Origin of the sequence: Caenimonas sedimenti, from assembly GCF_007833165.1 — a bacterium.
GTDB lineage: Bacteria > Pseudomonadota > Gammaproteobacteria > Burkholderiales > Burkholderiaceae_C > Ramlibacter > Ramlibacter sedimenti.
In genome coordinates this window covers 113843-168492 of record NZ_VOBQ01000014.1, presented here as the reverse complement: position 1 = coordinate 168492, position 54650 = coordinate 113843, and the positions used below count along the sequence as shown (strand labels likewise).

The window sequence follows — 54650 nt, the reverse complement described above, 5'->3', positions numbered from 1 at the left end:
GCGTGGTGCGCCACCAGCCGCCAGCCCTGCGCCGTGCGGTGGTAGACGTTGGTGGCGATCACCCACGCCTGCTGTGGGCCCTGGGGCGTGAGCACTTCCACGCGCTCCAGCAGGTTGTGCACGCTGCTGGCCACCGAGACGATCTTGCGCACCTTTTCCGGCACGGCGCGGATGCTGCCATTGGCGAACATCGCCTCGAAGGTGGCACGGATCGCCGTGGCGCCGACGACCCGGGGGCCGCCAGGGTGGATGCAGACGATGTCGTCTTCGTCGGCCCAGCAGGCCATCAGCTTTTCGAGGTCGGCGTTCTGCAGGGCGTCGTAGAACGCCGCTTCGACGTCGTCGGCGTCGCCATCGAGATGGGCGGCCTGGAGCTTGGATTTGCGCATGCGGGCGAGGTTTACCCGGGATTGTGCCGCGCTTTGCCGCGCCGGCGTTCAGGCGCCCAGCCAGCGCCGCGCCACCGGCTCCAGCGGGCCCTGGGTTGCCTCCCAGAGGACCTCGGGCGCCGCCACGTGGGTTCCCGGCGGCGCGAGTTGCAGCGCCACGGCCAGGAAGTCGGCCACGCGGCACGCCCGGACGGGCTGCTCGCTGCTGGGGATCATGTACTTGAACACCGAGAGCATCCAGTGCGCGAACCGCTGGGGCCGGCCCAGGCCGGCGACCGGGTCCGGCTTGCGGGCGGAACGCAGGAGCAGCACGCGTTCGAAGCCGAGCCCCGCCACCGCATGTTCATCGAGATTGGCCAGGCCGCGTTTCAGGGCGTCCGGCAGGCGGCCCGGCGCATGCGGCAACACGACGGCCAGCGTGCGCACGCCGCTGGCGCGCAGCCATCGCGCGAGCGGCACCAGTTGCTCCGGCCGCGGCGTCCACAAGGCGCGCTCACGGTCGTAGAACAGGCGCGCCGGCTCGAACAGCACCACGGCCACATCGGCCGCGCCAGGCGGCCACGCCGCAGGTTCCTCCGGTGGCACCAGCGTCACGCCCACGCCCCGCAGGCCGGCGGTGATGGGTTCGCGCGCCAGCACCTGGGTGAACGAGAAGAGCGATGAACCGGCGAGCCGCCGCAACACCTCGTTGCCGAGCACGCCCGTCGCGCCGGCGACGAGGAGGCGCGGCCTCGGCGCGGATGGGTTGCCCCGGGACGCCGCGTGCAGCACTTGAAGTGGGTCCCCATGGGAGGGTAGGGATGATGCTTCGCAGCACCATCCCCCCCAACGAACCGTACGTGCGCCTTTCAACGCATACGGCTCTAGCACGACCACCGGAGACGCAAACTGTATGGGCTGCATGGCCACAGTCTACGTTCCAGATTTAAGTCCCTCGTGCAGGGACCGGCTTGGTTACCTCCAAACCCAGGGCGTGTACCCGCCGGTGACAGATCGGGTGCAGGAGCACGCGATTGGCGAGAGCGTTGCTCCCGCCGTGCATGCGGTAGACGATATGGTGGTCGTCAGACTCCGCAGCACTGTCCAGTAACGTCTCGCAGACAGGGCAATACCCACCCTGCTGCACCCATAGTGTCGAGCGTTGCGTGCCCATGATGTCTTCCGACCTCAGTGCGACATGGCGCTCTTCACCGTAGATTTCCCACGCGGGGTCAAAGGGGTTGTAGTCGCCCTTGATCTTCGTGTGTCGGACAATTTTCGTGTCCGCGAGCCGGTACAAGACCAGCGACACTGGTTCCCCCTTCCGATTCGCGCTGGCGGTGGCAAATGCACGGCTGTCGCCGAACTTCTGCCAGTACTTCTCGTACACCCACGCACTGGTCTTTCGGGGATGCGTTCGCAGCGCCCAGCGCATCAACCGCCAGTAAAGCAGCTGGTCGAGGCGCGAGAACGCTGCTTTCGCAACCGCTCCTTTGTGGTACTCCGCCCAGCCCCGAAGAACTGGATTGAGCTTCCTGATGAGACGTTCCGTTGGAACCGATAGCGAACCTTCGACAATGTCACTCACCTTTCGGTAGAACGCTTTCACGTTTTTCGTACTGGGCTTGATGAGCATCTTTCCGTCGTACTTCCGGAAATTCCAACCAAGGAAGTCGAAGCCTTGATCAATGTGCACGAGGCGGGTCTTTTCCGTGGACAGCGCCAGCCCCCGCTCGCGCAGGAACTGCACTATCCATGGGACCACGATGGTTTCCAACAACTCTTTCGAGTCGCCGGTCACTACGAAGTCGTCCGCGTATCGCACCACATTGACCTTCGCTTTCTGAGCCTTCTTGACGCCAAGTGCCGCATTGAGATGCTGCACCAGATCGTGTTCCAGCCCGTTGAGCGTGATGTTCGCCAGTGTCGGCGAGATGATCCCGCCTTGCGGCGTTCCCATCTCTGTGCGGTTCAGTTGTCCTCTTTCGATGACGCCTGATTTCAACCATTGCTGGAGAACGCGCTTGTTCAGGTGAACGTGGCGAAGCAACCATTCATGATTGATGTTGTCGAAGAAACCCGAGATGTCCGCGTCGAGAATCCAGCGCGCCGAAGCGCCACTGGACAGACACACGAACAACTGTTGCCGGGCATCATGCGTGGATCGACCTTTCCGAAAGCCGTAGCTGTTCGGATCGGAGGCGCACTCAGACACCGGTTCCAGCGCGAGCAGGTAGAGGGCCTGCATCGCCCGGTCGAACATGGTCGGGATGCCCAGAGGACGCTCCTTCCCATTCGATTTCGGGATGTAGACGCGCTTCAGGGGCCGCGCCCGGTATCCCGATTGATTCAGCCGACACACCGCATTCCATTTGGCTTCTGGTGTATTCCAGAGTTCGCGGTCGACGCCACTCGTCCGCTTCCCTCGGTTCTCGGTAACTCTCCTGACAGCCAATGCCTTGGCCTGCCATGAGCGGACAAGGCTACGTTGGAGTCGTTTGACCCGGCGGTAGTCCTTGTCCTGTTCTGCCTGCGCAATGCGCGTCTGCGCCTTCCCGACGAACTGCGCGACCAGCCCCCAATCAATGAGGTGCCAGTCGCTAGGCTCGCCTGGAGGCGTAGAGACGGAAGCGCGAACGCCTTCGTCAATTTCCATACCTTCTCCAGTGAGGAACCCCACAGGACGAAGATCGACCCGTGCGGGTCGATCAACCCGCAGGGTCATAGTTAAAGTTCGCAGCGGCTTACGCCGTCGCACTTGAAGCAAGTCAGCGCGCTTTCACGCCGGGGCAAAGCTGGAACCCCTATCCGACCCATTACAGATCGGCATTCGCTTTTTGCTTCTTCCTCTGCCCGCTACACCATGGCCGTCGCTCGCGCTTCGGTTGCCGCGCCGGGAAGGCGCGGCGGTGCATCGGGTTTACCTCGTTTCCCAAGGTGTCCGTCTGATGGCTGTCTCAGACGACGGGGTTAGGGACGTTCTCTCCGCCGCGTGCTCATAGGGAACGATCCGTGGTGGATGACACACGGACCCAGGCACGTTGCCGTTTGGCTGCAGCTCTCCGGTGACCCAGAAACCAAGCGTTAGCTGCCTCATAGTGACGACGGTTCGGTCGAACGTTCACTTGCGTTTCCCATACCCTTTACCTCACCCTCCTCGCGCAGTCTTGGTCAGCGCGTCGTACGCCGTCGCCGGCACACTGTTGCTCTTGCGAGCGGAGGAGGTTTATCCGTTGCTTCGCACCACCCGATTACTCAGGTCGCACTTACGGGTGAGGTCACGCAGTTCCATGCGTGGTTTCAGTGAGGAAACAAGACACCTTGAGCGGTGCCGCTTCGTTGGCCACCCAGAGAGGCGGCGAATACAGTCCAACTTTATTTTGTAACTGTATCGTTCAGGCAACGAAAATCCCTGCCGTGGGGCCGAATTTTGTTGCGAGAGCACCCGGGGAGGGCCTCTCAGACCGGCAAAATGCGAGGCATTTCCACCGGCCATCTGATCTGATTTCCTGGGAGGAAATCGTCGTCTCTCCGAGGAGAAACGCTCTGTTGAAGGCTGGCACTTGACCAGCTAGGAAGCGACTTCGAGTCGCACCATCCCATCTATGCTACCGTTGCCGCCACTTTCGAAGGACTGCACGATGAAAAGATGGTTCTCCGCCCTCGCCGCACTGTTCGCCGCGCTCGCCCTGAGCGGCTGCGGCTACAACGATTTCCAGCGCCTGGACGAGCAGTCCAAGTCGGCGTGGAGCGAAGTCCTCAACCAGTACCAGCGGCGGGCCGATCTGATCCCCAACATCGTCGCCACGGTCAAGGGCGAAGCCAACTTCGAGCAGGAGACGCTCACCAAGGTGGTCGAGGCGCGGGCCAGGGCGACGTCGGTGCAGGTGACGCCCGAGACCTTGAACAATCCGGAAGCCTTCCAGAAATTCCAGCAGGCGCAGGGGGAGCTGTCCAGCGCGCTCTCGCGGCTGCTGGTGGTGAGCGAGCGCTATCCGGACCTGAAGGCCAATCAGGGATTTCGCGACTTGCGGGTGCAACTCGAAGGCACGGAAAACCGGATCACCGTGGCCCGCAACCGCTACATCCAGGCGGTGCAGGAGTACAACGTCCTCGCGCGCAGCTTTCCGAGCAACCTGACGGCGATGGTCTTCAATTACGACCCGAAGCCCGTCTTCACGGTGCAGAACGAAGCGCAGATCTCCGCCCCGCCGAAGGTGGAGTTCGGCACGACGCCTTCGGCGCCGGCCACCACGACGACCCGCTAGCGGACGCAAGCGCTTGAAGGCGATCCTCGTCTTCCTGCTGGCCGCGTTGGCGTGGCTGGGCGCCTGCGCCCAGGGGGTCCTGCCGGTACCCGCCCTCACCGCGCGGGTGATCGATCAGACCGGCACGCTGGACGACATCCAGCGCAAGGGCCTGGAAGACAAGCTGGCCGCCTTCGAAGCGAAGAAGGGTTCGCAGCTGGTCATCCTGATGGTGCCGACCACGCAGCCCGAAGACATCGCCAGCTACGCCAACCGCGTCGGCAACGCCTGGAAGATCGGCCGCAAGGACGTCGGTGACGGCATCCTGCTCATCGTCGCCAAGAACGACCGCAAGGTCCGCATCGAGGTGGCGAAGACGCTCGAAGGCGCGGTGCCGGACCTGGCGGCGAAGCAGGTGATCGACGGGGCGATCACGCCGCGCTTCAAGCAGGGCGACTTCGCCGGCGGCCTGCAGGCCGCGGCCGACCAGCTGATTGCGCGCGTCACTGGCGAGGCGCTGCCCGCACCGACCCAAGGCAGCGCCAACAGCGGCGGGGGCGCGGGCGGGTTCGACTGGGCCGACTTCGGCATCTTCCTCTTCGTCGGCGTGCCCATTGGCGCCACCGTGCTGCGCACGATGTTCGGCAACAAGATGGGCTCGGTGTTCACCGGCGGGGCCTTCGGCGCCATCGCGAGTTGGATCACGTCCAGCCTTCTCATTGGGGCGGTCGCCGGGATGGTTTCCATGCTGTTCGCCCTCATGCTCGGCATGAAGGCGCCGGCCTACGCGCGGCGCAGGGGTTCCGGCCGCAGTTCGGACTGGAGCTGGGGGTCCGGCAGCAGCAGCGGCGGCAGCTGGAGCTCGGGCGGAAGCGACAGCTTCAGCTCCGGCGGCGGTGGTGATTTCGGTGGCGGCGGCGCCTCGGGGGACTGGTGATGCTGGACAAGATCAGGCGCCTGTTCAAGCACCGCTGGCTCGATGACACGGACACGCGCCGCGCCATCCCGCGCGACATGGTTGAACGCCTCACGCGCCGCGTCGCCGCGAGCGAGCGCCGCCACAGCGGCGAGGTGCGCATCTACGTGGAAGCGGGGCTGCCCACCAGCTACGTGTGGCGCAATGCGAGGCCGCGCGAACGGGCGCTCACGCTGTTCGGCAAGCTGCGGGTCTGGGACACCGAACACAACAACGGCGTCCTGATCTACCTGCTGCTGGCGGAACACGCGATCGAGATCGTGGCGGATCGCGGGTTGAACCGGCACGTGCGCCCGGAGGAGTGGCAGGCGATCGTGCAGCGCATGGGCACCGCCTTCCACGAGGGACGCTTCGAGGACGGTCTCACGCAGGCGCTGGAGGAAGTGTCCGCGCTGCTGGTCCAGCACTTCCCGGTGGCGGGCGACGCGCCGAACGCCAACGAGCTGCCGGACGAGCCGGTGCTGGGCTGAGACCCGCGCGGGCCGCGCCGTCTCCCCGCTCCTACAGGCTCTCCCGAGTTCCTTCGACAAGCGCGGCCGTGGCGGCCGCCGACACTCGGCGGGTGAAGGAAGGCTGGCCCCAGACACTGTGGATCGCGCGCCATGGTCAGAGCGCGGGGAACGTCGCGCGCGATGCGGCCGAGGCCGCGGGCCTGGCGCTGATCGACATCGAATTCCGCGACATCGACACGCCCCTGTCGGACCTCGGCATCGAGCAATCCATCGCGCTCGGCCGCTGGTTTCGCGACCTGCCCGCGCCGGAGCGGCCGCAGGTGGTGCTGTGCTCGCCCTACGTACGGGCCCGGGAAACCGCACGCCTGATCCTCGAGCAGGCCGGGCTGCGTGAAGGCACGGACGTGAGGTTGCGCGTGGACGAGCGGCTGCGCGAGAAGGAGTTCGGCGTGCTGGACCGCCTCACGCGGCACGGCATCGTGCAGAAATTTCCAGAGCTCGATGCCCAGCGCCACCACGTGGGCAAGTTCTATTTCCGCCCGCCGGGCGGCGAGAGCTGGTGCGACGTGATCCTGCGGCTGCGCAGCCTGACCGAGATGATGACGCGCGAGCACGGTGGCGAACGCGTGCTCGTGGTGGCGCACCAGGTCATCGTGAATTGCATGCGCTATCTGGTCGAGAACCTCGACGAACAGCAGATCCTGGCGATCGACAAGCTGGGCGACGTGCCCAATTGCTCGATCACGTCCTACCGGCTGGCGTCCGATGGCCACCAGCTGGCGCCGGACCGCGTCAACTTCATCGCCCCGCTCGTCGAGGCCGGTGCCCCGGTGACGGTGGCGCCCGACGCGCAGGCGGCGCCCAAGCCATGACGGCGCCGGCCGGCATCACCGCCATCGACGATGCGCTGCTGCGGCGCTGGCCGCTGCCCACGGTCGATGCCGAGGGGGACAAGGAAAGCCGCGGCCGCGTGCTGGTGGTGGCCGGCAGCCGCGAGATGCCCGGCGCGGCCTGGCTCGCCGCCACTGCGGCCTTGCGCGCGGGCGCCGGCAAGCTGGTGGTGGCGACGCCGCAGTCGGCCGCTCAGACCGTCGCCATCGCCATGCCGGAAGCACGCGTGATTGCGTTGCCGGAGTCGGAGAAGGGCGAACTGCGCGTCGAGGGCCTGATCCTGCTGGAGGAAGTGGCGGAGGGCGCGGCTGCCGCGCTGCTCGGTCCCGGCATGACGGGAGGCGAGGCCACCGTGGCTTTCCTGGCGGGGCTGCTGCCCCGGCTCATGCAGGGCGTCGTCGTGCTGGATGCGCTGGCCATGGATTGCGTGCTGGGGCTGGCCCCGTTGCGGCAGGCCGCCGTGCTGACTCCGCATGCGGGCGAGATGGCGCACCTCACCGGTGAATCCAAGGAGGCGATCCTGGCCGCGCCTGAAGCGTGCGTCGCGCGCTTCGCGTCACGGTGGAATGCGGCGGTTGCACTGAAGGGCGCGGACACCTGCATCGCCAGCGCCACAGGGAAAGTCTGGCGGCATTCGTCGCGGTGCCCGGGGCTCGGCACATCGGGCTCGGGCGACGTGCTGGCCGGCTTGGTGGTGGGGCTGGTCGCACGCGGAGCGACGCCCGAGCAGGCCGCCGCGTGGGGTGTCGCCTTGCATGCGCGCGCGGGCGAGTTGCTTGAACAGCGTCACGGTGGACTGGGATTCCTGGCGCGCGAACTGGCGGCCGAAGTGCCGCCTCTGATGCATTCCCTGGCGAAACCCCAGTAAAGAAAAAAGCCCTCGTCTTGCGACGAGGGCCAGAGCGCGTCGGTTCTTTTGACGCTTATTTCAAGTCACGCTTACTTCTTCTTGATCGGTCGGTTCTAGTCAGTTGGGGACAGAGCAGATCGCTTCGCTACCCTGGTCTGTCCCCAATGTCACTGTCATCTTTTCTGCCGGAACTTCCGCAAGGCCGCCAGCTGCGCCGCCATGACGGCGAGCTCGGACGTGGCCTTGGCGATGTCGATCTCGCTCTTCGCGTTCTTCAGCGCCTCTTCGGCCGCTCGCTTGGCTTCGTTGGCCTTTTCCTCGTCGAGGTCCTTGCCGCGGATGGCGGTGTCGGACAGGACGGTGACGCGGTTCGGCTGGACTTCCAGGATGCCGCCGGCGACGAACACGAACTCCTCGGTGCCGTCGACCTTCTCGATGCGCACCGAACCGGGCTTCACGCGCGTGATCAGCGGCGTGTGGCGCGGGTAGATCCCGAGTTCGCCGGCTTCACCCGGCAGCGCGACGAACTTCGCCTCGCCGGAGAAGATGCTCTCTTCGGCGGAGACGACGTCGACGTGGATGGTGTGGGTGGTATCCACCATGGTTACGCAGCCAGCTTCTTGGCCTTCTCGAAGGCTTCGTCGATGGTGCCGACCATGTAGAACGCCTGCTCGGGCAGGTGGTCGCACTCGCCGGCCACGATCATCTTGAAGCCGCGGATGGTTTCGGCCAGGGGGACGTACTTGCCGGGGGAACCGGTGAACACTTCGGCCACGTGGAACGGCTGCGACAGGAAGCGCTGGATCTTGCGGGCGCGGGCCACCGCCAGCTTGTCTTCCGGCGACAGTTCGTCCATGCCCAGGATGGCGATGATGTCGCGCAGTTCCTTGTAGCGCTGCAGCGTCTGCTGCACGGCGCGGGTCGTGGAGTAGTGGTCTTCGCCGACGACGTTGGGGTCGACCTGGCGGCTGTTGGAGTCCAGCGGATCCACGGCGGGGTAGATGCCCAGCGCGGCGATGTCGCGCGACAGCACCACGGTGGCGTCCAGGTGGGCGAAGGTGGTGGCGGGCGACGGGTCGGTCAGGTCGTCCGCGGGGACGTACACGGCCTGGATCGAGGTGATCGAGCCGACCTTGGTCGACGTGATCCGCTCCTGCAGGCGGCCCATTTCCTCGGCCAGCGTCGGCTGGTAGCCCACGGCGGAAGGCATGCGGCCCAGCAGTGCGGACACTTCGGTGCCGGCCAGCGTGTAGCGGTAGATGTTGTCCACGAAGAACAGCACGTCACGGCCTTCGTCGCGGAAGGATTCGGCGATCGTCAGGCCGGTCAGCGCGACGCGCAGGCGGTTGCCCGGGGGCTCGTTCATCTGGCCGTAGACCATCGACACCTTGGAGTTGGCCAGGTTGTCCAGGTCGACGACCTTGGAGTCGGCCATCTCGTGATAGAAGTCGTTGCCTTCGCGGGTGCGCTCACCCACGCCGGCGAACACCGACAGGCCGGAGTGCGCCTTGGCGATGTTGTTGATCAGCTCCATCATGTTCACGGTCTTGCCGACACCGGCGCCGCCGAACAGGCCGACCTTGCCGCCCTTGGCGAACGGGCAGATCAGGTCGATCACCTTGATGCCGGTTTCCAGCAGTTCCTGCGAGGGCGACAGTTCGTCGTACGCGGGGGCCTTGCGGTGGATCGACGCGGTCAGCGTCTGGTCGACCGGGCCACGCTCGTCGATGGGGTTGCCGAGCACGTCCATGATGCGGCCCAGCGTGGCCTTGCCCACGGGCACCGTGATCGGGTTGCCGGTGTTGTAGACCATGGAGCCGCGGCGCAGGCCGTCGGACGAGCCCAGCGCGATGGTGCGGACCACGCCGTCACCCAGCTGCTGCTGCACTTCCAGGGTCAGCGCGGTGCCTTCCATCTTGAGCGCGTCGTACACGCGCGGCATCTGCTCGCGCGGGAACTCGACGTCGACGACGGCGCCGATGCACTGGACGATTTTTCCTTGGACTTGAGCCATGTGTTGCTCTCCTAAATATTCAAATCAGTGCGGTCAGACCGCGGCCGCCCCAGACACGATCTCCGAAAGCTCTTTCGTGATCGCGGCCTGGCGCGTCTTGTTGTAGACCAGCTTGAGTTCGCCGATCAGGCTGCCGGCGTTGTCGGTGGCGGCCTTCATGGCCACCATGCGGGCGGACTGTTCGGAAGCCATGTTCTCGGCCACCGCCTGGTAGATCAGCGCCTCGACGTAACGCAGCAGCAGGTCGTCGATGACGCTTTGCGCGTCCGGCTCGTAGATGTAGTCCCAGCCCGGCTCGCCACCGGCCGCCTTCGATTCGGCTTCCATCTTGGCGGCCGACAGGGGCAGCAGCTGCTCGAGCACCGGCTCCTGGCGCATGGTGTTGATGAACTTCGTGTAGCCGATGTACACGGCGTTCAGCTTGCCCGCCGCATATTGGTCCAGCAGCACCTTGACCGGCCCGATCAGGCGGTCGAGGTGCGGCGTGTCGCCCAGCTGGGTGACATGCGACACCACCTGCGCGCCGATGCGGTTCAGGAAGCCCAGGCCCTTGTTGCCGATGGCGACCGTCTGCACCTGCTGGCCATCGCCCTGCAGGTCGCGCAGCTTCTGCGTGACCGCGCGCAGCACGTTGGTGTTCAAGCCGCCGCAGAGGCCCTTGTCGGTGGAGACCACGATGATCCCGACCGCCTTGGCGTCGTTCGTCTTCATGAACGCGTGCGTGTACTCGGGGTTGGCCTTGCCGAGGTTGGCGGCGATGTTGCGCACCTTCTCGGCGTAGGGCCGGGCCGAACGCATGCGTTCCTGCGCCTTGCGCATCTTGGAGGCGGCGACCATTTCCATGGCCTTGGTGATCTTCTTGGTGTTTTCCACCGATTTGATCTTGCCGCGGATTTCCTTGCCTGCTGCCATTGCCGTTCCTTGTGTGGTGGGGCCGGCGCCTTAGGCGAAGGTCTTCTTGAAGGCTTCGATGGCGGCGGCCAGTTCGGCTTCGGACTCTTTGTCCAGCGCCTTGTTCTGCTCCAGCTTGGAGATCAAAGCAGCGTTCTTGTCCTTCAGCCAGGCGTGCAGGCCGCTTTCGAACGCCAGCACCTTCTTGACGTCGAGGTCGTCGAAGTAGCCCTTGTTCACCGCGAACAGCGAGGCGGCCATCATCGAGATGGACAGCGGGCTGTACTGCGGCTGCTTCAGCAGCTCCGTCACGCGCGCGCCGCGATCCAGCTGCTTGCGCGTGGCCGCATCGAGGTCGGAGGCGAACTGCGCGAACGCGGCCAGCTCACGGTATTGCGCCAAGTCGGTACGGATACCGCCGGACAAGCCCTTGATCAGCTTCGTCTGGGCGGCGCCACCGACGCGCGACACCGAGATACCGGCGTTGATGGCGGGCCGGACACCCGAGTTGAACAGCGAGGTCTCCAGGAAGATCTGGCCGTCGGTGATCGAGATCACGTTGGTCGGCACGAACGCGGACACGTCGCCGGCCTGCGTCTCGATGATCGGCAGTGCGGTGAGCGAGCCGGTCTTGCCCTTGACTTCACCCTTGGTGAAGGCTTCCACGTAGTCGGCGTTGACGCGCGCGGCGCGCTCCAGCAGGCGGCTGTGGAGATAGAACACGTCGCCGGGGTAGGCTTCGCGGCCCGGCGGGCGGCGCAGCAGCAGCGAGACCTGGCGGTAGGCCACAGCCTGCTTGGACAGGTCGTCATAGATGATCAGCGCGTCTTGCCCGCGGTCGCGGAAGTACTCGCCCATCGTGCAGCCGGAGTACGCCGAGACGTACTGCATGGCGGCCGACTCCGACGCCGTGGCGGCGACGACGATCGTGTATTCCATCGCGCCGTTCTGCTCGAGCGCGCGCACCAGGTTCTTGACCGTGGACGCCTTCTGCCCGATGGCGACGTACACGCAGGTCATGTTCTGACCCTTCTGGTTGATGATCGTGTCGACCGCCACGGCGGACTTGCCGGTCTGGCGGTCGCCGATGATCAGCTCGCGCTGGCCCCGGCCGATCGGCACCATGGAGTCGATGGCCTTCAGGCCGGTCTGCACCGGCTGGTCGACCGACTTCCGCGCGATCACGCCCGGGGCGACCTTCTCGATCACGTCCGTCATCTTGGCGTTGATCGGGCCCTTGCCGTCGATCGGCTGGCCGAGCGCGTTGACCACGCGGCCGACGAGTTCGGGGCCCACGGGCACTTCGAGAATGCGGCCCGTGCACTTGACGGTGTCGCCTTCGGAGATGTGCTCGTACTCGCCCAGGATCACGGCGCCGACGGAGTCGCGCTCGAGGTTCAGCGCGAGGCCGTAGGTGGGCGTGCCGTCCGGCGTGGGCGGGAATTCCAGCATTTCGCCGGCCATGGCGTCCGAGAGGCCGTGCACGCGGACGATGCCGTCCGTCACGGAGATCACGGTGCCCTGGTTGCGGATGTCGGCGCTGGCCGCCAGGCCTTCGATCCGGCTCTTGATCAGCTCGGAGATTTCAGCGGGATTGAGTTGCATGACTCTTCCTTCGTACTTGGTGTGGGCTGAGGCGGCTTCAAGCCGTCAGCGCAACTTTCATTTGTTCCAGGCGGGCCTTGACGGAGGTGTCGAGCACCTCGTCGCCGACCACCACGCGGATTCCGCCGATGAGGGAAGGATCTTCCTGCACGGTCACGTTGAGCTTGCGGCCGAACCGCTTTTCCAGCGCCACGCCGACTTCGCCCAGGGCGGAGGCCGCGATGGGGAAAGCGCTGTAGACAATGGCATCCGAGGAGCCGCCCTGCGCGTTCTTCATGGCGCGGAACTGGAGCGCCGCTTCGGGCAGCGCGGCCAGGCGGCCGTTCTCGATGACGGTGCGCAGGAAATTCTTGCCCGCTTCCGGCAACTGCACCTTGGCCACGTCGGCCACCAGGTCGAAGACCTGCTGGTCGGTGACCTTGGGGTTGCCGGCGTACTGCAGCAGCTGGGCGTTGCCCGCCACCGCGGCGAGCGCGTCGAGCCACTGCGAAGTGCCGGCCACGTCGGCTTTCGCCGACTGGAACAGCGCTTCGGCGTACGGGCGGGCGATGGTGGCGAGTTCGGCCATGCTCAGAGTTCCGTCTTCAGGCGGTTCAACAGCTCGGCGTGGACGCCGGCGTTCACTTCCTTGCGCAGGATCTGCTCGGCGCCCTTGACGGCCAGCGCGGCGACCTGCTCGCGCAGGGCCTCACGGGCCTTCACGGTCTGCTGCTCCGCTTCGGCGCGGGCGGCGGCGACGATCTTGGCGCCTTCTTCCGTGGCCCGGGTCTTGGCTTCCTCGACGATCGCCTGCGAACGGCGTTCGGCGTCGGAGAGCAGCTGCGCCGTCTGGGCGCGGGCCTTGCCAAGCTCTTCTTCCACGCGCTTGTCGGCGGCGGCCAGGTCGGCACGCGCCTTGTCGGCGGCGGCCAGGCCTTCCTTGATCTTCACGGCGCGCTCGTCGAGCGCGGCGGCGATCGGCGGCCACACGAACTTCATCGTGAACCCGACCAGAAGCAGGAACACGATCATCTGGACGATGAGGGTACCGGTGATGCTCATTTAATTCCCCCACCCCCGCTGCGGCTGCGCCGCCTCCCCCTCAAGGGGGCGACGCAGGCAGCCCGGCAAAGCCGGTTCCGCCGCGTCCACGCGAAGGCAAATGCGGTTCATCAAGGATTACTTCGGCAGGTTGGCGATCTGCGCCAGGAACGGGTTGGCCGTGGCGAACCACAGGGCGATACCGGTGCCGATAATGAAAGCGGCGTCGATCAGGCCGGCCAGCAGGAACATCTTGGTCTGCAGTTCGTTCATCAGTTCGGGCTGGCGGGCGGCCGATTCGAGGTACTTGCTGCCCATGATGCCGATGCCGATGCAGGCGCCGATGGCACCCAGGCCGATGATCAGGCCGGCGGCCAGTGCGACAAAGCTGATAACTTGCATGAAAAGCTCCTAAGGACTTTGGTTGACGTTAAAACAGGGGGAACCGGTTGGCTAGTGCGCGTCGTGCGCCTGGCCGAGATACACCAGGGCCAGCATCATGAAGACGAAGGCCTGCAGCGTGATGATGATCAGGTGGAACGCGGCCCAGACGAAGCCCGCGATGATGTGCCCGATGGCGAGGCCGATGCCGGTGGCCGAGAGCGACCACGCGCCGCCCATCAGGGCGATCAGCAGGAAGATCAGTTCGCCGGCGTACATGTTGCCGAACAGCCGCATGCCGTGCGACACCGTCTTGGCCACGAACTCGATGATCTGCATCGCGAAGTTGAACGGCCACAGCAGCGGATGGGCACCGAAGGGCGCGGTGAAGAGTTCGTGCACCCAGCCGCCGATGCCCTTGATCTTGATGTTGTAGAACAGGCAGATCAGCAGCACCGAGACCGACAGGCCCATGGTCACCGACAGGTCGGCGGTCGGCACGACGCGCAGGTAGGCGTGGTGCGGGTCATGGCCGGCGGCGCCGTAGATCTTTTCCCAGATGACCGGCAGCAGGTCGACCGGCAGCAGGTCCATGGCGTTCATCAGGAAGATCCAGACGAAGACCGTCAGCGCCAGCGGGGCGATGAACTTGCGGCTCTGCGCGTTGTGCACGATGCCCTTGGCCTGGGTGTCGACCATCTCCACCAGGATCTCGACCGCCGCCTGGAAGCGGCCCGGTGCACCGGCCGTGGCCTTGCGTGCGCCCAGCCACAGCAGCCAGCACCCGAGCACGCCCATGGCGATCGAGAAGATCAGCGAATCGATGTTGAAGACCGAGAAGTCGACGACGTTGGTCGCCTTGTGGTTCTGCAGGTGCGTCAGATGGTGGACGATGTATTCGCCCGCGGTCGGTCCGTTTTCGGCAGCCATGTTTCTTTCAGCTCAAGTTCGTCTTCGGACGGGGCGCGAACGCCAGCGCGACCCAATACACCTTCATCGCGAGAACCAGGCCCACCAGCAGCGCCGGCCAGCTCAGTTCCGCCACCACCTTGTTCGCCGCCACCAGCATGGCGAGCGACAAGGCAACCTTGACCATCTCCCACAGCAGGAAGCCGACGGCGGCCGTGCCTGCGTTGAGAGAAGAGAACCGCCCGGTCAGCCCGCGTGCGAACACCGCCGCGGGGATGACCACCGACAGCGCGCCGTATCCAACGGACCACCCGACGTTTTGCTTTCCGGTCAGGGCCCACGCGACGAGTGCCGCCACGAGCCCCACCCCCGCCTGCCCCGCCACCACCCACCAGGGGGACACCGGCGGGTTTTGCTCGCGCAGCCGGCGCGCCTCTTCGGCGGTCAGCGGCTTGATCGGGGAAGCTTCCTCACTGTCTTCAGGTCGGTGCGGCATGGTTTTCATTGTTCTTGCCGCCGCAGCTCGGGCCCTGGAGATTTCGAAAAGCCGCCCATTATAAGTAGAAACCCAGCCCTTTCCACCAGTCGACTTCCGGCGGGCCCATCGAGAGGTCACAACAGTCTTGCGCCGGACAAGCACAATCGCGTTTTCACGGAAGGGCTCCCATGCGCGATCTCCTGCTGTTCCTGCACCTGGCCGGCGCCATTTTCTGGATGGGCGGCATGGCGTTCATGGTCCTCGCGCTGCGTCCGGCCGCGCACACCTTGCTGGAGCCGCCGGTGCGGCTGCCGCTCATGGCGCAGGTGCTGCGGCGCTTCTTCGCGGTGGTGATCGCCAGCATCGCCGTGCTGCTGGTCACCGGCGTCTGGCTGCTGCTGCAGGCGCGCGGCGCCAGGCCACCCATGGGTTGGCACGTGATGTCCGGCCTGGGCATCGTGATGATGCTCATCTTCGGGCACATCTTTTTCGCGCCCTACCGGCGGCTGAAGGCCGCGGTCGCGGCCGGCGACTGGCCGGAGGGTGGCAAGCGCATGAACCAGATCGCGCTGCTGGTGAAGGTCAACCTGGGCCTGGGCTGGCTCGCGATCGCGGCGGTGCTGTTGTGGCGGTGATCCGCGTCCTGTTCCTGCTCGCCTTGGTCACTTGCGGAGGTCCCCTGCGCGCGAACCCCTATTACGACCCCGCCAAGCCGCACCACACGCCGGACGGTTTCCGCAACCTGCACTCGGCCCGGGTGGCCAAGCCCCTGGGCCAGCTGCTGGAGTGGCGCTGGCAAGCCTGGCGCGACAATCTGCCGCCGCCACCCCAGGAGCAGCCGGCTTCCGTGCTGCCCCAGCTCGCGCTGCTGAAGTCCAACGGCGAGCGCCGGATCGGCGGACCGGCGGTACGGGCCGTCCCATCGGCCACCTGGATCGGCCACGCCACGGTGCTGGTCCAGAGCGGCGGCCTGAACGTCCTCACGGACCCGGTGTTCAGCGAGCGGGCGTCGCCCGTGGCGTTCGTCGGGCCGAAACGCGCCCAGCCGCCAGGCATCGCACTCGGCGACCTGCCGCCCATCGACGTGGTCGTGATCTCGCACAATCACTACGACCACCTGGACCGGACCAGCGTCATCCTGCTGAACGAACGATCAGGCGGCCGTACGCTGTTCCTGGTGCCGCTGGGGCTGAAGGCTTTCTTCGTGCAGCAGGGCATTTTCAACGTGCTGGAGCTCGACTGGTGGGATGTGCACCGTTTCCATGGCGTCGATTTCCAGCTGGTGCCGGTGCAGCACTGGTCGGCGCGCGGCCTGGGCGACCGCAACCACACCTTGTGGGGCGGCTGGGCCGTGTTCGCGGACAACCTGCGCTGGTACTACTCCGGCGACGCGGGCTACAGCCCCGACTTCGCCGAGACGCGCGAACGGCTGGCGCCGCGGTCACGCGACGGGTCCCTGTTCGACCTCGCCGTGCTCGCCATCGGGGCGTATGAACCGCGCTGGTTCATGACCGAGCAGCACATGAATCCGGCCGAGGCGGTGCAGGCGCACAAGGACCTCTCCGCCAGGCGCAGCCTGGGCGTTCACTGGGGCACCTTCGAGCTGACCGACGAGCCGCTGGACCAGCCGCCCAAGGACCTGGCCGCCGCACGGCAGGCCCAGGGCCTGGCGGAGCAGGATTTCTTCGTGCTGAAGATCGGCGAGACCTGGTGGCCCGCCGGTACGCCCCACACGACGGCGGTGAAGCAGTGAGAATGTGCGGATGAACACGACATCATCGATTCCCGCGCTGCCGTGCTGGCTCAACGGCGAGATGAGCACGCTGCGCGATGCCAAGGTGAGCGTGCTCGACCGCGGCTTCATCTTCGGCGACGGCGTCTACGAGGTCGTGCCGGTTTACAGCGGCCGGCCGTTCCGGTTCGACGAGCACATGGCACGGCTGGCGCGCAGCCTGGGTGAGCTCCGCATCACCAACCCGATGTCGGTGGCCGAATGGCGGGCGCTGGTCGACCGGCTGATCGCCGCGTATGCCTCCCAGGTCGGCAAGCCGCCGGCCGAGACCGACCAGCTGGTCTACATCCAGGTGACCCGCGGCGTGGCGATGCGCGACCACGTGATGCCGCCCGACCTGACGCCGACCGTCTTCGTCACCACCAACAAGATCACCCAGCCCAGCACGGAGGACCGCGCGAACGGCGTGGCCTGCGTCACGGCGGAGGACTTCCGCTGGAAGAAGGCGCACATCAAGAGCACCAGCCTGCTGGGCTCGGTGTTCGCGCGGCAGATCGGCGCCGACGCCGGCGCCAACGAGACCGTGATGTTCCGCGACGGCTTCCTGAGCGAAGGCGCCGCGGCGAACGTCTGGGTGGTGAAGGATGGCCGTGTGCTGGGCGCCATGAAAGACAACCTGGTGCTGGAAGGCATCCGCTACGGCCTGATCGAAAAGCTTTGCGGCGACGCGGGCATTCCGTTCGAGCTGCGCCGCGTGACGCGTGACGAGGTGTTCGGCGCGGACGAACTGCTGCTCTCGAATGCCAGCAAAGAGGTGCTGCCGGTGACGCGGCTGGACGGCCAGCCCATTGGAAACGGCAAGCCGGGCCCCATCTACGAAAAGCTGTATGCCGGCTACCAGCTGGCCAAGCGCTCTTCGACATGACACTCGCCTCGCCACCCGCTGATTCCCTGGATCCGCGCAAGGATTCGCTCATCGAATATCCCTCGCGCTTCCCCATCAAGGTGATGGGCGCGAAGGCCGACGGCTTCGTGCACGCGGTCACCCAGATCGCCCGGCAGTTCGACCCCAGCTTCGACGCGGCCAGCGTCGAATTGCGCGACAGCCGCGCCGGCAACTACCTGGGCGTCACGATCACCGTGACGGCCACCAGCCGCGAGATGCTGGACGACCTGTATCGCGCGCTGAGCACGCACCCGATGGTCAAGGTGGTGTTGTAGCCATGCTGGTCCGGGTCCTGGGGAACGTGGACTACTTGCCCACCACCCAGGCCATGCAGGACTTCACCGCGGCGCGCTCCGCCGAAACGGCCGACGAACTCTGGCTCTGCGAGCACTCAGCGGTCTTCACGCAGGGTCTGGCCGGCCTGCCCGAGCATGTGCTGGCCGCCGGGCACATTCCGGTCATCGCCACGAATCGGGGCGGACAGGTCACCTTCCACGGCCCAGGCCAGGTGGTCGCTTATCCGCTGATCGACCTGCGGCGCGCCGGCTACTTCGTCAAGGAGTACGTCTACAAGCTGGAGGAGGCGGTGATCCGGACCCTGGCGCACTACGATGTGACTGGGCACCGGGTGCGCGGCGCGCCGGGGATCTATGTGCGGCTGGCGGACCCGGGTTCGCATGCGCGGCTGGAGGAGCCTGTCATCCCGGGCTCGACCCGGGATCCATGGATTGCGGGTCGAGCCCGCAATGACATTTTCACCGGCCTCGGCAAGATCGCCGCCCTCGGCATCAAGGTCAGCCGCCACTGCACGTACCACGGCCTCGCACTGAACGTCGCGATGGACCTGGAACCCTTCGGGCGCATCAACCCCTGCGGCTACCCCGGGCTGAAAACCGTGGACCTTTCTACAATCGGGGTTTCCACCACCTGGAACGAAGCGGCGGAAGTCCTGGGTCACCAGCTCGAGCGCCTTCTCGCTTCCTGAACGCCATGTCCTCCTCTGAAGTCGTCCGCGAAGCGCAGTCCGTCGAGACCTACGACGCCACCGCCAAACAGAAGGCGGCGGCCAAGCTGTCGCGCATCCCGGTCAAGGTGGAACAGGCGGAAGTGCTGAAGAAGCCGGACTGGATCCGCGTCAAGGCCGGTTCGGCCGGCTCGCGCTTCTACGAGATCAAGCAGATCCTGCGCGAGCACAACCTGCATACGGTGTGCGAGGAAGCGTCCTGCCCCAACATCGGTGAGTGCTTCGGCAAGGGGACGGCGACCTTCATGATCATGGGCGACAAGTGCACGCGGCGCTGCCCGTTCTGCGACGTCGGCCATGGCCGGCCCGATCCGCTGGACGCGAACGAGCCGGCGAACCTCGCGAAGACCATCGCGGCGTTGAAGCTGAACTACGTGGTGATCACCAGCGTGGACCGCGACGACCTGCGAGACGGCGGCGCTGGCCACTTCGTCGAGTGCATCCGGCAGACGCGGGCGCTGTCGCCCCGCACCACCATCGAAGTGCTGGTTCCGGACTTCCGCGGCCGCGATGACCGCGCCCTGGAGATCCTGAAGGCCGCCCCGCCGGACGTGATGAACCACAACATGGAGACCATCCCACGCCTCTATCGCGAAGCGCGGCCGGGCTCCGATTACCAGTTCAGCCTCAACCTGCTGAAGAAATTCAAGGCGCTGCACCCGAACGTCCCGACCAAGAGCGGCCTGATGGTGGGCCTGGGCGAAACCGACGAGGAAATTCTCGAAGTGATGCGCGACATGCGCGCGCATGGCATCGACATGCTGACGATCGGCCAGTACCTCGCGCCGTCCACTTCGCACCTGCCGGTGCGGCGCTACGTGCATCCGGACACGTTCAAGATGTTCGAAGCCAAGGCCCGCGAGATGGGCTTCTCGCATGCGGCCGTGGGGGCGATGGTGCGCAGCTCGTACCATGCCGACCAGCAGGCCCACGCCGCGGGCGTGGTTTGAATGACTCCGCGGGCGTGGTTTGAATGACTCCGCGGGCGTGCGCTGAATGAACACCGGCGCCGCAGAGCCTTCGCTGGCCCTGCATGCGCCGGCCTGCCCGCAGTGCGCGCGGCCCATGCAGGCTTTTGACCTGGAAAGCCACTATGGCCGGGAGGTCGCCACCGACCTCTGCCCGCACTGCAACGTCATCTGGTTCGATGAGTTCGAGTCGGTCCGCCTCTCGGGGCTGGGCTGGGTGACGCTGCTGCGGCGCATGCAGGCCGCGATGGAAGGCGGCGCGGCGCCGCTCAAGCCCCAGCTCGAATGCCCACGATGCCGTCTGAACCTGAAGCCGGTGCACAACCTCACGCGCTTCGGCCGCTTCGCCTCGCTGGAATGTCCGCGCCGGCACGGCCACTTGCAGACCTTCACCCTGTTGTTGGCCGAGCGCGGCCTGGTGCGGCCGCTGTCGCATGCGGACCTGAAGACGCTCCAGGAAGAAAAGCGCACGCCCTGCTGCCTGAATTGCGGCGGCCCGATCCAGGGGCCGGGCCAATGTTCGTACTGCGACAGCCCGCTGGTGGTGATCGACATGCCGCGGCTGATGGCGGCGTTGCTGATCCGGCATGCGGAGGTGCTGCCCGAGGAATCAGCGCAACGCGTCGCGTGGCCCTGCCGCGGCTGCGGCGCACCGCTGGAGCCGACGCACACGCTGCGCTGTGAGCATTGCCATCACGCCGTGGTGGTGCCGTCAGTGCTGGACCTGCGGCCGGTCTTGGACCGGGCCGAGGAAGCGCTGCGCGCGGCGCTCCCGCGGCAAGCCCGGCCGGCCGGCGAAAAACTGAGGCTGATGCGCGGAGATCCCCGGGCAACGGGCTTCAACCGCTTCCTGCGCAATGCGTTTGACCTGGCTGGCGACGGCGGCCCCGGCGGCTTGCCCGCATGGGTGGGCTGGGGATTGCTCGCCGGCGCGATCTGGTTCTTCTGGTACTGAACATGGGCATGGCGATGCAGCAGCTTTCGGTCCGGCACTATGGCGCCGCCATGGGCAGCCATTCGCACGACCACTTCCAGGTGCTCGTGGGCCTGCGCGGGGTGCTGGAGCTGGAGGTGGATGGGCGCGGGCAGCGCGTGGGGGCGGGTGAAGGCCTGCTCGTCGCTCCTGGCGACCGGCATGACTTCGAAGCGGTCCAGGGCAGCGAGTGCCTGGTGCTGGACACCGACGTCGGCCTCTGGTCTCAGTGCGCTCCGGCTCCTCACTGCGCCGCGCAGGTCGCTCCGCTCGCGCACTTTCTCGCGCAAGCGTTGCAGCGCAACCAGCCGCTGGCGCGGCTCCATGGGCCCAGCCTGTTGCTCGAAGCGTGGCGTCCGTTCGTGCCACCGGCCCGGGCCAATAGACGCCGCATCGACTGGCAGGCGTTGTCGGTGTGGGCGGCCACGCAATGGCACGCACCGCTCACAGTCGCGCAGTTGGCACAGCGGGTATTCCTCAGTCCCAGCCAGTTCGCCTTGCGCTGCCACGAAGCCAACGGCATGGCGCCCCAGGAATGGCTGCGCCACCAACGCCTGGCGCTCGCGCGGCAGCTCCGCGCGGGCGGGTTGCCGGTGCATGAAGTCGCCCGCCGCACCGGCTATCGGTCACCCTCCGCACTGACGGCGGCGTTGCGGCGAACGGGCCGCTGACCGGCGATTCGCGACGACGCTTCGGCGTCACGCGATGGCGGTCGCGCTTAAGCTCGGCCGCATGCACCCCAATCTCTACGCCCTTGCCGCGATTGCACTGTGGGCCAGCCTCGCCACATTGGGTGTGGCGCTGAACCATGTCCCGCCGTTCCTGCTGACGGGCCTGGCGCTGGTGATCGGCAGCGTGCCGGCGTGGCCGCTGGCGCGCCATTGGAGGGTGCCGCCCCGGACGCTGGCGCTGGGCATCTACGGATTGTTCGGCTACCACTTCCTGTTGTTCATCGCGCTGCGCCATGCGCCCGCAGTCGAAGCGAACCTGGTCAACTACCTGTGGCCGCTGCTGATCGTGGTGCTGGCGCCGGTGATCCTGCCCGGTCTGCGGCTGACGGGTGCGCACGTCGGGGCGGCGCTGGCGGGATTCGCAGGTGCCGCCGTTGCCATCCTGGGTGGGCGCGAGGCCAGCGGAGGCTGGTCGTGGGGCTACCTGCCGGCGCTGGCTTCCGCATTTCTGTGGGCCACCTATTCGCTGGGGACCAAGCGCGTGCCGGCCTTTCCGACGGCGGCCATCGGGCTGTTCGGTCTGGTGTCAGGGCTCCTGTCTCTGGCTTGCCATGCCGCACTGGAGCCGAACGCGGACCTCTCGGGGCGGGACTGGCTGCTGATCGCCGTGATGGGACTCGGGCCGCTGGGGGCCGCCTTCTTCCTCTGGGACAAAGCGCTGAAGGGCGGCGACCCGCGGCAGATCGGCGTGCTGAGCTACATCACACCGCTCGCATCCACCAGCTTGCTGCTTGCCGTCACCGGACGGGCGTTCACGTGGAGCATTGCGCTCGCCGCCGCGTTGATCGTGGGCGCGGCCATCGTGGGCACCCGCGCCAAGGCCTGAGCCAAAAAAAAACGCCCACTGGCAGGTGGGCGTTCGTTGTGAGCTCTTGCGGCTCTCTTCGTGTTGGTGGTTGCGCGGGCAAGATTTGAACTTGCGACCTTTGGGTTATGAGCCCAACGAGCTACCAGGCTGCTCCACCGCGCGTCAAGTCCATGATTATATGTTATTCAGCGGCGGCCTGCTCGCCGGAAGCCTCGGTGGGCTCGGGGCGATCGACCAGTTCGACCAGCGCCATCGGCGCGTTGTCGCCGACGCGGAAGCCCATCTTCAGGATGCGGGTGTAGCCGCCCGGACGCGCCTTGTAGCGCGGGCCCAGTTCAGCGAACAGCTTGGTGACGATGTCGCGGTCGCGCAGGCGGTCGAAGGCGAGGCGCTTGTTGGCGACCGTCGGCTCTTTGGCCAGCGTGATCATCGGCTCGACGACGCGGCGCAGTTCCTTGGCCTTGGGGACCGTGGTCTTGATCGCCTCGTGCTGCAGCAGCGAGTTCATCATGTTGCGCAGCATCGCGAGGCGGTGCTCGGAAGTGCGGTTGAGTTTACGGAGACCGTGTCCGTGGCGCATGGTGTGTTCCTTTCCTTGTATTGCCTGCAGCCGTATCAGGTACTGCAAGTTGAGGCCGCACCCGCAGCCTCGTTATCGCCTTAACGCTTATCCAGGCCGGCGGGCGGCCACGATTCCAGTTTCATCCCAAGGGTCAGCCCGCGCGAAGCCAGCACTTCCTTGATTTCGTTGAGCGACTTGCGGCCCAGGTTCGGGGTCTTCAAGAGCTCGTTCTCGGTGCGCTGGATCAGGTCACCGATGTAATAGATGTTCTCGGCCTTCAGGCAGTTCGCGGAGCGGACGGTGAGCTCGAGCTCGTCGACCGGGCGCAGCAGGATCGGGTCGAACTGCTGCGAGCTGCGCTGCACCGGCGCGTCGAACGCGGCCAGTTCGCTGCCTTCCAGCTGGGCGAACACGGCGAGCTGTTCCACCAGGATCTTGGCGGAGGCGCGCACGGCGTCTTCCGCGGTAATCGCGCCGTTGGTCTCGATCTCCATCACCAGCTTGTCGAGGTCGGTACGCTGCTCGACGCGGGCGCTTTCGACCGTGTAGCTCACGCGCTTGACCGGCGAGAACGAGGCGTCGAGGACGATGCGGCCGATCGACTTGGTCGGCTCGTCGCCATAACGGCGCATCGTGCCGGGCACGTAGCCGCGGCCCTTCTCCACCTTGATCTGCATGTCGATCTTGCCGCCCTGCGACAGGTTGGCGATGACATGGTCGGGATTGATGATCTCGACGTCGTGCGGCGTCTGGATGTCGGCGGCCGTGACGATGCCTTCACCGTCCTTGCGCAGCGACAGGGTGACCTCGTCGCGGTTGTGCAGCTTGAAGACCACGCCCTTCAGGTTCAGCAGGATCGTGACCACGTCTTCCTGCACGCCGTCGATGGACGAGTACTCGTGCAGGACACCGGCGATGGTGACCTCGGTCGCCGCGTAACCCAGCATCGACGAGAGCAGGACCCGGCGCAGCGCGTTGCCCAGCGTATGGCCATAGCCACGCTCGAACGGCTCCAGGGTCACCTTGGCGCGGTTCACGCCAAGCTGTTCCACGTTGATGGATTTGGGTTTCAGCAGGTTGGTTTGCATGCGGGCTCTTTCCTCTCAATACCCCCGGCTCGTTACACCGGTAAGGTTGGGGCCCCGTCACCGGGGAAATAAAAATCAAGTGCGAGGCTGCGACAAGCAGCCTCGCTATCGTCTGTTACCGCGAGTACAGCTCCACGATCAGCGCTTCCTTGATGTCGGCGCCGAATTCGTCGCGGTCCGGGACCTTCTTGAAGGTGCCTTCGGCCTTGTCGACGCTGACCTCGACCCAAGCGGGCAGGCCGACCTGGGTGGCGAGCTGCAGGGCTTCGACCACGCGGTTCTGCTTCTTCGACTTTTCGCGCACGCTGATCACGTCGCCGGTCTTGACCAGGTACGACGGGATGTTGACCGGCTTGCCGTTCACCGTGATGGCCTTGTGGCTCACCAGCTGGCGTGCTTCGGCGCGGGTCGAGCCGAAGCCCATGCGGTAGACGACGTTGTCCAGGCGCGATTCCAGCAGGAACAGCAGGTTGGCGCCGGTGTTGCCCTTGCGGCGGTCGGCTTCCTCGAAGTAGCGGCGGAACTGCTTTTCCAGGATGCCGTACATCCGCTTGACCTTCTGCTTCTCGCGCAGCTGCAGGCCGAAATCGGACGTGCGCTGGCCGGAAGTGCGGCCGTGCTGGCCGGGCTTGGAGTCGAACTTCGCCTTGTCGCTGATGGAGCGGCGGGCGCTCTTCAGGAACAGGTCGGTGCCTTCACGGCGGGAGAGTTTGGCCTTGGGGCCGAGGTAACGTGCCACTTTTCTCTTTCCTTTAAACGACTACCGCGGCCTGTTGCCGCGGGAGCTGGCACCCGTAGATGCCAGCGAGAAACGGACCTAAACACGGCCAGCCTGCGGCAGGCCGTGTCCTTCGCCTTAAATACGACGCCTCTTCTGCGGGCGGCAACCGTTGTGCGGGACCGGCGTCACGTCGGAAATCGACGTGATGCGGATGCCCAGCGCGGCGAGCGCGCGCACCGAGGACTCGCGGCCCGGGCCAGGGCCACGGATCTCGACGTCCAGGTTCTTGATGCCCTGCTCCATCGCGGCGCGGCCGGCCACTTCCGAAGCCACCTGGGCGGCGAACGGGGTGGATTTGCGCGAGCCCTTGAAGCCCTGGCCACCCGACGAGGCCCAGGACAACGCGTTGCCCTGGCGGTCGGTGATGGTGATGATGGTGTTGTTGAAGGACGCGTGAACGTGGCAGACACCGTCTGAAACGTTCTTGCGGACCTTCTTGCGCACTCGCTGCGCGGCGTTGCTGGCGGGAGCCTTGGCCATAAATGTTCTCTACTTTCCCGTTTATTTCTTCAGGGCCTGGGCGGCCTTGCGCGGACCCTTGCGGGTGCGTGCATTCGTGCGGGTGCGCTGGCCGCGCATCGGCAGGCCGCGGCGATGGCGGAAGCCGCGGTAGCAGCCGATGTCCATCAAGCGCTTGATGTTCATCGTGGTCTCGCGGCGCAGGTCGCCCTCGATCGTGAACTGGGCGATCTGGTCGCGGATCTTTTCCAGGTCGGTGTCGGACAGGTCCTTCACCTTCTTGGAATAGGGGATCCCCGTCAGCTCGCAGATCTTGCGAGCGCGCGTGCGGCCGATGCCGAAGATCGCCGTCAGGCCGATTTCGGCGTGCTGGTGCGGCGGGATGTTGATGCCTGCGATACGTGCCATGTTCAGTCCTCTAAATTCAGCCCTGGCGCTGCTTGTGCCGCGGATCGGTGCAGATCACGCGGACCACGCCCTTGCGGCGGATGATCTTGCAGTTGCGGCAGATCTTCTTGACGGAAGCCGAAACTCTCATTTGCTTTCTCCTAGATCTCGAAATAGGGTCCGGGCTCAGGCGCCCGCCGACCCTTTGAAATTGGCCTTCTTCAGCAGCGATTCGTACTGCTGGCTCATCAGGTAGTTCTGCACCTGCGCCATGAAGTCCATCGTGACGACGACGATGATCAGGAGCGACGTCCCACCAAAGTAGAAAGGCACGTTGTATTTCAGGATCAGGAACTCGGGCAGCAGGCAGACGAAGGTGATGTACACCGCGCCGGCCAGCGTCAGCCGCACCAGGATCTTGTCGATGTACTTCGCCGTCTGCTCGCCCGGCCGGATGCCCGGGATGAAGGCGCCGCTCTTCTTCAGGTTGTCGGCGGTTTCGCGGCTGTTGAAGACCAGCGCCGTGTAGAAGAAGCAGAAGAAGATGATCGCCGCGGCGTAGAGCATCACGTAGATCGGCTGCCCGGGGGAGAGCGTCGACGCGATGTCCTTCAGCCAGCGCATGCCGTCGCCGGTCGAGAACCAGCTGACGACCGTGGCGGGCAGCAGGATGATCGACGAGGCGAAGATCGGCGGGATCACGCCGGCCATGTTCAGCTTCAGCGGCAGGTGCGACGACTGGCCGCCGTAAACCTTGTTGCCGACCTGGCGGCGCGCGTAGTTCACGAGGATCTTGCGCTGCCCGCGTTCGACGAACACCACGAAGTAGGTCACCAGCGCCACCAGCACGACGATCAGGATGGCCACCAGCGGGCCCATGGCTCCGGTGCGCACCAGCTCGAGCAGCCCGCCGATCGCGCTGGGCAGCCCCGCGGCGATGCCCGCGAAGATCAGGATCGAGATGCCGTTGCCCAGGCCACGCTCGGTGATCTGCTCACCCAGCCACATCAGGAACATCGTGCCGGCCGTCAGGCTCACCACCGCGGTCATGCGGAAGCCGAAGCCGGGGTTCAGCACCAGGCCGGCGGAGCCTTCCAGCGCCATGGCGATGCCCAGCGACTGGAAAATGGCCAGGCCCAGCGTGCCGTAGCGCGTGAACTGCGTGATCTTGCGGCGGCCGGCTTCGCCCTCTTTCTTCAGCTGCTCGAACTGCGGCAGCACATAAGTGAGCAGCTGCATGATGATCGACGCCGAGATGTACGGCATGATCCCCAGCGCGAACACCGTGAACCGCGACAGCGCCCCGCCCGAGAACATGTTGAACATGGCCAGGATGCCGCCCTGCTGGCCCTTGAACAGCTGCTGCAGCTGCGCGGGGTCGATGCCGGGCACGGGGATGTGCGCGCCGATCCGGTAGACGACCAGGGCGAGCAGCAGGAAGACCAGCCGGCGACGCAGGTCGCCGAACTTGCCGGTCTTCGCGATCTGAGCTGCGCTAGTAGCCACGGATGCCTTTCATTCCTGCGAAGCTGATCAGTTGAGGCTGCCGCCGGCAGCTTCAATGGCCGACTTGGCGCCGGCGGTCGCGCCGATGCCCGTCAGCTTGACGGCCTTCTTCAGCTCGCCCGACTTGATGACCTTGACCGTCTTCACGATCTGGGCCACCAGCTTGGCTTGCTTGAGCGCCAGCAGGTCGACTTCCGCCAGGCCCAGCTTTTCCAGCTGGCCCAGGGTCACTTCGCCGTTGAACTTGAGGTTCTGCGACTTGAAGCCACGCTTGGGCAGGCGGCGCTGCAGCGGCATCTGGCCGCCTTCGAAGCCGACCTTGTGGTAGCCGCCCGCGCGGGACTTCTGCCCCTTGTGGCCGCGGCCGGCGGTCTTGCCCAGGCCGGAGCCGATGCCGCGGCCGACGCGGCGGCGCGCCTTCTTGCTGCCGTCGGCGGGCTGGATGGTATTGAGTTCCATGTTCAGAGCACCTTCACCAGGTAGGCGATCTTGTTGATCATGCCGCGCACCGCAGGGGTGTCCTGCAGTTCGCTCGTGCTGTTCAGCTTGCGCAGGCCGAGACCACGGACGGTCGCGCGATGCGATTCCTTGGTGCCGATCGGGCTGCGAACCAGCTGGACCTTGACAGTTTGTTGGGTAGCCATGATTTGCCTCTTAGGCCGAGAACAGCTCTTCGACCGACTTGCCGCGCTTGGCCGCCACGTTCCCGGGGGTCGTGGAGTTGCGCAGCGCGTCGAACGTGGCGCGGACCATGTTGTAGGGGTTCGTGGACCCGTGGCTCTTGGCCACGATGTCGGTGATGCCCATCACTTCGAACACGGCGCGCATCGGGCCGCCGGCGATGATGCCGGTGCCCTTGGGCGCCGGGGCCATCATGACGCGGGCGGCACCGTGGTGGCCGAACACGCTGTGATGGATGGTGCCGTTCTTCAACGTCACCTTGGTCATGTTGCGGCGGGCTTCTTCCATGGCCTTCTGCACGGCCAACGGCACTTCCTTCGACTTGCCCTTGCCCATGCCGACCTTGCCGTCGCCGTCGCCGACCACGGTGAGCGCGGCGAAACCGAGAATCCGGCCGCCCTTCACCACCTTGGTCACGCGGTTCACCGCGATCATCTTCTCGCGCATCCCGTCTTCGGGACCGTCACCCTGCGTCTTCGCTTGAATCTTTGCCATCGTGATCTTCCGTTAGAACTGCAGGCCGGCTTCGCGGGCCGCTTCAGCCAGCGCCTTGACGCGGCCGTGGTACGCAAAACCGGAGCGGTCGAAAGCGACCTTCTCGACGCCGGCGGCCTTGGCCTTCTCGGCGATCAGCTTGCCGATCTGCTGGGCGGCGGCGACGGTGGCACCCTTGCCCGAACCACCGAGGTCCTTGCGGACACCGGCTTCGGCGGTGGAGGCCGTGGCCAGCACCTTCGAGCCGTCGTCGGAGATCAGGCTGGCGTAGATGTGCAGGTTGGTGCGGTTCACCGTCAGGCGAGCCACACCCTGCGTGGCGATGCGGATGCGGGTCTGGCGCGCGCGGCGCAGACGCTGTTCCTTCTTGGTCAACATCGTCATGCTCCTTACTTCTTCTTGGTCTCTTTGATCGTGATCTTCTCGTCCGCGTAGCGGATGCCCTTGCCCTTGTAGGGCTCGGGCGGACGGACGGCACGGATCTCGGCGGCCAACTGGCCCACGCGCTGGCGGTCGGCACCCTTCACCACGATTTCGGTCGGGGTGGGGGTGGTCGTCGTGATGCCAGCGGGCATCTCGATGTTCACGGGGTGCGAGTAGCCGACCGTGAGGTTCAGCTTGTTGCCCTGGGCGGCGGCCTTGTAGCCCACGCCGACCAGCGACAGCTTCTTCTCGAAGCCCTTGGTCACGCCCACCACCATGCTGTTCACCAGCTGGCGCATGGTGCCGCTCATGGCGTTGGCTTCGCGCGATTCGTCGATGGGCAGGAAGGTCAGCTTGCCGCCTTCGCTCGTCACCTTGACCAGCGCGTTCTGGGCCAGCAGCAGCGTGCCGCCGGCGCCCTTGACGCTGATCTGGTCATCCTTGATGGCCACGTCGACGCCCTGGGGGACGGCGACCGGCATTTTTCCGACTCGGGACATGTTCTTTTCCTTCCCTTAGGCGACGTAGCAGAGCACTTCGCCGCCGACACCGGTGGCGCGCGCCTTGCGGTCCGTCATCACGCCCTGGGGCGTGGTGATGATCGCCACGCCGAGGCCGTTCATGACCTGGGGGATGGCGTCGCGGCCCTTGTAGACGCGCAGGCCGGGGCGGCTCACGCGCTCGATACGCTCGATCACCGGACGGCCGGCGTAGTACTTCAGGACGATCTCGAGTTCGGCCTTGCCGCCCTCGGACTTGACCTGGAAGCCGTCGATGTAACCCTCGTCCTTCAGGACCTGGGCGATGGCCACCTTCACCTTGGAAGAGGGCACGCTCACCGTGGCCTTGGAGACCATCTGCGCGTTGCGGATACGCGTCAGCAGGTCGGAGATGGGATCACTCATGCTCATGTTTGTCTCTCCTGCCCTGGCTTACCAGCTGGCCTTGGTGACGCCCGGGATGTCGCCGGCGAAGGCGAGCTCACGGATCTTGGCGCGCGCCAGCCCGAACTGGCGGAAGGTTCCGCGCGGGCGGCCCGTCATTTCGCAGCGGTTGCGCTGGCGAGTGGGGTTGGCATTGCGCGGGAGCTTCTGCAGCGACAGGCGGGCGGCCTGGCGCTCTTCGTCGCTCTTCTTGGCATCGCCGGCGATGGCCTTCAGTTCCGCGAACTTCTTCGCGTACTGGGCGACCAGCTTGTCGCGCTTGAGTTCGCGCTGGATCAAAGCAGTTTTAGCCACGATGCACCTTCAGTTCTTGAACGGGAAACGGAAGCCGGCGAGCAGTGCCTTGCACTCTTCGTCGGACTTGGCCGTGGTGGTGATGCTGATGTTCAGGCCGCGCAGGGCGTCGACCTTGTCGTACTCGATCTCGGGAAAGATGATCTGCTCTTTCACGCCGATGTTGTAGTTGCCGCGGCCGTCGAAGGCCCGGCCGGACACGCCGCGGAAGTCGCGCACGCGGGGCAGCGCCACGGTGACGAAGCGGTCCAGGAATTCGTACATGCGCACGCCGCGCAGCGTGACCATCGTGCCGATGGCCTGGCCTTCGCGGATCTTGAAGCCGGCGATGGCCTTCTTGGCCTTGGTCACCACGGGCTTCTGGCCGGCGATCTTGGTCAGGTCGGCGACGGCGTGTTCCATGACCTTCTTGTCGGCCACGGCCTCGCTCACGCCCATGTTCAGCGTGATCTTGGTGATCCGCGGCACCTGCATCGGCGACTTGTAGCCGAACTTCTCGGTCAGCTGCGGGACGACCTTGGTACGGTAGTGTTCTTGAAGACGGGTCATTTTCAGGCCTTGATTTCTTCGCCGCTGGACTTGAAGACGCGCGAGCGCTTGTCGCCATCCACCTTGATGCCGACGCGGTCGGCCTTGCCGGTGGCGGCGTTGAAGATCGCCACGTTCGACTGGTGGATCGGCATCGACTTCTCGACGATGCCGCCGGTCGTGCCCTTCAGCGGGTTGGGCTTGGTGTGCTTCTTGACGAGGTTGATGCCTTCGACGACGAGATGGTCGTCGTCCTTGCGCAGCACGACCTTGCCGCGCTTGCCCTTGTCTTTGCCGGCCAGCACGATGACTTCGTCACCCTTGCGGATCTTGTTCATGGCGGGTTCCTTACTTACAGGACTTCAGGGGCCAGCGACACGATCTTCATGAACTTCTCGGTGCGCAGTTCGCGCGTGACCGGTCCGAAGATGCGGGTGCCGATGGGCTCCAGCTTGGCGTTGAGCAGCACGGCGGCGTTGCCGTCGAACTTGATGAGGGAACCGTCGCCGCGGCGGATGCCCTTGGCGGTGCGCACCACGACGGCGCTGTAGATCTCACCCTTCTTGACGCGGCCGCGCGGGGCCGCTTCCTTGATGGAGACCTTGATGACGTCGCCCACGCTGGCGTAGCGACGCTTGGAGCCACCCAGCACCTTGATGCACAGGACGGACTTCGCGCCGGTGTTGTCGGCGACTTCGAGCCGAGATTCAGTCTGGATCATTTTGCAAGTGTTCCCAACTTGTCCCGAATGCACCCTGGAGGACAATTCCTTCCAGGACATCGGGGCAGTCTTGGGCCCGCCGTCACCTTGGAGTCGTTGTTGCCGACCGCAAAGCTCCGAATGGGCAGAAGCTCACCTCGAAAAAGGCGAGCCCGCGATTATCGCTGATTTCCGCGGCTTGTCAAACGACCGGCTCAAACCGGCATCTGGAGATACCTGGCCGCCAGTTCGCGGAACTCCGCGGCCTTGGGGTCGACCTGGGTTTCCTCCAGCAGGATGGCCCCCACTTCCGCCGCAAGCTGGGCCGCCTGGCGGGCGTCCAGGAACAGCAGCCGGATGCGGCGCGCGAGCACATCCTCCACCGTCCGCGCGTATTCATGGCGGACGGCGAACCGCACCATGGCCTCCGTCAACCCGCCGCCGAGCTGCCGCCGGTGTCCAGGCAGGGCCGCCACCTGGGCGGCCTCGCCGCCATACATATGGGGCCCGGGCGCGGCGCTCAAAGGAGTCGGTTGGGCCGGCAGGCCGGCCGCGCCGACCAGGGGCAAGTCAGCCGTCACTCCGGGTTTGGACCGCGCCAGCAGGCCCTTGGCAAACACTTTCTCCAGCACGTCCTCCGCCATGGCACGGTAGGTGGTCCACTTGCCGCCGGTCACCGTGACCAGGCCGCTGCGGCTGACCAGCACGGTGTGTTCCCGGCTGAGCCCCTTGGTTTCCTCGCCCTCCTCGCCCTGCGGCTTGACCAGCGGTCGCAGGCCGACCCACAGGCTGCGGATGTCCTTGGGCCCAGGCGCCCTGGCCAGGTACCGGCCGGATTCGGTGAGGATGAATTCCAGCTCTTCCTTGAAGGGGCGGGGCTCCAGCGGCAAATCGCCGCGCGGCGTGTCCGTGGTGCCCAGGATCACCTTGCCGAGCCAGGGCACGCCGAACAGGACGCGGCCATCGGCCGTCTTGGGCACCATCAGGGCGTGGTCGCCGGGCAGGAACTCGCGGTCGACCACCACATGCACCCCCTGGCTGGGCGCGACCATGGGCCGCACTTCACGCCCGATGGCCTGGCCGTCCTGCTTGCGCAGGTCGTCGACCCAGACGCCGGTGGCGTTGATGACGCAGCGCGCCTTCAGCTCGAACGGCCGGCCCGTCTCGGTGTCGCGGCATGTCAGGCCCGTGACCTTCCCCTGGTCGTGCAGCAACCCCGTGGCGCCGCAGTAATTGACGAGCAGGGCGCCGCGCGTGGCCGCGGTGCGGGCCAGCGCCAGCGCCAGCCGGGCATCGTCGAACTGGCCGTCCCAGTACTTCACGCCCCCCTTCAGGCCTTGTTGACGGGCCGTGGGCAGGCAGGCCAGCGTCTGCTGGCGATTGAGGAACTCGGTGGCGCCCAGCCCCGCCTTGCCGGCCAGCGCGTCGTACATCTTGAGGCCCATGCCGTAGAACGGCGTCTCCCAGAGCTTGTACGAAGGCATCACGAATGGCAGCGGCTGGGCGAGATGCGGCGCGTTCTTCAGCAGCGTCGTCCGCTCGTGCAGGGCTTCGCGCACGAGGGCGACATTGCCTTGTGCCAGGTACCGGACACCCCCGTGGACGAGCTTCGTCGCCCTCGAGGACGTGCCCTTGGCAAAGTCGTTGGCCTCCACCAGCACGACACTGAAGCCGCGCGCCGCGGCGTCCAGCGCCACGCCGAGGCCCGTGGCGCCCCCGCCGACGATGGCCAGGTCCCAGGTCCCCGCCTTCGCGAGCCGAGCGAGCAGGGTGGCGCGGTCGGTCTTCAGCGCCGGGAGCGATTCGGAGGTCAAGGCGTGGCCCAGCCCTTCGCGCGTTCCACGGCCTGGCGCCAGCGCGCCAGCTTGGCGGCACGCTCCGCTTCGCCCAGGCGCGGCTCGAAGCGCCGGTCCACCTGCCATTGACGGGAGATCACTTCGGCATCGGGCCAGAACCCCGTGGCCAGCCCGGCGAGGTACGCGGCACCCAGCGCCGTGGTCTCGGTCACCTGTGGGCGAACCACCGGGACGCCCAGGAAATCGGCCTGCAACTGCATCAGCAGATTGTTGCGCGAAGCGCCGCCATCGACGCGCAGCTCGCGCAAGGGGATGCGCGCGTCGCGCGACATCGCCCCGAAGACGTCGGCCACCTGCAGCGCGATCGCTTCGAGCGCCGCGCGGGCGATGTGCGCCCGCGTGGTGCCGCGCGTCATGCCCACCAGCGTGCCGCGCGCGTAGCCGTCCCAGTCTGGCGTGCCCAGGCCGGCGAAGGCGGGCACCAGGTAGACATCGCCGGTGTCGTCCACCTGCGCGGCGAGCGACTCGACCTCGGGCGCGTTCTGGATCACTTGCAGACCGTCACGCAGCCACTGCACGGTGGCGCCGGCCATGAAGACACTGCCTTCAAGGCAATAGGCCGTGCGGTTGCGTCCGGCCGGCCCCTGCCAGCCCACGGTCGTCAGCAGCTTGTTGCGGCTGGCCACCGGCGCGGCGCCGGTGTTCATCAGCATGAAGCAGCCGGTGCCGTAGGTGTTCTTGGCCATGCCGGGCGCGAAGCAGGCCTGCCCGAAGGTGGCGGCCTGCTGGTCGCCGGCCATGCCGGCGATCGGCAAAGACACCCCGAGGAGGAAGACCTCGGTCTCGCCCACCACGCCGCTGGAGGGCACGACCTTCGGCAGCACGCCCCGCGGGATGCGCAGCAGGGCCAGCAACTCTTCGTCCCAATCCTGCGTGTGCAGGTTGAACAGCAACGTGCGCGACGCATTGCTGGCGTCGGTGACGTGGACCCGGCCGCCGGTCAGGTTCCAGACCAGCCAGCTGTCGATGGTGCCGAATGCCAGCTCGCCGCGTTCGGCGCGCGCGCGGGCGCCCTCCACGTGGTCCAGCAGCCATTCGAGCTTGGTGCCGGAGAAGTAGGCGTCGATGACCAGCCCGGTCTTCTTCTGGATCAGGGCCGCGTGTCCCTGCTGGCGCAACTGGTCGCAGCGGGGCGCCGTCCTCCGGTCCTGCCAGACGATAGCATTCGCCACCGGCTGGCCCGTGGCGCGGTCCCACAGCACCGTGGTCTCGCGCTGGTTCGTGATGCCGATGGCCGTGAAGCTCGCGGGATCGGCCTTGCCCTGGCCGGCCGCCTCCATGGCCTCCAACGCCACCGCATGCTGCGTGGCCCAGATCTCGCGGGCGTCGTGTTCCACCCAGCCCGGCTGCGGGAAGATCTGCCGGAATTCCCGCTGCGCGGACGCCACCGGCAGGCCGGCCTGGTCGAACACGATGGCGCGGGAGCTGGTGGTTCCCTGGTCCAGGGCGAGGACGTATTTCATGAGTCAGCAGCGTACCGCAAGCGGGACTCAGGCCTCCAGCTTGATGCCGCCGGTGCGCATCACGGCGGCCCACTTGTCGATTTCCTCGGCCACGATCTTGCGCATCGCTGGCGAAGCAGCCGTGCGCGGCTCGAGGGCGCGGTCTTCGAGCAGCCGCGTCACCGGGGCGGAGCTGACAGCCGCGGTGATCTCCTGGCTCAGACGCTCCACGACCGGCACCGGCGTGGCCGCCGGCGCGAACACGCCGACCCATTGGCCGGCCTCGTAGCCCGGCACTCCTGCCTGGGCAACCGTGGGCACGTCAGGCAGCGCCGCGAGCCGCCGGCTCCCCGTCACCGCCAGCGGCCGCAGAACCGAGCCCTTCACCTGGCCGATGGAGGATGGCGCAGTGGCGAACATCACCGACAAGCGTCCGGCGATCAGGTCCGCGGCGGGCCGCGTGCGGCTGTACGGCACGTGCAGCATCTTGATCTGCGCCGCCTGGCAGAACAGCTCGGAGAACAGGTGCGCGGGACTGCCCACGCCTTGCGTGCCATAGGTCAGTTCGCCGGGCTTGGCACGCGCCGCCGCGATCAGGTCCGCCAGCGTCCGGTAGGGCGAGCCGGGCGGGACCAGCACGATCGAATGCGTGTCGGCCACCAGCGCGACGGGCAGCAGGTCACGCTGCAGTTCGTAGGGTGTCTTGCGCCCGCCAGCCACGTCGATGGCCATCGAGCTGGTGCCGATCAGCAAGGTGTGCCCATCCGCAACCGCCTTGGCCACCTGGTCGGCGCCGATCGTCCCGGCCGCGCCCGGCATGTTCTCGACCACGCCCGGCTGCCCCAACGCCGCATGCAGGGCCTCGCCCACCACGCGGCCCGCGATGTCCACGGAACCACCCGCCGCCCAAGGCACGACGATGCGGAAGGGGCGGGCCGGAAACGCCTGCGCCCACGTGGCGCCGAAGCTCGCCGTGGCGGTGGTGGCGGCGGCCGCGCGCAGCCAGGCGCGCCGGCTGAATGAACCTGACAGAACGTTCATGGATGTCTCCTCGGGGTGGAATCGGCGGCAATCAGGTCGTCCAGGCGGTCCAGCACGGCATCGCAATCCACATCCTCGACGGGCACGCCGTGGTTGTACCCATAGCGCATCAGGACCACCGGACAGCCGGCGGCGCGCGCCGCCCGGGAATCATTGCTGGAGTCGCCGATCATCAGCGCGCGCGCCGGTGCGCAGCCGAGGGCCTCGCAGGCGGCCAGCAGCGGCAACGGATCGGGTTTCATGCGGGCGAAGGTATCGCCGCCGCAGACGCGGACGAAGTACCCGTCGAGCGCCATGGCCTCCAGCAGGGGCTGGGCGAAGGCCATGGGCTTGTTGGTGACGACCGCCAGCGTCACCCCGCCAGCGCGCAACGCATTCAGCCCATTCACGACCCCCGGGAAGACGGTGCCATGCCGGCCGTTCGCCGCCAGGTAGTGGCGCCAATAGATCGGACGCGCAACGGGGTACAACGCGTCAGCCTGCGCATCGCCCACCGAACGCGTGAGCACGGCCCGAACCAGATGGTCCACGCCCTTGCCGAGCAATGGCGCCGCCTGCGCGGCATCGATCGACGGCAGGTCCATCTCGGCCAGCATGGCGCGCAGGGCCACGACGAAGTCCGGCAACGAGTCGACCAGGGTGCCGTCCAGGTCGAACAACGCAGCCTGGATGTCGAAAGCGCGGCTTCCGGGCACGGCGATGCGCATGGTGTTCACGTCGCCGCGACGCGGAAGCCGCAGTTGCTTGAACTGCTGGCGGGGGAGTTGGAGCCGCGTGCTGCCACGCGGTAACGGTTGCAGTAGGACGCATGGCACAGGAAAGAGCCACCGCGCATCGCCTTCACCCCGGTAGGGCGGTCCTGGCGCGGATTGCGCGTGGCGGTTTCCCGGTGGTAGTCCGGGCTGAACCAGTCGGAGCACCACTCCCAGGCATTGCCGGCCATGTTGTGGAACCCCAGGGCGTTCGGCTCGAACGCATCGGCCGCGACCGTGCCGGGCTGCCAGCCATCGGCCGGCGCGGCCGGAAACTGGCCGTGCCAGATATTGCAGCGGCGCGTGCCTCCCGGTTCGAGCTCGTCGCCCCAGGGATAACGCCGCCCCGGCAGGCCGCCGCGGGCAGCGCATTCCCATTCGGCCTCGGATGGCAGGCGGGTGCCAGACCAGGCGCAGTAGGCCGCCGCATCGTTCCACGACACATGGACCACCGGGTGGTTCAGCAAGTCGTTGATCGTCGAGCCCGGCCCGTTCGGGCGTTGCCAGCAGGCGCCGGCGACATCCACCCACCAGGGCAGGCCTCTGGGCACCTGACGGATGGTCTGCCGCCGTTCGGCCGGCACCTGGAGGTAGAACACGAAGGAGCTGCCGAGCCGCTCCGCCTCGGTCACATAGGAAGTCGCACGCACGAAGTCGCGGAACTGGGCGTTGGTGACGGCTGTGGGGGCCAAGCGGAACGCGTCCAGTTCGACCAGCCGTACGGGCCCCTCACCGTCCTGCTCGAAACCTTCCAGGTCGTTGCTGCCCATCTGGAAGCTGCAGGCCACCACTGCGATCCAGTCCCCGGCGTGAGGCGCGGCCTCATCCGGGCGGACCAGCTCCACCACGGCGCCTTCGCGCCCCGGCATGCAGCAGGCCCGGCCTTCGCTCATTCGTCTTCCCAGAAGGCGCGCGTCACGCCCTGGCTGCGCATCAGGGCGACGACCTTCTCGCGGGGCAGCACACCGCAGCGCGCGGCCCAGGCTTCATATTGCGCTTTCATGTCCCGCACCCGTTCAGGGTGCTGCGCCGCCAGGTCGGTCGTCTCGGTGCGATCGGCCTCCATGTCGTACAGCTCCCACGCCTTGGGGTATTCGCGCACCAACTTCCACTGGCCGATGCGCACCGCCGCATTGCCTTCGTGCTCCCAGAACATCGGCGGCCGGTCCCCCTGGTCCTGCGCGAAGGACGCCTGCAGCGAATGCCCTTCCAGCGGCAGGATGCCGCGCCCGGCGATGTCGCCCGGGTACGGCACGCCCGTGACATCGACGATGGTCGCCATGATGTCTGGCAGGTAGCCCGGCGTATGGCGCACCTCGCCTTGCTGCGCGATGCCGTTGGGCCAGTGCAGGATCAGCGGCGTCGAGATGCCGCCTTCGTGGATCCAGTGCTTGTACAGGCGGAACGGGGTGTTCGACAGGTTCGCCCAGGCCGTGCCGTAGCTCTGGTAGGTGTCCTCCGGGCCCGGCATGAGCGCCGGGTTGTTGCCGATGTGGACCTTGGCGCCAGTGCGCGTGTGCTCGCGCGCGATCATCAGCTTGTTCACGAGCTCGTCGATCGACACGCCTTCGGGAATGTCTTCCGCGCAGGCGCCGTTGTCGGCCAGGAAGATCACCAGCGTGTCATCCATCTGGCCCGTGTCGCGCAGGGCATCGAGGATGCGGCCGATGCCCTGGTCCATGCGGTCGATCTGCGCGGCGTACACCTCCATGCAGCGCAGCAGCCAGGCCTGGTGCTCGGCCGCGGTCCATTCCGGCTGGCTCGGGTCGCGTCCCGTCAGTTGCCACTGTTGGTCGAGGATGCCCGACTGCACGAGGCGCTGCAGGCGCTGCTCGCGCAACTGGTCCCAGCCGGCGTCGAAGCGGCCCCTGTACTTCGCGATGTCTTCCTCGTGCGCATGCAGCGGCCAGTGCGGCGCGGTATAGGCCACGTACTGGAAGAACGGCTGGTCCGAATGCTTCGTCTGGTGGTCGCGGATCATCCGCGCGGCCTCGTCGCTGATGGCGTCGGTGTAGAAGAAGCCCTCGCGCCGTGCTTCGTGCTCGGCGTTCTCGTTGCCGCGCGTCAGCGTGTTCGGGTCGTAGAAGCTGCCGGCGCCGATGATGGTGCCGTAGAACTCGTCGAAGCCGCGCTGCATCGGCCACGAATCGGTGGGCTGCTTCAGGTTGCTCGAGACGTGCCACTTGCCGCTGAGGTAGCTGCGGTAGCCACCCGGCTTCAGCACTTCGGCGATCGTGGCGCACTTCTGGTTCAGGTTGCCCGCGTAGCCTTCGGGGCCCGAATCGTAGGTGAGGATGCCGATGCCCGTCTGGTGCGGGTGCAGGCCGGTCAACAGCGATGCGCGCGACGGGCTGCAGCGCGCCGTGTTGTAGAACTGCGAGAAGCGCAGGCCGCGCTGCGCGAGCCCGTCGAGGTTCGGCGTCTCGATCTCGCCGCCGTAGCAGCCGATGTCGGAATAGCCCATGTCGTCGTTCAGGATCAGCACGATGTTGGGGCGGCGGCGTTGCATGGAGTCTCTCCTGGGAATCAGTTCAGGCGTTCGCCGCTCGCGCGGTCGAACAGGTGGGCAGCCGTGGGCGCGAAGCGCAGGTGCACGGCGCTGTTTTCCGTCACGTCGGTGGCGCCTTCGGTCTTGAGCCGCAGGCGGTGGCTCCCGGCCAGCAGGTTGACGATGCTGTTGTCGCCGAGCTCCTCCACGAGTTCGACCGTGGCCGGGATGCCGTCGTTTGCGAACCGCAGGTCGGCGGGGCGCACACCCAGCAGCACGGGGCGCTCGCCATCCGTACGCGCGGTCACCGGCAGAGAAGCGCCTTCGGCCAGGCGCACCTGGTCACCCGACCAGGTCGCTTCGACCAGGTTCATGGGCGGCGTGCCGATGAAGCCGGCCACGCTCGCCTGTGCCGGCTGGCTGAACAACTGGCGTGGCGGCGCCACTTGCACGATCCGGCCTTCCATGAAGACGGCCACGCGGTCCGCCAGCGTCATCGCCTCTTCCTGGTCATGCGTCACATAGACCGTGGTCACGCCCAGGCTGCGTTGCAGGCGCTTGAGTTCCATGCGCGTTTCCAGGCGCAGCTTGGCGTCGAGGTTGGACAGCGGCTCGTCGAGCAGGAACAGCCGCGGCTGCCGCACGATCGCGCGCGCCAGCGCCACGCGCTGCTGCTGGCCACCGGACAGCTGACCGGGCCGGCGCTGCAGCAGGTGCTCGATGCCGACCTTGGCCGCGGCTTCTGTCACCGCACGGGCGGTGGCGTCCTTGGGTTGGCCCACCATCTTCAACGGGAAGCCGATGTTCTGCTCCACTGTCATGTGCGGATAGAGCGCATAGCTCTGGAACACCATGGCGACGTCGCGCTCGCCCGGCTCGCGGTCGGTCACGTCCACGCCATCCATCAACACGTGGCCGGCGCTCACAGGCTCCAGCCCAGCGAGGATGCGCAGCGTCGTCGTCTTGCCGGAACCCGACGGGCCGAGCAGCACGAAGAACTCGCCGGCCCGGATGTCGAGATCCACACCGTGCAGCACGGTGGTCAGTCCGTGCTTCTTCACCACCGCGCGCAGGCTCACGCTACCTTGTCGATCGCTCATCTGCGGCCGCCTCCCTTGACGGCGCCCACGGTCAGGCCCTTGACGATGTGGCGTTGCGCCAGCAGGCCCAGCACGATCACGGGCGCCATCGCCACCATCGCGCCGGCCGCCAGCCGCGCCCACTGCGTCTGCTCCACGGAAATGAAATTGAACATCGCCACCGTCACCGGCCGCACCTTGTTGCCGCCCAGCACCACCGCGAACATGAACTCGTTCCACGCATTCAGGAAGACGAAGATGGTGGTGACGGCGATGCCGCCGCCCACCTGCGGCAGGATCACGTACCAGAGCGTCCGCCAGCGGCCCGCGCGGTCCAGCAAGGCGGCCTCTTCCATCTCGTACGGCACGTCTTCGAAGTACGACACCATCAGCCAGATGGCGAACGGCAGCGAGAAGGTCAGGTAGATCAGGATCAACCCGCCGTAGGTGTCAAGCGCGCCAATGCGCTGCAGTGCCAGGTAGTAGGGAATGATCAAACCCACCGGCGGCAGCATCTGCGTCGCCAGCACATAGAAGCCGCTCGCCCGCTTGAACGGGTAGCGCAGGCGCGCCAGCGCGTAGGCCGCGGGGATCGCGAACAGCATCGTCAGCAGGGTGGTGCTCGCGGTGACCACCAGGCTCGACCAGAGGTTGGGCAGGATGGTCGAGGAGCCGAACAGCACTTCGCGGTAATTCGCCAGCGTCGGCGTGAAGATCCACACCGGCGGGGAGGCCAGCACGTCACGTTCGGACTTGAACGAGGTGATCAGACCCCACAGCACCGGGAACACCCACACCAACACGATCAGGCCGGCGATGATGAACAAGGCGCCGCGGCGCACGGTCCCCTTCATGCGATCGCCTTGCGCCGCCGGAACAGCAACCACGACACCGCCACCGTCAGCAGCAGCAGCACCATCGCCAGTGCGGAGCCGTAGCCGATGTTGAGTTCGGTGAATGACGTGCGGTAGGCGTAGAGATTCAGGATTTCCGTCGCCGTGCCGGGGCCACCGCCCGTTGCTGCGAAGATCGCGGCGAATGCCGACAGCGCCGTCATCACGCGCAGGATGACGACCATGACGATGGCCGGCCGCACCAACGGCAAGGTCACATGCCAGAAGCGCTGCCAGGCACTGGCGCGGTCCAGCCGTGCGGCCTCGTACACGTCGGGCGGCAAGGTCGCCAGGCTCGCCAGCAGCACCAGGAATGCAAACGGCGTCCATTGCCAGGTGTGGATCGCGATCACCGAGACCAGCGCCAGCTGGGGGTCGCCCAGCCAGTTGTGGCTGCCCAGGCCGAGCGAGCGCGTGACGAGGTCGACGAGGCCGACGTCGGGCGACAGCACCAGCGTGCGCCAGAACAGCCCGACGACCACCGGCGCCAGCACGATCGGCAGGATCGCCGCGACACGCAGCAGCCCCTGCCCCTTGGGAATGCGCAGGACGAGCAGCGCCAGCGAGAGACCCACCACCACCTGCGCCACGACCGTGGATGCCGTGTAGATGAACGTCAGCAGCAGCGAATTCCAGAACCGCGGGTCCTCGCCCATCTTGACGTAGTTGCCGAGGCCCGCGAAGCCCTTCATCCAGGGCATCGACAGGTCGAGCTTCTGCATGCTGTTCCACGCCAGGAAGACGAGCGGAATGGTCGTCGTCAGCAGCAACAGCACCAGCGCCGGCCCGAACAGGGCCAGCGCGAAGCGCCGTTCGCGCTTTTCGAACGTCGACGGAGCCATCAGCCTTTCATGATCTGCGCGATGCGCGCCTGCGCTTCGTCGAGCGCTTCCTTCGGCTTCTTCTGCCCGACCAGCGCCGCCTGGATGCCGGTGGCCATGGTCTCGCCGATCGCCGGCCACTGCGGCACGCGCGGGCGCCATTCGACGTCGGTGTCCTGTTCCAGCGATTGCAGCGCGGCCTGGATGAAGTTGTCGCCGGCGCTGCCCATGGCGCTCGCGAACTCGGGCGCGCGCCAGGACGAAACCCGGTTCAGGCCCGAACGCTTCGCCGGCCCGTCGAACTTCCACGAGGTGCGCGCCTGCGTCTCGGCCGAGGCCGCCCAGCTGATGAACAGCCAGGTGGCGCGCTTGGCCTTGTCGGACAGCGCGGCGTTGATCGGGAAGCCCCAGTTCCAGATGGAGGTGACGCGCTTGCCCGACGGGCCCGCCGGCCAGCGGGCATAGGCGACCTTGCCCACCACCTTGGATTTCTCCGGATTGGTGATGACGGCGGCCGACGAGTGCGCGTCGAGGTAGCAGGCCACCGTGCCTTGCGAGAACGCATCGGCGATATCGGGCCAGTTCCAGTTGCGGACAGCGGGCGGCGCGTACTGCGCCAGCGCGCTCACGTACCACTCCAGCGCGCGGACCGCCTCCGGTCCGTTCACGACCAGGTTGCCACCCTGGAACCACTGCCCGCCGAAGCCGCGCAGCAGCGAGGGATAGATGTACATGTTCTGGCCGGCTCCGGCGAACCCACGCATCGCCAGGCCGTGCATGCGGTTCGGCGCGTCGGTCAGCGCCTTGGCGTTGGCCAGCAACTGGTCATAAGTGTCGGCGGGCTTCAGGCCCTTGGCGTCGTACAGGTCCTTGCGGTAGACCTGCACCGTGACCTCGCCATCGTAGGGGATGCCGTAGGGCTTGCCATCGATGGAGTCGGCGTCGCGCCAGGCCTTGAGGATGTCGTTGTAGTTGAACCAGGCGGGGTCGGTCAGCGCCGGGTCGTTCAGGTAGCGGTCGAGCGGATCCACCCACTTGTTCGACACGTACAGCGGGTAGTACATCGGGTCGGTGGCACTGGTCGCATACGTCGCCGTCCTGGACGACAGATCCAGCATCGCCTTCTGGCGGATCTGGCCGGGCGGCACCTTCTCGGGACGCACCTTGATCCCCGTCAGCGCCTCGAACTGCGGCAGCAGCGACAGCAGGTTCTCGAAGTAGCTGGCCGGGATGACCGCCACGGAAATCGATTCGCCCTCGGCCTGTCGCCAATTGATCCTGGCGCTGCGGTAGGGCGCCAACGCGGCGTCCTGCGCGAGTGCGTTGCCAACCCAGCCGGTGCCGGCGATGCCCGCGGCGCCGATGGCGGCGGCCTGCCCCAGGAATTTGCGGCGCGGCGCCTGTGGCGGGCGCGGATCGCGGGAAGAAGGGTTCATGCGCGGATCTCCTCGTGGTGGTGGATGGCGATGGCTTGATGCAATCGATTACATGAAACAGTGTAAGAGCCGGGCGGCCGCGGCATCCCTGGGGTTTCCCGGGGTGTATTCATATAACTTGGGACTACAGTCGCAGGCATCGCGGCCCGGTCGTGCCGCTTGTCTGCAATCGATTTCATCCATGGCCCTCGACGACCTGGAACGCCCGGCCCCGGTAGCGGCCGGGCCCAAATCCCGCTCCGGCGCGAAGCACGTCGCCCAGCTGGCCGGCGTCTCCACGGCCACCGTTTCTCGCGCTCTCAACACACCCGACCAGGTCGACCCGGCGACCCTGCGGCGCGTGCTGGATGCGGCCGCCAAGCTGCGCTACGTGCCCCATGGCGCCGCGCGCAGCTTGCGCAGCCACCGCAGCAAGATGGTGGGCGCGATCGTTCCCTCGTTCGACTATGCGCTGTACGCCCGCACGACCAGTGCGCTCCAGCAGCGCCTGGACGAGCGCGGCTATTCGCTGGTGCTGGCCGAACATCATTACGACCTGGGCGCCGAGCTGCGCGTGGCCGGCCAGCTGATCGAGCATGGCGTGGACGCCTTCGTGCTGGTGGGGCTGGACCACGAACACGGCTTGTTCTCCCTGCTGGAGGACTACGGCCGTCCCTACGTCCTCACCTGGGGCGTGGATCCGCTGCAGCGCCATCCCAGCATCGGTTTCGACAACCGCGCCGCCACCTGCGAGGTGGCGCGCCACCTGATCGGCCTGGGGCACCGCCGCATCGGCCTGCTGAGCGCCCCGTTGCCCGGCAACGACCGCGCAAGGGCGCGGGGGGAGGGCCTGCGCGCGGCCCTGGCCGAGCACGGCCTGGCGCTCGCCGAACAGCACGTGGCGTACGCGCCGATTTCGCTGGCCAGCGCGGAAGCCGGCATGGAGCAGCTGCTGGCGGCCGTGCCGCGACCGACGGCCGTGGTCGCGACCAACGACGTGTTCGCCGTCGGCGCCATGCTGGCCTGCCGCAAGGCGGGGGTGCGCATCCCCGAGGACATCTCCATCACCGGCGTCGACAACACCGACCTGGGCGCCACGCAGACCCCGGGCCTGACCAGCGTGGCCACACCCGTCACGCAGATCGGCCGGGCGGCCGCCGACCAGCTGGTGGCGCGCCTCGAAGGCCAGCCCAGCGAAGCCTTCCAGTCCTATCCCATCTCCATCGTCCACCGCGGCAGCACGGCGCCTCCATCATCCTGATGGATGGAGCATGAGTTCATCGTGGCTTCACGGGGAGGCCACACGCAGCGACTAGACTGCGCAACTTGACCGCTGGAGCCTCCTTTTCCCGCCAACCGCTGCGCCGGCGTGCCCTGCTGTCGGGCGCGGCCGGACTGTGCGCGGCCGCCGCGCTGGGCTGCCGCTCGGTGGCCGCACCCGTGCCGGCGGCCGGCCGGCAGCGCCTGCGGCTGCTGGGCGAAACCACTTTTCCCGTGCGCATGCAGTTCAAGGGCTCGACCTTCGGCGGGCTGTCGGGCCTGGATTTCGACCCGGCCAGCGGCTTGTGGGCCGCCCTGAGCGACGACCGGTCCGAACTCGAACCGGCCCGCTTCTATACCTTGCGCATCGGGATCCACGACGGCCAGCGGATGGTGGTCGAGCCGCTCGAAGTGATCACCTTGCGGCAGGCCGCCGGCACGCCCTTTCCGCCCCGCCGCGGCGGTGGCGAAGTGGTGGACCCGGAGGCCCTGCGGCTGCTGCCGGGCGGCCGGGGGCTGTTGTGGGCCAGCGAAGGGGATCCCAAGGTCAACCAGGGCCCGGGCCTGCGGGAGGCCCGCATCGACGGCAGCCACGTGCGCGAGTTCACCATGCCGCCGGTGCTGCAGCTCGGCCCGCGTCCCGGGATCGGGCCGCGCGACAACCTGAGCTTCGAAGGCTTGGCGCTGACCCCGGACGCGCGAGGCGCCTGGGTCTCGATGGAGGCCGCCTTGCAGCAGGACGGCGCCACGCCCAAGGTGGGCACGGAAGGCGGTCCATGCCGCCTCACGCTGTTCGACGTGGCCACGGGCCGGGCCACCCGGCAGATCGCCTACATCCCCGACGCCATCCCGTCCGCTCCTGCCTTGCTGGGCGGCTTCGCCGACAACGGCATCAGCGAGATCCTGATGCTGGACGCGCGGCGCATGCTGGTGCTGGAGCGCGCCTTCATGATGGGCGTGGGCAACTCGTTGCGCCTCTATGAGATCGACACCGCGGATGCCACCGACACGCTCGCTTCCGACCGGCTCGTGGCAGGCCAGTACCGCCCTGCCGCCAAGCGGCTGGTCGCCGATTTCTCCCAGGTGGGCCTCACCCACCTGGACAACACCGAAGCCATGGCCTGGGGGCCGCCGTTGCCGAATGGCCGGCGCTGCCTGGTGTTCGTGAGCGACGACAACTTCAACCCGCTGCAGATCACGCAATTCGCGGCGTTCGAGTACCTGGACTGACGACATGACGGACAAGCAGCAGCGCATCGCCTTCATCGGCGGCGGCAACATGGCCAGCGCCATCATCGGCGGCCTGCTCCGGCAGGGGATGGCCAGCACCGACATCGAAATCGTGGAGCCGTTCGAAGAAGCGCGCGCCCGGCTGGCCAAGGAGTTCGGCATCCGGGCGGTGGCCGCGCCGGGCACCGAACTGGCGAACACGGGCCTGGTGGTCTGGGCCGTCAAGCCGCAGACCTTCAAGGAGGCGGCCGCTCAAGCGAAGCCGCACGCCGCGCAGGCACTGCACCTGAGTGTGGCCGCAGGGATCCGCTCCGACAGCATCGCCGCATGGCTGGGCACCGAGCGCATCGTGCGTTCGATGCCGAACACACCGGCACTGGTCGGCAAGGGGATGACGGCGCTGTTCGCGAGGGACGGCGCCGGCGCGGACGACAAAGCGCGGGTGGAAAGAGTCATCGCCACCACCGGCGAGTTTCTCTGGGTGCAGGCTGAAGCGCAGCTCGACGCAGTCACCGCCCTCTCCGGCTCGGGCCCCGCCTACGTCTTCTATTTCCTGGAAGCCATGACGCAGGCCGGCGTCGAGCTCGGCTTGACGGCGGAGCAGGCGCGCCGGCTGGCGGTCGGCACCTTCGCCGGTGCCTCCGAGCTGGCGCGGGCATCGACCGATCCGCTGGAGTTGCTGCGCGAACGCGTCACGTCGAAGGGCGGCACCACCTATGCGGCGCTCACTTCGATGGAGCAGGACCAGGTGAAGGCGCATTTCGTGAAGGCGCTGCACGCGGCGAGCCGGCGGGCCGAGGAACTCGGGGACGAGTTCGGGCGTTGAACGCCGGGGTGCGGCTTCGCGCGCACCCCAGCCTACGAAATCGCTCCCGCAGGCTGGGAATCGCCCCCGTAGGCTGGGGTGAGCCGCGCGAACCCCAGCTTCAGCGCGACGCGTATCCAACCACGACGCCAAGGAACACCGTGAACCCGAGCCAGTGGTTCAGCCGGAAAGCGCGGAAGCAGCCCTCGTGCGTGCGGTCGCGGATCATCGTGAAATGCCACAGCGCCTGCGCGGCAGCGGCAGCCGCCGTGACGGCCAGGACGGCCAGCGGCAGCCGGTCCGCCAGCGCCAGGCACCAGATGCACAGGTAGGCCCCGTAGGACGCCATGACGACGGCCACGTCCGCGCGGCCCAGCGTGATCGCCGAGGTCTTCATGCCGATCTTCAGGTCGTCGTCGCGGTCGACCATGGCGTATTCGGTGTCGTAGGCCAGCACCCAGAACAGGTTCCCGAGCAGCAGCACCCAGGCGAGCAGCGGCACGCGCGACTGCACGGCGGCGAATGCCATCGGGATGCCGAAGCTGAAGGCCACGCCCAGCACCGCCTGCGGCATGGACACGAAGCGCTTCGCGTAGGGGTAGACGATGGCGATCGCCAGCGCCGTGAACGACCAGGCGATGGTGGTTTCGTTGGTGGTGAGCACCAGCCCGAAAGCCAGCAGGGCCAGCGCGGCGCCCAGAACCAGCGCCTCGCGCACGGACACGCGGCCCGACGTGACGGGCCGCTCGGCGGTGCGCTTGACGTGCTTGTCGAACTCGCGGTCCGCGACGTCGTTCACGCAGCAGCCGGCGCTGCGCATCAGGATGGTGCCCAGCGTGAACACCACCAGCAGATGCCAGCCGGGGAATCCGTGCGCCGCGATCCACAAGGCGCTCAGGGTCGGCCACAACAGCAGCAGCCAGCCCGCCGGCCGGTTCCAGCGGATCAGCGCGAGGTAGAGGTTGATGCGTTCGCGCACCGCCGTCACAGGCCGAGGCGGCGCAGGTCGAGCTTGCCCTCGCGCATCGGCGGGCACCAGAAGTACGCGCCGTTCACCGGCTTCGAGATGCTGAACATCGCATCGACCACGCCGTCGTCGTGGCCGGCCATGCGGCGCATCTGGCGTTCGAAGGCATCGAGGGACTTGCCGAAGGCGACGAACATCAGGCCCGCCTGCATGCTCATCATCCATGGCATCGAGCGGCGCAACATGAAGGCCGGCGGATCGAAATCCTCTTGCGCCGTGCGCTTCACATGGGCCGAGGTCGGCGAGTCCTCCAGCTCCTCGTTGTCGCTGCGGCGGCGGCCGAAATGGTGGTCGCGCTCGTCGTCCCCCAGCGCCTCGAAGGCATCCAGGTCGTGCACCCACTGTTGCACGGCGACGTAGCTCGACCCGTCGAGCCCATCGCCCATGCCTTGGGCGAAAGCGGCTTCCTCCGCGGCGTCGCCCTTGGGGTTCTCCGTGCCGTCTTCGTAGCCCGTGAGGTCCTTGCCATGGCCGCTCTCCCCGAGCGAATGGCGGAAGGCGTCGACGACGTGGCGCACGCTGAAAGCCGGGGCCAGGGCCTTCTGCACCTTGCGCGTCAGGTGAAGCAGGTCCCCGAGGTCGTCGCCCCGGATCCAGCACCACAGCGTGCCGGGCGTCGAAGGCACCTTGATGCCGTCGCGCGACAAGTCGGGAAATTCATGCAGGCCGGGAATGTCTGCACCGAGAGCCGTCACCAGTGAAGGGCCGATGCCGAGCACGACGTCGCTGCCGTTCGCCAGCGGCGACAGACGCTTCAGCGCCTCCTGGATGTCGCTCGCTGTCACTTTCTTCTCCGCCAGGTTGAACAGCACGTAGCGCGCGACGGCGGGCACGCCTTCGAAAATTCCGGGTTGGTAGGTCTTGTCGGCCATGGGGGATCAGGAGAGTCTTTTCACGCCCGGCAGCTCGCAGGCGTAGATCGAGTTGCGCAGCGCGGCGATGGCTTCGTACCGCGTGAAGCTGCGCCGCCAGGCCAGCACCACGCGGCGGCTCGGCGGCACGCCTTCGAACGGGATGTACTTGACGTGGGCTTCGTCGTCGGCGCGCCGCCGCGGCTTGGCGGCGAGCGCGTCCTTGGGCACGGACAGCCGCGGCACCAGGGTGACGCCCATGCCGGCCGCCACCATGTGCTTGATGGTTTCCAGCGACGAGCCTTCGAAGCTTTTGCGGATGCCCTCGGCGTCGCTGGAAAAGCGGGCGAACTCCGGACAGACCTCGAGCACGTGGTCGCGAAAGCAGTGGCCGGTGCCCAGCAGCAGCATCGTTTCTTTCTTCAGCTCCTCGGCGTTGATGGTCTTGTGCACCGCCAGCCCGTGGTTGCTGGGCACCGCGGCCAGGAAAGGCTCGTCGTAGAGCGCAGCGATCGCAAGGCCCGTGTCCGGGAAAGGCTCGGCCATGATGGCGCAGTCGATTTCGCCGGTACGCAACATCTCGAGCAGCCGCACGGTGAAGTTCTCCTGCAGCATCAGCGGCATCTGCGGCGTGCGCGCGATGGCCTGCCGCACGAGGTCGGGCAGGAGGTAGGGCCCGATGGTGTAGATCACGCCGAGCTTCAACGGGCCGGCCAGCGGATCCTTGCCGCGCTTGGCGATCTCCTTGATGGAGGCGGCCTGCTCCAGCACGCTCTGCGCCTGGCGCACGATCTCCTCGCCCAGCGGCGTGACGGTGACCTCGTTGGCGCTGCGCTCGAACAGCTTCACCTCCAGCTCCTCCTCGAGCTTCTTGATGGCGACCGAGAGCGTGGGCTGCGAGACGAAGCACGCCTCGGCGGCGCGGCCGAAGTGCTTTTCGCGCGCGACCGCGACGATGTATTTCAGTTCGGTGAGGGTCATCTAGGCTTTCAGGAACTCCGATTTTCCCCCTAACCAGCGACTGATGTGTTGGGCGGCCAGCGCCGGGTGACGGTCGAGCATCGCCGGCGCCACGCCGCGTGCCCATTCCAGCAGCGCCGTGTCGGTCAGCAGGTCGGCGAATCGCAGCAGCGGCGCGCCGGATTGCCTGGCCCCCAGGAACTCGCCGGGCCCGCGGATCTCCAGGTCGCGCCGGGCGATCTCGAAGCCGTCGTTCGTCTCCGCCATGGCCTTCAGGCGCGCACGCGCCGTTTCGCCCACGCGCCCGGAATCGCCCGCCGAATAGAGGAGCACGCAGGCCGATGCCGCCGCACCCCGGCCAACCCGCCCGCGCAACTGGTGCAGCTGCGACAGCCCGAAACGCTCCGCATGCTCGATCACCATCAAGGAAGCATTTGGAACGTCGACCCCAACTTCGATGACCGTCGTGGAGACCAACACGCCCATCTGGCCACCGGTGAAGAGCGACATCACCGCCTTCTTCTCCGGCACCGGCATGCGCGAATGCAGCAGTCCGACCATCACGCCTGGCAGGGCCCCGCTCAGCGCCTCGTGCGTCGCGGTCGCGTTGGTCAGGTCGACGTTTTCGCTTTCCTCGATCAGCGGGCAGACCCAGTAGACCTGCCTGCCTTCGGCCAGCTGGCCGCGGATGCGCTCGATCACCTCGTCGCGCCGGCTGTCGGAGATCAGCTTCGTGACCACGGGCGTGCGGCCGGGCGGCAGTTCGTCGATGGTGGAGACGTCGAGGTCCGCGTAGTAGCTCATCGCCAGCGTGCGCGGGATCGGGGTCGCGGACATCATCAGCAGATGCGGTTCGCGGCCCGGCTCCTGCATCTTCCCGCGCAGCGCCAGCCGCTGCTGCACGCCAAAGCGATGCTGCTCGTCGATGATCGCCAGTGCCAGCGACTTGAACTGCACCTGGTCCTGGATGACCGCGTGCGTACCGATCACCAATGCCGCCTCCCCGCTGGCCACCAGCGCCAGCATCTCGGTGCGTTCCTTCTTGCGCTGGCTGCCCGTGAGCCAGGCGACGCGCAGCCCGCGCGGCGCGAGCAATGGTTCCAGCCAGCCGATCAGCTTGCGGAAATGCTGCTCGGCCAGGATTTCGGTCGGCGCCATCAGCGCGCACTGCCAGCCCGCGTCGATGGCGATGGCGGCGGCCAGCGCGGCGACGATGGTCTTGCCCGACCCCACGTCACCTTGCAGCAGGCGGTGCATCGGGCGGTCACGGGCCAGGCTGGTGGCGATCTCCTCCCCCACGCGGCGCTGGGCCCCGGTCAGCTGGAACGGCAACGCCGCCAGCAGCTGCTCGTGCAGGCCGCCGCGCAGCGCAGCCAGCGGCGGCGCACGCAAGGCATCGTGCTCGCGCCGGCTCTGTTGCTGCGAAAGTTGCTGCGCCAGCAACTCCTCGGCCTTCAGCCGCTGCCAGGCGGGATGGGAATGGTCTTCCAGCGCGGCCAGCGAAACATCGGACGTCGGGTGATGGAGGAACTGCAACGAGTCACGCAGCGTCCAGCGTGTGGCCTGCGCGGGGGCGGGCGGCGCATCGGTGGGCACGGTCTCCGACAAGTCGGCGCGCACCAGCCCCGACAGCACCGCCTTGCGCAGGTAAGCCTGCGGCAGGCCGGCCACGGTGGAATAGACCGGCGTCAAGGCTTCTGGCAGATCGCCGCCCGCCGGGCGCCAGCTGGGGTGCACCATCTGCCAGCCCAGGAAGCCGCCCTTCAGCTCGCCGCGGATGCGCAGGCGCGTGCCCGCCGCCAGCGCCTTCTGCTGCGAAGGATAGAAACTGAAGAAGCGCAGCACGCACGTGTCGCTGCCGTCGTCCACGGTCACGACCAGCTGCCGGCGCGGCCGGTATTGCACCTGGATGTCGGTGACGGTGGCCTCGATCTGCGCCGTCTCGCCTTCCCGCGCGTCGCGCAGCTTGACGATGCGTGTTTCGTCCTCATAGCGCAAAGGCAGGTGCAGCGCCAGGTCGATGTCGCGCGCCAGCCCGAGCTTGAGCAAGGCTTTCTGCGGTTCGGACAGCGCCTTGGTTTCGGGCATGGGACAATTCTGCCTCCTCCTTGGCACGGATCTGTCCGGTCCTCAAGCGCATGCGCCAATTCACTTTGGGCGATTTCGATTTCGCCCTGCCCCCCGAACTGATCGCCCAGCATCCCGCGGCCGAACGCAGCGGCTCGCGGCTGCTCGATGGCACGCAGGGCACGCCCATCGATCGGTCTTTCCGTGAGTTGCCGGCGTTGCTGCAGCCCGGCGACCTGCTGGTCTTCAACGATACCCAGGTGATCAAGGCGCGCCTGTTCGGGGAAAAGCCCACCGGCGGCAAGCTGGAACTGCTGGTCGAGCGCGTACTGCAGGACCACGAAGTTGTCGCCCACATGAAGGTCAGCAAGAAGCCGCCCATCGGCACTGTGCTGCGCATGGACGGCGGCTTCAACGCCACCCTGCTGGGGCGCTGGCCCGAGGAGGATGGCCCGCTGTTCCGCTTCGCCTTCAGCAGCGAGCCGCACGCGTTGATGGAGCAGCACGGCCACGTGCCCCTGCCGCCGTACATCACGCATGAAGACACGCCGGAAGACGCGCGGCGCTACCAGACCGTGTTCGCGCGCGCCCCCGGTGCCGTCGCCGCGCCCACTGCCGCCCTGCACTTCGACGCCGAGGTGCTGGCCGCGCTCGAAGCACGTGGTGTGCAACGTGCGAGCGTGACGCTGCACGTCGGTGCCGGCACCTTCCAGCCGGTGAAGACCGACAACATTGCCGAACATCGCATGCACAGCGAGTGGTACGAGGTGCCGCCCGCCACGCAGCAGGCGATCGCCGACCTGCGCGCGCGCGGCGGCCGGCTCGTCGCCGTCGGCACCACCACCGTCCGCACGCTGGAGTCGTGGGCGCGATCGGGGCAGGCCTCGGCCGACACCAGCATCTTCATCACGCCGGGCTTCCGCTTCCGCGAGGTCAATGTGCTGCTCACCAACTTCCACCTGCCCAAATCCACCCTGCTGATGCTGGTGAGCGCCTTCGCGGGCTACGAGCACGCGATGGGCCTGTACCACCACGCCATCGCGGCCGGCTATCGCTTCTTCAGTTACGGCGACGCCATGCTGTTGGCGCGCACTGACACTCCGCCCACCTGACCATGCTCCACTTCGACCTGCTGAAAACCGAAGGCCACGCCCGCCGCGGCCGCCTGACCCTGAACCACGGCGTGGTGGAGACGCCCATCTTCATGCCCGTCGGCACCTACGGCACCGTCAAGGGCGTGATGCCGCGCTCGCTGGAAGAGATGGGCGCGCAGATCATCCTGGGCAACACCTTCCATCTCTGGATGCGTCCGGGCCTCGACGTGCTGAAGCAGTTCGGCGGCCTGCACCGCTTCGAGAACTGGACCCGGCCCATCCTCACCGACTCCGGCGGCTTCCAGGTGTGGAGCCTGGGCGAGATGCGCAAGATCGCCGAGGAAGGCGTCAATTTCGCATCGCCCGTGAACGGCGACAAGCTGTTCCTGACGCCCGAGATCTCGATGCAGATCCAGACCGCGCTGAACAGCGACATCGTGATGCAGTTCGACGAGTGCACGCCCTACGACACCAAGGGCCACATCACCACCGAGGACGAAGCGCGCTTCTCGATGGAGCTGAGCCGCCGCTGGGCGCTGCGCTGCAAGGCGGAATTCGAGCGGCTCGCCAACCCCAACGCGCTCTTCGGCATCGTGCAGGGCGGCATGTTCGAGTCGCTGCGCGAGGAGTCGCTGCAGGCGCTGGTCGAGATGGACTTCCCCGGCTATGCGGTGGGCGGCGTCAGCGTCGGCGAGCCCAAGGAGGAGATGCTGCGCATCATGGCGCACACGCCGCACCGGTTGCCGGCAAACAAGCCGCGCTACCTGATGGGCGTCGGCACGCCGGAAGACCTGGTGGAAGGCGTCGCTCAAGGCGTGGACATGTTCGACTGCGTCATGCCCACCCGCAACGCGCGCAACGGCCACCTGTTCACCCGCTTCGGCGACCTGAAGATCCGCAATGCCAAGCACCGCAGCGACGAGCGGCCGCTGGACGAGACCTGCGGCTGCTACACCTGCCGTGGCCACACGCGCGCCGACGGCTCGGTGCAAGGCGGCTTCTCGCGCGCCTACCTGCACCACCTGGAACGCTGCGGCGAGATGCTGGGGCCGATGCTCGCCACCATCCACAACCTGCACTACTACCTGAACCTGATGCGCGAAGTCCGCGAGGCACTGGACCAGGGGACGTTCGCCGCATTCACGCAGCGCTTCCGCGAAGACCGGCGGCGCGGGGTCTGAGCGACCCGCGCGCGTCAGAACACGATCATCCCGCGCGCGTTCCGCCCATTCGCCAGGTCATCGAACGCCTGCGGCGCCTCCTCGATGCTGTAGCGGCGCGTGATCAGCTCGTCGAGCTTCAGCCGCCCCGCCTGGTACAGCCCCAGCAGCCGGGGGAAATCTTCGCGCGGCCGGGCGCCGCCCAGGTTGCTGCCGGTCAGGGTCTTCTCCTCGAACGTGAGCGAATTGGTCCGGATGGTCGTGGTGTCGTTGGCCTTGGCCACGCCCACCACCACCGCCATGCCGCCCTTGCGGAGGCATCCGTAGGCCTGCGCCACGACGGCGCCGTAACCCACGCACTCGAAGGCGTAGTCGGCGCCGCCGCCGGTCAACTTCTTCAGGGCCTTCACCACGTCTTCCACGGTGTCCGGATTCAGCGTGTGGGTCGCCCCGAACAGCTTCGCCAGCGCCAGCTTGTCGTCGCTCTTGTCCACCGCCACGACCTGGGTCGCGCCGCTCATCGCGCAGCCTTGCAGCGCGTTGAGGCCCACCCCACCGGCGCCGAAGACCACGCAGATCGACCCGGCTCGCACCTTGGCCGTGTTGCAGGCAGCGCCCCAGCCCGTGACCACCCCGCAGCTGATGAGCGCGCAGCATTCCATGCTGGCGCCGCGCGGGTCGAGCTTGACCACGTTGCCGGTGTGCAGCGTGGCGTATTCGGCCATCACGCCGCAGCCGGTGAACACGTTCAGGGGCTTGCCGGCGGCATCGTGCGTGCGCACCGTTCCGTCGGGCAGCGTGAACATGGCCTTGGACGCCAGGTCGCACAGCTCGGGCCGGCCGGTCGCGCAATAGCGGCAGCGGCCGCACATGGTGATGTAGGAACTCACCACGCTGTCGCCCACGGCGAACTCGGTCACGCCGCTGCCCACCGCCACGATCGTGCCCGCGCCCTCATGGCCGAGCACCAGGGGTGGCGGGAGGCCGATGGTGCCGTTGGTGGCCGACAGGTCGCTGTGGCAGACCCCGCAGGCGGCGAGCTTGATCGTGACTTCGCCCGCCTTCGGATCATCCACGGTGATGGTTTCGACGACGGGAAGTTGCCCCGTTTCGCGCGTGACGACGGCCCTGGCGGTGTAGCCCATGTGCGTGTCTCCTTCGGATTGCGCGCATCATGCCAACACCGCCGCGGCGGCCCTGTCACCTTCGCACCACCCGCCGCTACAGCCGCACCGCCACCGGCGCGCCACCCAGCCCGCTGCGCTGCAGCCACGCGAACACCGAATCGACCGTGACG

General features: G+C 67.1%; 64 protein-coding genes and 1 tRNA gene (2 of these 65 running past the window's edge). 19 read left to right on the top strand and 46 right to left on the bottom strand.

What is annotated here, in order from left to right:
* The 3 genes from FN976_RS18385 to ltrA form a co-directional block, all read right to left on the bottom strand.
* A protein-coding gene (locus FN976_RS18385) for a YybH family protein (RefSeq protein WP_145894499.1) crosses the window boundary here: on the bottom strand, positions 1-389 show its 5' portion. The gene continues 61 nt to the left of window position 1, outside the view; only the first 389 of its 450 coding nucleotides appear in the window; its start codon is at positions 387-389; the stop codon falls past the left edge of the window.
* Between the two features lie 48 nt (positions 390-437).
* Complete coding sequence (locus FN976_RS18380) at positions 438-1160, bottom strand: hypothetical protein (protein WP_145894498.1); 723 nt, start codon at positions 1158-1160, stop codon at positions 438-440.
* Between the two features lie 154 nt (positions 1161-1314).
* On the bottom strand, positions 1315-3024 hold the full coding sequence (gene ltrA, locus FN976_RS18375; RefSeq protein WP_145894497.1) for a group II intron reverse transcriptase/maturase: 1710 nt from the start codon (positions 3022-3024) through the stop codon (positions 1315-1317).
* A 985-nt stretch (positions 3025-4009) separates the two neighbouring features.
* Between ltrA and FN976_RS18370 the strand changes: the two genes are divergently transcribed.
* The 5 genes from FN976_RS18370 to FN976_RS18350 all read left to right on the top strand — a co-directional run bounded on the left by FN976_RS18370 (position 4010) and on the right by FN976_RS18350 (position 7802).
* Positions 4010-4636 carry a LemA family protein gene (locus tag FN976_RS18370; RefSeq protein WP_145894496.1) on the top strand — a complete coding sequence of 209 codons (627 nt, stop codon included), beginning with the start codon at positions 4010-4012 and terminating at the stop codon, positions 4634-4636.
* Positions 4637-4649: 13 nt separating this feature from the next.
* Positions 4650-5552: a TPM domain-containing protein gene (locus tag FN976_RS18365; RefSeq protein WP_145894495.1), complete on the top strand. Its 903-nt coding sequence runs from the start codon at positions 4650-4652 to the stop codon at positions 5550-5552.
* Complete coding sequence (locus tag FN976_RS18360) at positions 5552-6061, top strand: TPM domain-containing protein (RefSeq protein WP_145894494.1); 510 nt, start codon at positions 5552-5554, stop codon at positions 6059-6061. Before FN976_RS18365 ends, FN976_RS18360 begins: the two co-directional genes overlap by 1 nt.
* Positions 6062-6129: 68 nt before the next feature.
* Positions 6130-6915 carry a histidine phosphatase family protein gene (locus tag FN976_RS18355; RefSeq protein WP_255440569.1) on the top strand — a complete coding sequence of 262 codons (786 nt, stop codon included), beginning with the start codon at positions 6130-6132 and terminating at the stop codon, positions 6913-6915.
* The gene (locus tag FN976_RS18350; RefSeq protein WP_145894493.1) at positions 6912-7802 is read left to right on the top strand and encodes an NAD(P)H-hydrate dehydratase; all 891 of its coding nucleotides are present in this window, start codon (positions 6912-6914) and stop codon (positions 7800-7802) included. The genes FN976_RS18355 and FN976_RS18350 overlap by 4 nt, the downstream gene beginning before the upstream one ends.
* Positions 7803-7957: 155 nt before the next feature.
* Here FN976_RS18350 and FN976_RS18345 read toward each other — a convergent pair whose 3' ends face one another.
* From FN976_RS18345 to FN976_RS18305, 9 genes are all read right to left on the bottom strand, one after another.
* Positions 7958-8386, bottom strand: coding sequence for a F0F1 ATP synthase subunit epsilon (locus tag FN976_RS18345; protein WP_145894492.1), 429 nt, complete (start codon positions 8384-8386; stop codon positions 7958-7960).
* A gap of 2 nt (positions 8387-8388) precedes the next feature.
* Positions 8389-9798, bottom strand: coding sequence for a F0F1 ATP synthase subunit beta (gene atpD / locus FN976_RS18340; RefSeq protein WP_145894491.1), 1410 nt, complete (start codon positions 9796-9798; stop codon positions 8389-8391).
* Positions 9799-9831: 33 nt separating this feature from the next.
* Positions 9832-10710, bottom strand: coding sequence for a F0F1 ATP synthase subunit gamma (gene atpG, locus FN976_RS18335; protein WP_145894490.1), 879 nt, complete (start codon positions 10708-10710; stop codon positions 9832-9834).
* A 30-nt stretch (positions 10711-10740) separates the two neighbouring features.
* Positions 10741-12294, bottom strand: a complete 1554-nt coding sequence (gene atpA / locus FN976_RS18330; protein ID WP_145894489.1) for a F0F1 ATP synthase subunit alpha — start codon at positions 12292-12294, stop codon at positions 10741-10743.
* A 37-nt stretch (positions 12295-12331) separates the two neighbouring features.
* Positions 12332-12862: a F0F1 ATP synthase subunit delta gene (locus FN976_RS18325; protein ID WP_145894488.1), complete on the bottom strand. Its 531-nt coding sequence runs from the start codon at positions 12860-12862 to the stop codon at positions 12332-12334.
* A 2-nt stretch (positions 12863-12864) separates the two neighbouring features.
* Positions 12865-13335, bottom strand: coding sequence for a F0F1 ATP synthase subunit B (locus FN976_RS18320; RefSeq protein ID WP_145894487.1), 471 nt, complete (start codon positions 13333-13335; stop codon positions 12865-12867).
* Positions 13336-13452: 117 nt separating this feature from the next.
* On the bottom strand, positions 13453-13716 hold the full coding sequence (atpE, locus tag FN976_RS18315) for a F0F1 ATP synthase subunit C (RefSeq protein ID WP_145894486.1): 264 nt from the start codon (positions 13714-13716) through the stop codon (positions 13453-13455).
* A gap of 51 nt (positions 13717-13767) precedes the next feature.
* Positions 13768-14625, bottom strand: a complete 858-nt coding sequence (gene atpB, locus FN976_RS18310; protein ID WP_145894485.1) for a F0F1 ATP synthase subunit A — start codon at positions 14623-14625, stop codon at positions 13768-13770.
* Between the two features lie 7 nt (positions 14626-14632).
* The gene (locus FN976_RS18305; RefSeq protein ID WP_145894484.1) at positions 14633-15109 is read right to left on the bottom strand and encodes an ATP synthase subunit I; all 477 of its coding nucleotides are present in this window, start codon (positions 15107-15109) and stop codon (positions 14633-14635) included.
* A 161-nt stretch (positions 15110-15270) separates the two neighbouring features.
* Here FN976_RS18305 and FN976_RS18300 point away from each other — a divergent pair, with 161 nt between their 5' ends.
* The 9 genes from FN976_RS18300 (at position 15271) to FN976_RS18260 (ending at position 22282) form a co-directional block, all read left to right on the top strand.
* Complete coding sequence (locus FN976_RS18300; protein WP_145894483.1) at positions 15271-15717, top strand: CopD family protein; 447 nt, start codon at positions 15271-15273, stop codon at positions 15715-15717.
* Positions 15708-16835: an MBL fold metallo-hydrolase gene (locus FN976_RS18295; protein WP_255440566.1), complete on the top strand. Its 1128-nt coding sequence runs from the start codon at positions 15708-15710 to the stop codon at positions 16833-16835. The genes FN976_RS18300 and FN976_RS18295 overlap by 10 nt, the downstream gene beginning before the upstream one ends.
* Before the next feature lie 10 nt (positions 16836-16845).
* Positions 16846-17739 (top strand): D-amino acid aminotransferase, encoded by an 894-nt coding sequence (locus FN976_RS18290; protein ID WP_145894482.1) that lies wholly within the window; start codon positions 16846-16848, stop codon positions 17737-17739.
* Entirely contained in the window at positions 17736-18035 is a 300-nt protein-coding gene (locus FN976_RS18285; protein WP_145894481.1) for a YbeD family protein, read from the top strand. Before FN976_RS18290 ends, FN976_RS18285 begins: the two co-directional genes overlap by 4 nt.
* A gap of 2 nt (positions 18036-18037) precedes the next feature.
* Complete coding sequence (gene lipB / locus FN976_RS18280; protein WP_145894480.1) at positions 18038-18745, top strand: lipoyl(octanoyl) transferase LipB; 708 nt, start codon at positions 18038-18040, stop codon at positions 18743-18745.
* Positions 18746-18750: 5 nt separating this feature from the next.
* Complete coding sequence (lipA, locus tag FN976_RS18275) at positions 18751-19734, top strand: lipoyl synthase (RefSeq protein ID WP_145894479.1); 984 nt, start codon at positions 18751-18753, stop codon at positions 19732-19734.
* Positions 19735-19780: 46 nt separating this feature from the next.
* Positions 19781-20707: a TFIIB-type zinc ribbon-containing protein gene (locus FN976_RS18270; RefSeq protein WP_145894478.1), complete on the top strand. Its 927-nt coding sequence runs from the start codon at positions 19781-19783 to the stop codon at positions 20705-20707.
* A gap of 2 nt (positions 20708-20709) precedes the next feature.
* The gene (locus FN976_RS18265; protein WP_145894477.1) at positions 20710-21396 is read left to right on the top strand and encodes an AraC family transcriptional regulator; all 687 of its coding nucleotides are present in this window, start codon (positions 20710-20712) and stop codon (positions 21394-21396) included.
* Between the two features lie 61 nt (positions 21397-21457).
* Positions 21458-22282, top strand: a complete 825-nt coding sequence (locus FN976_RS18260; protein ID WP_145894588.1) for a DMT family transporter — start codon at positions 21458-21460, stop codon at positions 22280-22282.
* Between the two features lie 67 nt (positions 22283-22349).
* Here the strand turns inward: FN976_RS18260 and FN976_RS18255 are convergent.
* The 28 genes from FN976_RS18255 to FN976_RS18120 all read right to left on the bottom strand — a co-directional run bounded on the left by FN976_RS18255 (position 22350) and on the right by FN976_RS18120 (position 42920).
* A tRNA-Met gene (locus FN976_RS18255) sits at positions 22350-22426 on the bottom strand.
* A 19-nt stretch (positions 22427-22445) separates the two neighbouring features.
* Complete coding sequence (gene rplQ, locus FN976_RS18250; RefSeq protein WP_145894476.1) at positions 22446-22844, bottom strand: 50S ribosomal protein L17; 399 nt, start codon at positions 22842-22844, stop codon at positions 22446-22448.
* Positions 22845-22924: 80 nt separating this feature from the next.
* Positions 22925-23914 carry a DNA-directed RNA polymerase subunit alpha gene (locus tag FN976_RS18245; RefSeq protein ID WP_145894475.1) on the bottom strand — a complete coding sequence of 330 codons (990 nt, stop codon included), beginning with the start codon at positions 23912-23914 and terminating at the stop codon, positions 22925-22927.
* Positions 23915-24029: 115 nt separating this feature from the next.
* A complete protein-coding gene (gene rpsD / locus FN976_RS18240; protein ID WP_145894474.1) occupies positions 24030-24653 on the bottom strand; it encodes a 30S ribosomal protein S4 in 624 nt (207 codons plus the stop codon).
* A 117-nt stretch (positions 24654-24770) separates the two neighbouring features.
* Positions 24771-25175, bottom strand: coding sequence for a 30S ribosomal protein S11 (gene rpsK, locus FN976_RS18235; RefSeq protein ID WP_145894473.1), 405 nt, complete (start codon positions 25173-25175; stop codon positions 24771-24773).
* 21 nt (positions 25176-25196) lie between these two features.
* The gene (gene rpsM, locus FN976_RS18230) at positions 25197-25562 is read right to left on the bottom strand and encodes a 30S ribosomal protein S13 (protein WP_145894472.1); all 366 of its coding nucleotides are present in this window, start codon (positions 25560-25562) and stop codon (positions 25197-25199) included.
* A gap of 16 nt (positions 25563-25578) precedes the next feature.
* Positions 25579-25692 (bottom strand): 50S ribosomal protein L36, encoded by a 114-nt coding sequence (gene rpmJ, locus FN976_RS18225; RefSeq protein ID WP_011481465.1) that lies wholly within the window; start codon positions 25690-25692, stop codon positions 25579-25581.
* Positions 25693-25727: 35 nt separating this feature from the next.
* Positions 25728-27047 (bottom strand): preprotein translocase subunit SecY, encoded by a 1320-nt coding sequence (secY, locus tag FN976_RS18220; RefSeq protein ID WP_145894471.1) that lies wholly within the window; start codon positions 27045-27047, stop codon positions 25728-25730.
* Between the two features lie 27 nt (positions 27048-27074).
* Positions 27075-27506, bottom strand: coding sequence for a 50S ribosomal protein L15 (gene rplO, locus FN976_RS18215; protein WP_145894470.1), 432 nt, complete (start codon positions 27504-27506; stop codon positions 27075-27077).
* Positions 27507-27508: 2 nt separating this feature from the next.
* Entirely contained in the window at positions 27509-27691 is a 183-nt protein-coding gene (gene rpmD / locus FN976_RS18210) for a 50S ribosomal protein L30 (protein ID WP_145894469.1), read from the bottom strand.
* Positions 27692-27701: 10 nt separating this feature from the next.
* Entirely contained in the window at positions 27702-28223 is a 522-nt protein-coding gene (gene rpsE / locus FN976_RS18205; RefSeq protein WP_145894468.1) for a 30S ribosomal protein S5, read from the bottom strand.
* Positions 28224-28235: 12 nt separating this feature from the next.
* On the bottom strand, positions 28236-28601 hold the full coding sequence (rplR, locus tag FN976_RS18200; protein ID WP_145894587.1) for a 50S ribosomal protein L18: 366 nt from the start codon (positions 28599-28601) through the stop codon (positions 28236-28238).
* 11 nt (positions 28602-28612) lie between these two features.
* On the bottom strand, positions 28613-29146 hold the full coding sequence (gene rplF, locus FN976_RS18195; RefSeq protein ID WP_145894467.1) for a 50S ribosomal protein L6: 534 nt from the start codon (positions 29144-29146) through the stop codon (positions 28613-28615).
* 15 nt (positions 29147-29161) lie between these two features.
* Entirely contained in the window at positions 29162-29557 is a 396-nt protein-coding gene (rpsH, locus tag FN976_RS18190) for a 30S ribosomal protein S8 (RefSeq protein ID WP_145894466.1), read from the bottom strand.
* A 21-nt stretch (positions 29558-29578) separates the two neighbouring features.
* Positions 29579-29884 (bottom strand): 30S ribosomal protein S14, encoded by a 306-nt coding sequence (rpsN, locus tag FN976_RS18185; protein WP_145894465.1) that lies wholly within the window; start codon positions 29882-29884, stop codon positions 29579-29581.
* A gap of 9 nt (positions 29885-29893) precedes the next feature.
* Complete coding sequence (gene rplE / locus FN976_RS18180; protein WP_145894464.1) at positions 29894-30433, bottom strand: 50S ribosomal protein L5; 540 nt, start codon at positions 30431-30433, stop codon at positions 29894-29896.
* 2 nt (positions 30434-30435) lie between these two features.
* Complete coding sequence (rplX, locus tag FN976_RS18175) at positions 30436-30750, bottom strand: 50S ribosomal protein L24 (RefSeq protein ID WP_145894463.1); 315 nt, start codon at positions 30748-30750, stop codon at positions 30436-30438.
* A gap of 14 nt (positions 30751-30764) precedes the next feature.
* The gene (rplN, locus tag FN976_RS18170; protein ID WP_145894462.1) at positions 30765-31133 is read right to left on the bottom strand and encodes a 50S ribosomal protein L14; all 369 of its coding nucleotides are present in this window, start codon (positions 31131-31133) and stop codon (positions 30765-30767) included.
* Between the two features lie 194 nt (positions 31134-31327).
* Positions 31328-32926 carry a glycerol-3-phosphate dehydrogenase/oxidase gene (locus FN976_RS18165; protein WP_255440561.1) on the bottom strand — a complete coding sequence of 533 codons (1599 nt, stop codon included), beginning with the start codon at positions 32924-32926 and terminating at the stop codon, positions 31328-31330.
* Entirely contained in the window at positions 32923-34431 is a 1509-nt protein-coding gene (glpK, locus tag FN976_RS18160; RefSeq protein WP_145894460.1) for a glycerol kinase GlpK, read from the bottom strand. The genes FN976_RS18165 and glpK overlap by 4 nt, the downstream gene beginning before the upstream one ends.
* Positions 34432-34458: 27 nt before the next feature.
* Positions 34459-35451, bottom strand: a complete 993-nt coding sequence (locus tag FN976_RS18155) for a Bug family tripartite tricarboxylate transporter substrate binding protein (protein WP_145894459.1) — start codon at positions 35449-35451, stop codon at positions 34459-34461.
* The gene (locus tag FN976_RS18150; RefSeq protein WP_145894586.1) at positions 35448-36158 is read right to left on the bottom strand and encodes a phosphoglycolate phosphatase; all 711 of its coding nucleotides are present in this window, start codon (positions 36156-36158) and stop codon (positions 35448-35450) included. The genes FN976_RS18155 and FN976_RS18150 overlap by 4 nt, the downstream gene beginning before the upstream one ends.
* Positions 36159-36163: 5 nt before the next feature.
* The gene (locus tag FN976_RS18145) at positions 36164-37096 is read right to left on the bottom strand and encodes a formylglycine-generating enzyme family protein (RefSeq protein WP_145894458.1); all 933 of its coding nucleotides are present in this window, start codon (positions 37094-37096) and stop codon (positions 36164-36166) included.
* Positions 37093-38712, bottom strand: coding sequence for an arylsulfatase (locus FN976_RS18140; RefSeq protein ID WP_145894457.1), 1620 nt, complete (start codon positions 38710-38712; stop codon positions 37093-37095). The genes FN976_RS18145 and FN976_RS18140 overlap by 4 nt, the downstream gene beginning before the upstream one ends.
* A gap of 17 nt (positions 38713-38729) precedes the next feature.
* Positions 38730-39791 (bottom strand): ABC transporter ATP-binding protein, encoded by a 1062-nt coding sequence (locus FN976_RS18135; RefSeq protein WP_145894456.1) that lies wholly within the window; start codon positions 39789-39791, stop codon positions 38730-38732.
* A complete protein-coding gene (locus FN976_RS18130) occupies positions 39788-40624 on the bottom strand; it encodes a carbohydrate ABC transporter permease (protein ID WP_145894455.1) in 837 nt (278 codons plus the stop codon). Before FN976_RS18130 ends, FN976_RS18135 begins: the two co-directional genes overlap by 4 nt.
* Positions 40621-41505 carry a carbohydrate ABC transporter permease gene (locus FN976_RS18125; protein WP_186510982.1) on the bottom strand — a complete coding sequence of 295 codons (885 nt, stop codon included), beginning with the start codon at positions 41503-41505 and terminating at the stop codon, positions 40621-40623. The genes FN976_RS18130 and FN976_RS18125 overlap by 4 nt, the downstream gene beginning before the upstream one ends.
* A complete protein-coding gene (locus FN976_RS18120; RefSeq protein WP_145894453.1) occupies positions 41505-42920 on the bottom strand; it encodes an ABC transporter substrate-binding protein in 1416 nt (471 codons plus the stop codon). The genes FN976_RS18125 and FN976_RS18120 overlap by 1 nt, the downstream gene beginning before the upstream one ends.
* Before the next feature lie 181 nt (positions 42921-43101).
* On the opposite strand from FN976_RS18120, the gene FN976_RS18115 reads away from it, so the two are divergent.
* The 3 genes from FN976_RS18115 (at position 43102) to proC (ending at position 46215) form a co-directional block, all read left to right on the top strand.
* The gene (locus tag FN976_RS18115) at positions 43102-44160 is read left to right on the top strand and encodes a LacI family DNA-binding transcriptional regulator (RefSeq protein WP_186510980.1); all 1059 of its coding nucleotides are present in this window, start codon (positions 43102-43104) and stop codon (positions 44158-44160) included.
* 65 nt (positions 44161-44225) lie between these two features.
* The gene (locus tag FN976_RS18110) at positions 44226-45389 is read left to right on the top strand and encodes an esterase-like activity of phytase family protein (RefSeq protein ID WP_255440557.1); all 1164 of its coding nucleotides are present in this window, start codon (positions 44226-44228) and stop codon (positions 45387-45389) included.
* A gap of 4 nt (positions 45390-45393) precedes the next feature.
* Complete coding sequence (proC, locus tag FN976_RS18105; RefSeq protein WP_145894451.1) at positions 45394-46215, top strand: pyrroline-5-carboxylate reductase; 822 nt, start codon at positions 45394-45396, stop codon at positions 46213-46215.
* Between the two features lie 100 nt (positions 46216-46315).
* Here the strand turns inward: proC and ubiA are convergent, their stop codons facing one another.
* The 4 genes from ubiA to recG are packed head-to-tail and all read right to left on the bottom strand — an operon-like array spanning position 46316 to position 51120.
* Positions 46316-47173, bottom strand: coding sequence for a 4-hydroxybenzoate octaprenyltransferase (gene ubiA / locus FN976_RS18100; protein ID WP_145894450.1), 858 nt, complete (start codon positions 47171-47173; stop codon positions 46316-46318).
* A gap of 5 nt (positions 47174-47178) precedes the next feature.
* A complete protein-coding gene (locus tag FN976_RS18095; RefSeq protein WP_145894449.1) occupies positions 47179-48093 on the bottom strand; it encodes a Dyp-type peroxidase in 915 nt (304 codons plus the stop codon).
* A gap of 6 nt (positions 48094-48099) precedes the next feature.
* Positions 48100-49053: a LysR substrate-binding domain-containing protein gene (locus tag FN976_RS18090; protein ID WP_145894448.1), complete on the bottom strand. Its 954-nt coding sequence runs from the start codon at positions 49051-49053 to the stop codon at positions 48100-48102.
* Positions 49054-51120: an ATP-dependent DNA helicase RecG gene (gene recG, locus FN976_RS18085; RefSeq protein ID WP_145894447.1), complete on the bottom strand. Its 2067-nt coding sequence runs from the start codon at positions 51118-51120 to the stop codon at positions 49054-49056.
* Positions 51121-51170: 50 nt separating this feature from the next.
* Here recG and queA point away from each other — a divergent pair, with 50 nt between their 5' ends.
* Positions 51171-52211: a tRNA preQ1(34) S-adenosylmethionine ribosyltransferase-isomerase QueA gene (queA, locus tag FN976_RS18080; RefSeq protein WP_145894446.1), complete on the top strand. Its 1041-nt coding sequence runs from the start codon at positions 51171-51173 to the stop codon at positions 52209-52211.
* A 2-nt stretch (positions 52212-52213) separates the two neighbouring features.
* The gene (gene tgt / locus FN976_RS18075; RefSeq protein ID WP_145894445.1) at positions 52214-53374 is read left to right on the top strand and encodes a tRNA guanosine(34) transglycosylase Tgt; all 1161 of its coding nucleotides are present in this window, start codon (positions 52214-52216) and stop codon (positions 53372-53374) included.
* Positions 53375-53388: 14 nt separating this feature from the next.
* Here tgt and FN976_RS18070 read toward each other — a convergent pair whose 3' ends face one another.
* Both FN976_RS18070 and FN976_RS18065 read right to left on the bottom strand, forming a co-directional pair.
* The gene (locus FN976_RS18070) at positions 53389-54498 is read right to left on the bottom strand and encodes a zinc-binding dehydrogenase (RefSeq protein ID WP_145894444.1); all 1110 of its coding nucleotides are present in this window, start codon (positions 54496-54498) and stop codon (positions 53389-53391) included.
* A 76-nt stretch (positions 54499-54574) separates the two neighbouring features.
* Positions 54575-54650 carry the final stretch of a DUF2145 domain-containing protein gene (locus FN976_RS18065; RefSeq protein ID WP_432417875.1) on the bottom strand. It continues 743 nt past the right edge of the window, so only the last 76 of its 819 coding nucleotides appear in the window; its start codon lies beyond the right edge, outside the window; it ends in the stop codon at positions 54575-54577.

Coding starts and splice junctions, on each gene's coding strand:
- ltrA (WP_145894497.1), bottom strand. CDS start 3,024: ATGGAAATTGACGAAGGCGTTCGCGCTTCCGTCTCTACGCCTCCAGGC.
- FN976_RS18370 (WP_145894496.1), top strand. CDS start 4,010: ATGAAAAGATGGTTCTCCGCCCTCGCCGCACTGTTCGCCGCGCTCGCC.
- FN976_RS18360 (WP_145894494.1), top strand. CDS start 5,552: ATGCTGGACAAGATCAGGCGCCTGTTCAAGCACCGCTGGCTCGATGAC.
- FN976_RS18350 (WP_145894493.1), top strand. CDS start 6,912: ATGACGGCGCCGGCCGGCATCACCGCCATCGACGATGCGCTGCTGCGG.
- FN976_RS18345 (WP_145894492.1), bottom strand. CDS start 8,386: ATGGTGGATACCACCCACACCATCCACGTCGACGTCGTCTCCGCCGAA.
- atpD (WP_145894491.1), bottom strand. CDS start 9,798: ATGGCTCAAGTCCAAGGAAAAATCGTCCAGTGCATCGGCGCCGTCGTC.
- atpG (WP_145894490.1), bottom strand. CDS start 10,710: ATGGCAGCAGGCAAGGAAATCCGCGGCAAGATCAAATCGGTGGAAAAC.
- atpA (WP_145894489.1), bottom strand. CDS start 12,294: ATGCAACTCAATCCCGCTGAAATCTCCGAGCTGATCAAGAGCCGGATC.
- FN976_RS18325 (WP_145894488.1), bottom strand. CDS start 12,862: ATGGCCGAACTCGCCACCATCGCCCGCCCGTACGCCGAAGCGCTGTTC.
- FN976_RS18320 (WP_145894487.1), bottom strand. CDS start 13,335: ATGAGCATCACCGGTACCCTCATCGTCCAGATGATCGTGTTCCTGCTT.
- atpE (WP_145894486.1), bottom strand. CDS start 13,716: ATGCAAGTTATCAGCTTTGTCGCACTGGCCGCCGGCCTGATCATCGGC.
- atpB (WP_145894485.1), bottom strand. CDS start 14,625: ATGGCTGCCGAAAACGGACCGACCGCGGGCGAATACATCGTCCACCAT.
- FN976_RS18305 (WP_145894484.1), bottom strand. CDS start 15,109: ATGAAAACCATGCCGCACCGACCTGAAGACAGTGAGGAAGCTTCCCCG.
- FN976_RS18300 (WP_145894483.1), top strand. CDS start 15,271: ATGCGCGATCTCCTGCTGTTCCTGCACCTGGCCGGCGCCATTTTCTGG.
- FN976_RS18290 (WP_145894482.1), top strand. CDS start 16,846: ATGAACACGACATCATCGATTCCCGCGCTGCCGTGCTGGCTCAACGGC.
- FN976_RS18285 (WP_145894481.1), top strand. CDS start 17,736: ATGACACTCGCCTCGCCACCCGCTGATTCCCTGGATCCGCGCAAGGAT.
- lipB (WP_145894480.1), top strand. CDS start 18,038: ATGCTGGTCCGGGTCCTGGGGAACGTGGACTACTTGCCCACCACCCAG.
- lipA (WP_145894479.1), top strand. CDS start 18,751: ATGTCCTCCTCTGAAGTCGTCCGCGAAGCGCAGTCCGTCGAGACCTAC.
- FN976_RS18270 (WP_145894478.1), top strand. CDS start 19,781: ATGAACACCGGCGCCGCAGAGCCTTCGCTGGCCCTGCATGCGCCGGCC.
- FN976_RS18265 (WP_145894477.1), top strand. CDS start 20,710: ATGGGCATGGCGATGCAGCAGCTTTCGGTCCGGCACTATGGCGCCGCC.
- FN976_RS18260 (WP_145894588.1), top strand. CDS start 21,458: ATGCACCCCAATCTCTACGCCCTTGCCGCGATTGCACTGTGGGCCAGC.
- rplQ (WP_145894476.1), bottom strand. CDS start 22,844: ATGCGCCACGGACACGGTCTCCGTAAACTCAACCGCACTTCCGAGCAC.
- FN976_RS18245 (WP_145894475.1), bottom strand. CDS start 23,914: ATGCAAACCAACCTGCTGAAACCCAAATCCATCAACGTGGAACAGCTT.
- rpsK (WP_145894473.1), bottom strand. CDS start 25,175: ATGGCCAAGGCTCCCGCCAGCAACGCCGCGCAGCGAGTGCGCAAGAAG.
- rpsM (WP_145894472.1), bottom strand. CDS start 25,562: ATGGCACGTATCGCAGGCATCAACATCCCGCCGCACCAGCACGCCGAA.
- rpmJ (WP_011481465.1), bottom strand. CDS start 25,692: ATGAGAGTTTCGGCTTCCGTCAAGAAGATCTGCCGCAACTGCAAGATC.
- rplO (WP_145894470.1), bottom strand. CDS start 27,506: ATGGAACTCAATACCATCCAGCCCGCCGACGGCAGCAAGAAGGCGCGC.
- rpmD (WP_145894469.1), bottom strand. CDS start 27,691: ATGGCTACCCAACAAACTGTCAAGGTCCAGCTGGTTCGCAGCCCGATC.
- rpsE (WP_145894468.1), bottom strand. CDS start 28,223: ATGGCAAAGATTCAAGCGAAGACGCAGGGTGACGGTCCCGAAGACGGG.
- rplR (WP_145894587.1), bottom strand. CDS start 28,601: ATGTTGACCAAGAAGGAACAGCGTCTGCGCCGCGCGCGCCAGACCCGC.
- rplF (WP_145894467.1), bottom strand. CDS start 29,146: ATGTCCCGAGTCGGAAAAATGCCGGTCGCCGTCCCCCAGGGCGTCGAC.
- rpsH (WP_145894466.1), bottom strand. CDS start 29,557: ATGAGCATGAGTGATCCCATCTCCGACCTGCTGACGCGTATCCGCAAC.
- rplE (WP_145894464.1), bottom strand. CDS start 30,433: ATGACCCGTCTTCAAGAACACTACCGTACCAAGGTCGTCCCGCAGCTG.
- rplX (WP_145894463.1), bottom strand. CDS start 30,750: ATGAACAAGATCCGCAAGGGTGACGAAGTCATCGTGCTGGCCGGCAAA.
- rplN (WP_145894462.1), bottom strand. CDS start 31,133: ATGATCCAGACTGAATCTCGGCTCGAAGTCGCCGACAACACCGGCGCG.
- glpK (WP_145894460.1), bottom strand. CDS start 34,431: ATGAAATACGTCCTCGCCCTGGACCAGGGAACCACCAGCTCCCGCGCC.
- FN976_RS18155 (WP_145894459.1), bottom strand. CDS start 35,451: ATGAACGTTCTGTCAGGTTCATTCAGCCGGCGCGCCTGGCTGCGCGCG.
- FN976_RS18150 (WP_145894586.1), bottom strand. CDS start 36,158: ATGCGCATCGCCGTGCCCGGAAGCCGCGCTTTCGACATCCAGGCTGCG.
- FN976_RS18145 (WP_145894458.1), bottom strand. CDS start 37,096: ATGAGCGAAGGCCGGGCCTGCTGCATGCCGGGGCGCGAAGGCGCCGTG.
- FN976_RS18140 (WP_145894457.1), bottom strand. CDS start 38,712: ATGCAACGCCGCCGCCCCAACATCGTGCTGATCCTGAACGACGACATG.
- FN976_RS18135 (WP_145894456.1), bottom strand. CDS start 39,791: ATGAGCGATCGACAAGGTAGCGTGAGCCTGCGCGCGGTGGTGAAGAAG.
- FN976_RS18130 (WP_145894455.1), bottom strand. CDS start 40,624: ATGAAGGGGACCGTGCGCCGCGGCGCCTTGTTCATCATCGCCGGCCTG.
- FN976_RS18125 (WP_186510982.1), bottom strand. CDS start 41,505: ATGGCTCCGTCGACGTTCGAAAAGCGCGAACGGCGCTTCGCGCTGGCC.
- FN976_RS18120 (WP_145894453.1), bottom strand. CDS start 42,920: ATGAACCCTTCTTCCCGCGATCCGCGCCCGCCACAGGCGCCGCGCCGC.
- FN976_RS18115 (WP_186510980.1), top strand. CDS start 43,102: ATGGCCCTCGACGACCTGGAACGCCCGGCCCCGGTAGCGGCCGGGCCC.
- proC (WP_145894451.1), top strand. CDS start 45,394: ATGACGGACAAGCAGCAGCGCATCGCCTTCATCGGCGGCGGCAACATG.
- FN976_RS18095 (WP_145894449.1), bottom strand. CDS start 48,093: ATGGCCGACAAGACCTACCAACCCGGAATTTTCGAAGGCGTGCCCGCC.
- FN976_RS18090 (WP_145894448.1), bottom strand. CDS start 49,053: ATGACCCTCACCGAACTGAAATACATCGTCGCGGTCGCGCGCGAAAAG.
- recG (WP_145894447.1), bottom strand. CDS start 51,120: ATGCCCGAAACCAAGGCGCTGTCCGAACCGCAGAAAGCCTTGCTCAAG.
- queA (WP_145894446.1), top strand. CDS start 51,171: ATGCGCCAATTCACTTTGGGCGATTTCGATTTCGCCCTGCCCCCCGAA.
- tgt (WP_145894445.1), top strand. CDS start 52,214: ATGCTCCACTTCGACCTGCTGAAAACCGAAGGCCACGCCCGCCGCGGC.
- FN976_RS18070 (WP_145894444.1), bottom strand. CDS start 54,498: ATGGGCTACACCGCCAGGGCCGTCGTCACGCGCGAAACGGGGCAACTT.